55 protein-coding genes and 5 pseudogenes (2 of these 60 only partly in view) are annotated in these 57,671 nt (G+C 35.2%); 29 read left to right on the top strand and 31 right to left on the bottom strand.

Annotation, left to right across the window (positions count from 1 at the left end; translation table 11 throughout):
* Positions 1 to 337, top strand: partial view of a BON domain-containing protein gene (locus OPR58_RS04385; protein ID WP_264336594.1) — the 3' portion only. Its footprint begins 320 nt before the window's first position; 337 of the gene's 657 nt are visible here — the last part of the coding sequence; the start codon falls outside the window, past its left edge; the stop codon is at positions 335 to 337.
* A gap of 268 nt (positions 338 to 605) precedes the next feature.
* On the opposite strand, the gene OPR58_RS04380 is transcribed toward OPR58_RS04385, so the two are convergent.
* The 22 genes and pseudogenes from OPR58_RS04380 to OPR58_RS11265 all read right to left on the bottom strand — a co-directional run.
* A complete protein-coding gene (locus OPR58_RS04380) occupies positions 606 to 2,093 on the bottom strand; it encodes a recombinase family protein (RefSeq protein WP_264336595.1) in 1,488 nt (495 codons plus the stop codon).
* Positions 2,086 to 2,526, bottom strand: coding sequence for a DUF2924 domain-containing protein (locus tag OPR58_RS04375; protein ID WP_264336596.1), 441 nt, complete (start codon positions 2,524 to 2,526; stop codon positions 2,086 to 2,088). Before OPR58_RS04375 ends, OPR58_RS04380 begins: the two co-directional genes overlap by 8 nt.
* A gap of 4 nt (positions 2,527 to 2,530) precedes the next feature.
* Positions 2,531 to 2,992, bottom strand: coding sequence for an ankyrin repeat domain-containing protein (locus OPR58_RS04370; RefSeq protein ID WP_264336597.1), 462 nt, complete (start codon positions 2,990 to 2,992; stop codon positions 2,531 to 2,533).
* A 26-nt stretch (positions 2,993 to 3,018) separates the two neighbouring features.
* The gene (locus OPR58_RS04365; RefSeq protein ID WP_264336598.1) at positions 3,019 to 3,723 is read right to left on the bottom strand and encodes an ankyrin repeat domain-containing protein; all 705 of its coding nucleotides are present in this window, start codon (positions 3,721 to 3,723) and stop codon (positions 3,019 to 3,021) included.
* 167 nt (positions 3,724 to 3,890) lie between these two features.
* The gene (locus OPR58_RS04360) at positions 3,891 to 5,057 is read right to left on the bottom strand and encodes a phage tail protein (protein ID WP_264336599.1); all 1,167 of its coding nucleotides are present in this window, start codon (positions 5,055 to 5,057) and stop codon (positions 3,891 to 3,893) included.
* 263 nt (positions 5,058 to 5,320) lie between these two features.
* Positions 5,321 to 6,112, bottom strand: a complete 792-nt coding sequence (locus OPR58_RS04355; RefSeq protein ID WP_264336600.1) for a baseplate assembly protein — start codon at positions 6,110 to 6,112, stop codon at positions 5,321 to 5,323.
* A gap of 2 nt (positions 6,113 to 6,114) precedes the next feature.
* On the bottom strand, positions 6,115 to 6,450 hold the full coding sequence (locus OPR58_RS04350) for a GPW/gp25 family protein (RefSeq protein WP_012481796.1): 336 nt from the start codon (positions 6,448 to 6,450) through the stop codon (positions 6,115 to 6,117).
* A 2-nt stretch (positions 6,451 to 6,452) separates the two neighbouring features.
* A complete protein-coding gene (locus OPR58_RS04345) occupies positions 6,453 to 6,707 on the bottom strand; it encodes a PAAR domain-containing protein (protein WP_012481797.1) in 255 nt (84 codons plus the stop codon).
* On the bottom strand, positions 6,704 to 7,168 hold the full coding sequence (locus OPR58_RS04340) for a phage baseplate assembly protein V (protein ID WP_019078830.1): 465 nt from the start codon (positions 7,166 to 7,168) through the stop codon (positions 6,704 to 6,706). The genes OPR58_RS04345 and OPR58_RS04340 overlap by 4 nt, the downstream gene beginning before the upstream one ends.
* A complete protein-coding gene (locus OPR58_RS04335; RefSeq protein ID WP_264336601.1) occupies positions 7,155 to 7,628 on the bottom strand; it encodes a hypothetical protein in 474 nt (157 codons plus the stop codon). Before OPR58_RS04335 ends, OPR58_RS04340 begins: the two co-directional genes overlap by 14 nt.
* Positions 7,625 to 8,122 carry a phage tail protein gene (locus OPR58_RS04330; protein ID WP_007302931.1) on the bottom strand — a complete coding sequence of 166 codons (498 nt, stop codon included), beginning with the start codon at positions 8,120 to 8,122 and terminating at the stop codon, positions 7,625 to 7,627. The genes OPR58_RS04335 and OPR58_RS04330 overlap by 4 nt, the downstream gene beginning before the upstream one ends.
* A complete protein-coding gene (locus tag OPR58_RS04325) occupies positions 8,112 to 8,414 on the bottom strand; it encodes a head-tail joining protein (RefSeq protein ID WP_265023072.1) in 303 nt (100 codons plus the stop codon). The genes OPR58_RS04330 and OPR58_RS04325 overlap by 11 nt, the downstream gene beginning before the upstream one ends.
* A 17-nt stretch (positions 8,415 to 8,431) precedes the next feature.
* The gene (locus OPR58_RS04320) at positions 8,432 to 9,436 is read right to left on the bottom strand and encodes a major capsid protein (protein WP_264336794.1); all 1,005 of its coding nucleotides are present in this window, start codon (positions 9,434 to 9,436) and stop codon (positions 8,432 to 8,434) included.
* Positions 9,437 to 9,479: 43 nt separating this feature from the next.
* Positions 9,480 to 9,848: a head decoration protein gene (locus OPR58_RS04315; RefSeq protein WP_019078841.1), complete on the bottom strand. Its 369-nt coding sequence runs from the start codon at positions 9,846 to 9,848 to the stop codon at positions 9,480 to 9,482.
* A gap of 141 nt (positions 9,849 to 9,989) precedes the next feature.
* Positions 9,990 to 11,036, bottom strand: coding sequence for a S49 family peptidase (locus OPR58_RS04310; protein WP_012481770.1), 1,047 nt, complete (start codon positions 11,034 to 11,036; stop codon positions 9,990 to 9,992).
* Positions 11,036 to 12,454, bottom strand: a complete 1,419-nt coding sequence (locus OPR58_RS04305; protein WP_264336603.1) for a phage portal protein — start codon at positions 12,452 to 12,454, stop codon at positions 11,036 to 11,038. Before OPR58_RS04305 ends, OPR58_RS04310 begins: the two co-directional genes overlap by 1 nt.
* On the bottom strand, positions 12,451 to 13,095 hold the full coding sequence (locus tag OPR58_RS04300) for a glycoside hydrolase family 25 protein (protein WP_264336604.1): 645 nt from the start codon (positions 13,093 to 13,095) through the stop codon (positions 12,451 to 12,453). The genes OPR58_RS04305 and OPR58_RS04300 overlap by 4 nt, the downstream gene beginning before the upstream one ends.
* Before the next feature lies 1 nt (position 13,096).
* Complete coding sequence (locus tag OPR58_RS04295; protein WP_264336605.1) at positions 13,097 to 13,321, bottom strand: gpW family head-tail joining protein; 225 nt, start codon at positions 13,319 to 13,321, stop codon at positions 13,097 to 13,099.
* Positions 13,322 to 13,334: 13 nt separating this feature from the next.
* A complete protein-coding gene (locus OPR58_RS04290) occupies positions 13,335 to 14,678 on the bottom strand; it encodes an IS110 family RNA-guided transposase (protein WP_262986668.1) in 1,344 nt (447 codons plus the stop codon).
* 244 nt (positions 14,679 to 14,922) lie between these two features.
* Entirely contained in the window at positions 14,923 to 16,764 is a 1,842-nt protein-coding gene (locus tag OPR58_RS04285; protein WP_264336606.1) for a phage terminase large subunit family protein, read from the bottom strand.
* Positions 16,761 to 17,366: an ankyrin repeat domain-containing protein gene (locus OPR58_RS04280; RefSeq protein ID WP_406846507.1), complete on the bottom strand. Its 606-nt coding sequence runs from the start codon at positions 17,364 to 17,366 to the stop codon at positions 16,761 to 16,763. The genes OPR58_RS04285 and OPR58_RS04280 overlap by 4 nt, the downstream gene beginning before the upstream one ends.
* Positions 17,367 to 17,426: 60 nt before the next feature.
* A pseudogene (locus OPR58_RS11265) lies at positions 17,427 to 17,594 on the bottom strand (ankyrin repeat domain-containing protein); the annotation flags it as partial.
* A gap of 2,338 nt (positions 17,595 to 19,932) precedes the next feature.
* On the opposite strand from OPR58_RS11265, the gene OPR58_RS04275 reads away from it, so the two are divergent.
* The 12 genes and pseudogenes from OPR58_RS04275 to OPR58_RS04220 all read left to right on the top strand — a co-directional run bounded on the left by OPR58_RS04275 (position 19,933) and on the right by OPR58_RS04220 (position 32,331).
* Positions 19,933 to 21,990, top strand: a complete 2,058-nt coding sequence (locus OPR58_RS04275) for an AAA family ATPase (RefSeq protein WP_265022676.1) — start codon at positions 19,933 to 19,935, stop codon at positions 21,988 to 21,990.
* A 43-nt stretch (positions 21,991 to 22,033) separates the two neighbouring features.
* Positions 22,034 to 22,534, top strand: a complete 501-nt coding sequence (locus OPR58_RS04270) for a sigma-70 RNA polymerase sigma factor region 4 domain-containing protein (RefSeq protein WP_007302862.1) — start codon at positions 22,034 to 22,036, stop codon at positions 22,532 to 22,534.
* Between the two features lie 17 nt (positions 22,535 to 22,551).
* Positions 22,552 to 23,361, top strand: a complete 810-nt coding sequence (locus tag OPR58_RS04265; RefSeq protein WP_265022675.1) for an ATP-binding protein — start codon at positions 22,552 to 22,554, stop codon at positions 23,359 to 23,361.
* Positions 23,362 to 23,377: 16 nt separating this feature from the next.
* Complete coding sequence (locus OPR58_RS04260; protein WP_264685433.1) at positions 23,378 to 24,184, top strand: helicase RepA family protein; 807 nt, start codon at positions 23,378 to 23,380, stop codon at positions 24,182 to 24,184.
* A gap of 33 nt (positions 24,185 to 24,217) precedes the next feature.
* Complete coding sequence (locus tag OPR58_RS04255; RefSeq protein ID WP_265022674.1) at positions 24,218 to 24,709, top strand: hypothetical protein; 492 nt, start codon at positions 24,218 to 24,220, stop codon at positions 24,707 to 24,709.
* A gap of 291 nt (positions 24,710 to 25,000) precedes the next feature.
* Entirely contained in the window at positions 25,001 to 25,684 is a 684-nt protein-coding gene (locus OPR58_RS04250; RefSeq protein WP_265022673.1) for a hypothetical protein, read from the top strand.
* Positions 25,685 to 25,690: 6 nt separating this feature from the next.
* Positions 25,691 to 27,625, top strand: a complete 1,935-nt coding sequence (locus OPR58_RS04245) for a DUF4815 domain-containing protein (RefSeq protein ID WP_265022672.1) — start codon at positions 25,691 to 25,693, stop codon at positions 27,623 to 27,625.
* A gap of 11 nt (positions 27,626 to 27,636) precedes the next feature.
* Positions 27,637 to 28,821, top strand: a complete 1,185-nt coding sequence (locus OPR58_RS04240) for a hypothetical protein (RefSeq protein WP_265022671.1) — start codon at positions 27,637 to 27,639, stop codon at positions 28,819 to 28,821.
* Entirely contained in the window at positions 28,821 to 29,015 is a 195-nt protein-coding gene (locus OPR58_RS04235) for a hypothetical protein (protein WP_264376462.1), read from the top strand. Before OPR58_RS04240 ends, OPR58_RS04235 begins: the two co-directional genes overlap by 1 nt.
* Complete coding sequence (locus OPR58_RS04230; RefSeq protein ID WP_265023071.1) at positions 29,012 to 30,388, top strand: hypothetical protein; 1,377 nt, start codon at positions 29,012 to 29,014, stop codon at positions 30,386 to 30,388. Before OPR58_RS04235 ends, OPR58_RS04230 begins: the two co-directional genes overlap by 4 nt.
* A 265-nt stretch (positions 30,389 to 30,653) precedes the next feature.
* Positions 30,654 to 31,831 (top strand): annotated as a pseudogene (locus OPR58_RS04225) (phage tail sheath subtilisin-like domain-containing protein).
* A 20-nt stretch (positions 31,832 to 31,851) separates the two neighbouring features.
* Positions 31,852 to 32,331, top strand: a complete 480-nt coding sequence (locus tag OPR58_RS04220; protein WP_265023070.1) for a phage major tail tube protein — start codon at positions 31,852 to 31,854, stop codon at positions 32,329 to 32,331.
* A gap of 32 nt (positions 32,332 to 32,363) precedes the next feature.
* On the opposite strand, the gene tnpC is transcribed toward OPR58_RS04220, so the two are convergent.
* A complete protein-coding gene (tnpC, locus tag OPR58_RS04215) occupies positions 32,364 to 33,719 on the bottom strand; it encodes an IS66 family transposase (RefSeq protein ID WP_265023069.1) in 1,356 nt (451 codons plus the stop codon).
* Between the two features lie 208 nt (positions 33,720 to 33,927).
* Here tnpC and OPR58_RS04210 point away from each other — a divergent pair, with 208 nt between their 5' ends.
* The 5 genes and pseudogenes from OPR58_RS04210 to OPR58_RS04190 all read left to right on the top strand — a co-directional run bounded on the left by OPR58_RS04210 (position 33,928) and on the right by OPR58_RS04190 (position 36,780).
* Positions 33,928 to 34,863, top strand: coding sequence for an Rpn family recombination-promoting nuclease/putative transposase (locus OPR58_RS04210; protein WP_265023068.1), 936 nt, complete (start codon positions 33,928 to 33,930; stop codon positions 34,861 to 34,863).
* Positions 34,864 to 34,996: 133 nt separating this feature from the next.
* Positions 34,997 to 35,254: a phage tail assembly protein gene (locus tag OPR58_RS04205; protein WP_265022487.1), complete on the top strand. Its 258-nt coding sequence runs from the start codon at positions 34,997 to 34,999 to the stop codon at positions 35,252 to 35,254.
* Between the two features lie 109 nt (positions 35,255 to 35,363).
* Positions 35,364 to 36,080: pseudogene (locus OPR58_RS04200) on the top strand (phage tail tape measure protein); the annotation flags it as partial.
* 137 nt (positions 36,081 to 36,217) lie between these two features.
* A complete protein-coding gene (locus OPR58_RS04195) occupies positions 36,218 to 36,406 on the top strand; it encodes a hypothetical protein (RefSeq protein WP_038249248.1) in 189 nt (62 codons plus the stop codon).
* Positions 36,400 to 36,780, top strand: a complete 381-nt coding sequence (locus tag OPR58_RS04190) for a recombinase family protein (protein WP_265022244.1) — start codon at positions 36,400 to 36,402, stop codon at positions 36,778 to 36,780. The genes OPR58_RS04195 and OPR58_RS04190 overlap by 7 nt, the downstream gene beginning before the upstream one ends.
* A 12-nt stretch (positions 36,781 to 36,792) precedes the next feature.
* Here OPR58_RS04190 and OPR58_RS04185 read toward each other — a convergent pair whose 3' ends face one another.
* Positions 36,793 to 37,752 (bottom strand): IS5 family transposase, encoded by a 960-nt coding sequence (locus OPR58_RS04185; RefSeq protein WP_265022212.1) that lies wholly within the window; start codon positions 37,750 to 37,752, stop codon positions 36,793 to 36,795.
* Positions 37,753 to 37,846: 94 nt separating this feature from the next.
* On the opposite strand from OPR58_RS04185, the gene OPR58_RS04180 reads away from it, so the two are divergent.
* The 4 genes and pseudogenes from OPR58_RS04180 to OPR58_RS04165 all read left to right on the top strand — a co-directional run bounded on the left by OPR58_RS04180 (position 37,847) and on the right by OPR58_RS04165 (position 39,865).
* The gene (locus OPR58_RS04180) at positions 37,847 to 38,098 is read left to right on the top strand and encodes a hypothetical protein (RefSeq protein ID WP_265023067.1); all 252 of its coding nucleotides are present in this window, start codon (positions 37,847 to 37,849) and stop codon (positions 38,096 to 38,098) included.
* Positions 38,099 to 38,110: 12 nt separating this feature from the next.
* Positions 38,111 to 38,647, top strand: coding sequence for an ankyrin repeat domain-containing protein (locus OPR58_RS04175; RefSeq protein ID WP_265023066.1), 537 nt, complete (start codon positions 38,111 to 38,113; stop codon positions 38,645 to 38,647).
* A 60-nt stretch (positions 38,648 to 38,707) separates the two neighbouring features.
* Positions 38,708 to 38,935: a hypothetical protein gene (locus OPR58_RS04170; RefSeq protein ID WP_265023065.1), complete on the top strand. Its 228-nt coding sequence runs from the start codon at positions 38,708 to 38,710 to the stop codon at positions 38,933 to 38,935.
* 20 nt (positions 38,936 to 38,955) lie between these two features.
* Positions 38,956 to 39,865: pseudogene (locus tag OPR58_RS04165) on the top strand (patatin-like phospholipase family protein).
* Between the two features lie 92 nt (positions 39,866 to 39,957).
* Here the strand turns inward: OPR58_RS04165 and wmk (OPR58_RS04160) are convergent.
* From wmk (OPR58_RS04160) to rnhA, 7 genes are all read right to left on the bottom strand, one after another.
* Complete coding sequence (gene wmk / locus OPR58_RS04160; RefSeq protein ID WP_265023064.1) at positions 39,958 to 40,851, bottom strand: WO male-killing family protein Wmk; 894 nt, start codon at positions 40,849 to 40,851, stop codon at positions 39,958 to 39,960.
* Positions 40,852 to 40,901: 50 nt separating this feature from the next.
* A complete protein-coding gene (wmk, locus tag OPR58_RS04155) occupies positions 40,902 to 41,828 on the bottom strand; it encodes a WO male-killing family protein Wmk (protein ID WP_265023063.1) in 927 nt (308 codons plus the stop codon).
* Positions 41,829 to 41,906: 78 nt separating this feature from the next.
* Positions 41,907 to 43,043 (bottom strand): hypothetical protein, encoded by a 1,137-nt coding sequence (locus OPR58_RS04150; protein ID WP_265023062.1) that lies wholly within the window; start codon positions 43,041 to 43,043, stop codon positions 41,907 to 41,909.
* A 101-nt stretch (positions 43,044 to 43,144) separates the two neighbouring features.
* Positions 43,145 to 43,801: a JAB domain-containing protein gene (locus tag OPR58_RS04145; protein ID WP_143688814.1), complete on the bottom strand. Its 657-nt coding sequence runs from the start codon at positions 43,799 to 43,801 to the stop codon at positions 43,145 to 43,147.
* A 170-nt stretch (positions 43,802 to 43,971) separates the two neighbouring features.
* Positions 43,972 to 44,901, bottom strand: coding sequence for a WO male-killing family protein Wmk (gene wmk / locus OPR58_RS04140; protein ID WP_265023061.1), 930 nt, complete (start codon positions 44,899 to 44,901; stop codon positions 43,972 to 43,974).
* 68 nt (positions 44,902 to 44,969) lie between these two features.
* Positions 44,970 to 46,760, bottom strand: a complete 1,791-nt coding sequence (gene mutL, locus OPR58_RS04135; protein ID WP_265023060.1) for a DNA mismatch repair endonuclease MutL — start codon at positions 46,758 to 46,760, stop codon at positions 44,970 to 44,972.
* A 36-nt stretch (positions 46,761 to 46,796) separates the two neighbouring features.
* Complete coding sequence (gene rnhA, locus OPR58_RS04130) at positions 46,797 to 47,291, bottom strand: ribonuclease HI (protein ID WP_265023059.1); 495 nt, start codon at positions 47,289 to 47,291, stop codon at positions 46,797 to 46,799.
* Between the two features lie 416 nt (positions 47,292 to 47,707).
* On the opposite strand from rnhA, the pseudogene OPR58_RS11175 reads away from it, so the two are divergent.
* From OPR58_RS11175 to OPR58_RS04095, 7 genes and pseudogenes are all read left to right on the top strand, one after another.
* Positions 47,708 to 47,959, top strand: a pseudogene (locus tag OPR58_RS11175) (PD-(D/E)XK nuclease family transposase); the annotation flags it as partial.
* Between the two features lie 635 nt (positions 47,960 to 48,594).
* On the top strand, positions 48,595 to 49,296 hold the full coding sequence (locus tag OPR58_RS04120) for a reverse transcriptase N-terminal domain-containing protein (RefSeq protein ID WP_265023057.1): 702 nt from the start codon (positions 48,595 to 48,597) through the stop codon (positions 49,294 to 49,296).
* A complete protein-coding gene (locus OPR58_RS04115) occupies positions 49,262 to 50,140 on the top strand; it encodes a group II intron maturase-specific domain-containing protein (protein WP_320109905.1) in 879 nt (292 codons plus the stop codon). Before OPR58_RS04120 ends, OPR58_RS04115 begins: the two co-directional genes overlap by 35 nt.
* A complete protein-coding gene (locus OPR58_RS04110; RefSeq protein WP_265023056.1) occupies positions 50,137 to 50,922 on the top strand; it encodes an Rpn family recombination-promoting nuclease/putative transposase in 786 nt (261 codons plus the stop codon). Before OPR58_RS04115 ends, OPR58_RS04110 begins: the two co-directional genes overlap by 4 nt.
* 108 nt (positions 50,923 to 51,030) lie before the next feature.
* Positions 51,031 to 52,518: a cytoplasmic incompatibility factor CifA gene (locus tag OPR58_RS04105; protein ID WP_265023055.1), complete on the top strand. Its 1,488-nt coding sequence runs from the start codon at positions 51,031 to 51,033 to the stop codon at positions 52,516 to 52,518.
* A gap of 53 nt (positions 52,519 to 52,571) precedes the next feature.
* The gene (locus tag OPR58_RS04100; protein ID WP_320109900.1) at positions 52,572 to 56,105 is read left to right on the top strand and encodes a cytoplasmic incompatibility factor CifB; all 3,534 of its coding nucleotides are present in this window, start codon (positions 52,572 to 52,574) and stop codon (positions 56,103 to 56,105) included.
* Positions 56,106 to 57,460: 1,355 nt separating this feature from the next.
* A protein-coding gene (locus OPR58_RS04095; RefSeq protein WP_265023054.1) for an ankyrin repeat domain-containing protein crosses the window boundary here: on the top strand, positions 57,461 to 57,671 show its beginning. Its footprint extends 2,705 nt past the window's final position; only the first 211 of its 2,916 coding nucleotides appear in the window; the start codon lies at positions 57,461 to 57,463; its stop codon lies beyond the right edge, outside the window.

Genomic DNA, 57,671 nt, shown 5'->3' with positions numbered 1-57,671 from the left:
AAATGGACATTTAACTTTAACTGGTGATGTTGAGTATTATTATCAGAAAGAATATGCAGGAAAAGCTGTACAACATCTATACGGAGTGACATATTTTACTAATGATATAAAAGTAAAACCTAGTGTTGATGCAGTAGAGGTGAAAGATAAAATTACTAAGGAGTTTGAGCGTAATGCGCGCATAGATGCAAATAATGTTCAAGTAGAGGTTGATGGTAGTAAAGTGACTCTCAAAGGTAAAATAAGAAATTTTGATGAACGTAAAGAAGCAAGAACTGCTTCATGGGCTGTCCCTGGTGTCACTAGTGTAGTAGATAATATGGTTACTAGTTGCTAATGTTTACGGGGTAGAGATTAGTTACTTTAATTTTTGCCCCAGAGTTTTTAATTAGATATTATGAAAAATTCACAAAATGGTTTATTATGATCCTTATTGCCATTCAATAGTAGTTAAAAGAATGTATGCTGCAAATATATAGTTACATGCTATTTCGACTGTCGTTGTCTAGTATAGTTTCTATATTAACAGTTTTGTCTAAAATTGTAATAAATATACGTGTGATTAATAGAGGTTATTATAACTGACTTGTCAGGTTGAGTCTTATTTAATACACATAAAATTTCTCCATCTGCCCACTCCACAGCATCGGTATTTCTTTTAAATCTACTAGCCTCAAATTACTTGGCTGTCTCCCATTTATTATGTCTTCCTTTATTTTTGGAGCTAAATAATTCAATCTTAAAATTTGTTGTATACGTCTTGTACCTATATTAATTTTGGCACTCAGCTCTTTCACACTTGAGTATTTTCCCTCTTCTAGTTGACGTTTCCACAGATGGGCTCTTACCACTGCTTTGAGTAGCGCATTATTTGTTTTGCCTTCCGGTTCTACTACTGTGCATTTATTTCCTTTCTTTTTTAACCACATTGGTATAAATTCCACCTTATCCTCTGAACTCACTTCTATTTCACCTTCTTTTACCATTACTCCCTTTATTAACTTTTTCACTACTTCTTTCTGCTTTCCAAAACTTAAATTTTTCCATTCTTCTTCGGTCTTTTCTTTCCAATTTTCATATAGCTGCTCCGCTTTCTTCATCACTTCTTTTTCTACTTCTCCGGCTACTACAGTCCGATTTATTGATTCACAACCTTTTCCCCTTAAGTGATTATTACATATATAGTATCGATACCTTTTATTCTCCTTTTTTGAGTATGTCAGCGTCATGTTTACTTCACAGCTCTTGCACTTAATTATTCCCCTAAGCAATGCTTCCTCATATTTTGCTTTTCTATATGGCTGATCCTTTATCAATTCCTGTGCTTTTTGCCATTTTTCTTTTTCTATTATTGCATCGTGCTTTCCTTCATACTCTTTCTCATAATGCCTGATTTTTCCCATATATATTGGATTCGTTATTATTCTTCTCACCGTTGCCTTTTTAAAAATATCAGACCTTGTTTGGTATCCTTCTTTGTTTAATTCCCTTGCCAGTTCTGCCATTGACTTCAGCTCAAAATACCTTTCAAATATATGCTTCACTGTCTTTGCTTCTTTCTCATTTATTATTAATTCTTTATCTTTTACATCATACCCAAGCGGTAAAGTTCCACCCATCCATAACCCTTGCTCTTTTGATGTTGCTATTTTATTTTTTACTCTCTCTACAATCATCTCTCTTTCTAGTTGTGCTGCTCCTGATAACACTGTTTGCACGAACTTTCCCATTGGCGTATTATTGTCAAATATCTGCGTTACTGCTATAAAATTTACTCGGTGTCTTCTAAAAAATGATGTTACTTCGATGCTGTCTTTTGTTTCTCTTGATAGTCTGTCTAGTGTGTACACTACTACACAATCTACTTCTCCTCCTTTAACATCTTCAAATAATTCCTTTATTGCTGGTCTTTCTAAGTTCTTTCCTGAGAAACCTCCATCATCGTACCTTTTGGCCAATGCTACCCAGCCTTCTCTGCTCTTTATGTACTTTTCACATGCTACTCGTTGCGCATCTAAACTATTAAACTTTTGTTCTAGACCGTCTTCATTTGACTTCCTAGTATATATTCCACATCTTATCCCTTTACACATTTTCCTTTCCCTTTTGATCACGCAAACCAAATAGGAGCGGCCCATTGTAGCTCATTCCCATTATTTTTCCTGCCACTGCTGATAATGACGTAAAAAATTCTTCTCTGTAGATTAAACCCTTATCTGTCACCATTACCGCATGTGTCTCTTCTCCTCTCTCTAGTATTAATTCTGTCCCTTCTACTGGTAGTTTATCGCTACTTATTCTTTTTCCTTTCTCTAGCCGATCTGCCAGATACTCTAGTCTTTTTGTCCCCTTTCTTGACATTTTTCCATACGCTTCCTCCTGCATTCTATAAGATAATCTTGGTATCAGATATTTCTTTGAGTATCTAGGTGCTTCTTCCTCATATACCTTCTTCCATATTTTTCTCAGTTCTGCCAACGCTTTTTTCTCTAAATTCATTACTTTCTTTTCTGTTTCTTCCTCCATATTTTTAGCCTCTCATAAATAGCTTTTCAATCCTGTCTGTTTCTTTCTTTAATACCTCGGTTATCTCTTTACTATTTTTCGCATAATCCATCCCTGTCATTCCAAATTTATCTGCTTGCTCTATTTCTGCTCCTGCTTTTACTAGCTCCTCCACTATTTCTTTTTCACCTACCATGCACGCAAGGTGTAGAGGTATGCATTTATTTCCATATTCCTCAGCATTTACTTCTGCTCCTGATTTTATCAATTCTCTCACGATTTCTAGACGTTTCTCCGTTACCGCTAGGTGCAGTGCTGTATATCCTCCTACATCTGCTGCATTTACATTCACTCCTTTTTCGACTAATAACTTCACTGTTTTTGCGTCTACTGCATAATGCAGAGCTGTTCTTCCATTCTCATCTCTTGCATAAATATTTTTAAACGAGTTCTCTAATAGTGACTCCTCTTTTCCTTCTTTACTCATAACCTACCTCACCTTTTTTTTGAATTTTAAGCCCTCCTTTTCACCACCTCATCTATCATTTCACTTACTTGGCTTATTATTTTGCTTGCTAAATTTTCACATTCTTCCTTTATTAGTGATTTGTCTCTCTTCCTTATTTCTCCTATCTCTATTATTTTTAGCTCCGGTAAATAACTCCCATTCAACATGTCTGCTATTTCTCCCACTAGCCTCTCTATTCCATAGCACGTCAGTTCTCTACTTTTTGTTATTCCTCCTTGTTCTCTCAGAAACTTACTTGCCTTTTCACTCTCTTTACTATCACATAGACGATACTTTTCACTTTCCCAGATGTAATACATTGGTGTTGCACCGTACTTATTCAGTTGATTAACTTCAGCTCCAGCCTTTACCAGCTCTTTTATTATTTCAACTCCTCCTATTTTGCATGCAGAGTGGAGTGGCGTACATCCACTGACATATTGAGTGGCATTTACTTCTGCTCCCGACCTTAGCAGCACTTTTACATTTTCTAAGCTTTTCGCAAATACTGCACAGTGTAGTGGCGTATAACCATTTTTATCTCTTGCATTTACCTCTGCCCCTTTTTTTATTAATAACTTCACTGTTTTGTAATTGGAGATTTCTACTGCTTGGTGTAATATCGTCTCTCCTTCTTCATTTCTTTTATTAATATCCTTACTTGATACTTCTTTACAAAACTTACTAAAAGATTCTTTGCTAAACTTCATACTTACCTCACAAAATTAGCTTTTCTAGCGCCAGACAAATTTCTTATATTTACCTGCCGCTATTCAAGTCATGTCCTTTTTAGCATGAGAAAGCAAGTCCTTTTCTTTTTATTTCATACATTTTAACCTATTATTAATATAATATATGAGGATCTAAATATAAGTATTTAACTTATTATAGATATTACTTGACTATTTTTCCAACTTCTGTGCAAATGTCGATGTTCGTGCCACTTCAGTACTCCTGGATAAAATACTAAAATGTGCTTTTCTAATTCGTGTATTGAGTCTTTTTGCTCTGAATATAAGTCGTTTTTATAGTAAATGTTGTGTTCTGCTAAAACATATTTTCTGACCTTCTGATCTGTATAATTTTCTACTTTGTAACGATGGATAATACTGAATCTTTCTAAAATTGGCTTGTGTTTTAAATTCCAACGTTGCCCTGAAAGTTTATCGTTTCCCAATACAAATTTATTTCCTTTTTCTTCTACGCTACTTACTGGAAAGCACCCATTTATTTCTCCTAATTTCCAGCTATCTGACAGTACAATCTGTGCTTTGGCAAACTTTATTTCTGGTAATAAGCTCTGTGATAGAGGATATAGTGCTTTTAAGTTGTACCACTGATGACTTCTTTCATAAATGCCTTTGTAATCCTTTGTATGAGCCTCTGTTTCTCCAAGTACTGCTACATCTAATCGATATATGTCATTACTAAATGTTTGTTCATAATGCTCTCTTAAATAGTTGTCTACAATCTCTACTAACGGACCACTAGACCTGAAAAAATTTACTCTTCCAAATGATAACACTGGTCCATCTTTTTCTATTTTTACCCCTGAATAATCAGAAAGAAGATCTCCAAATAAACTCTCATCCAATATAAATCTCTGCACATTATAATAATCGTTAAAAATCCTCATCAATCTGGATCTTACAGGCAGTGATAGTTTTGCAAGTTCTACTACTGCATCTACGAAGAAGTCATTTGGTACCTCTTTTATCCCTACTTGCAACTCAAAAAAATGTTTACCAGGTGGTTCTTCAATAATTTTAATATCTTCTATATTTGCCCATTTTAGTGCTATTTTTAGTGATGCTGGAGTTCCTCGCAGTCTTTGAAATTTTACTCCTTCTATTACGGCTTTTCTTCTATCTTTTACCCAACGCAGTATCTCTTCTAAACCATATTCCTCAATCAACCACGGCAATATTTTTTCCCCTAGGCTAAATTTAAATCCTCTTATCCTGCTTGGATCAACTTTATAATCGATTGCATTAACCAGTGCTTGCTCTTGCTTTGTTGCGTTTGGCGGTAATAAACTTTTCATTTGTCTTTTCTTTCAAGTTGCTTTAATTTCCTTTATTTAGGTAGCTTATGAGTAACCAAGAGATCATTGCAGAAAAATAAAGATGTTCTTAATATCGAAAACACTCTCCATAATATTTGACCATATTATCCATACTTTAAAAAACAAGTTACAACTTCTGGAAGAAAATCAATACTTTCGTCTCCCTAACATTGGATCCAGTAAACCTTAAACCACTTATTGCACGCAATCCCCTCACTGGCACAAAACAAAAAAAATACGTTTTAAATCCTATCTAACTTGACGTGGCCAAGCACTGCACACTCATTCCCCAATACCACAACATCCTCTTTTGGTTCTATTAATTCTACGTTTTCTACACCCTCTACAAATAGATTCGCTATTATCCACGATCTTGTTACACTCCATCCCAGCCTTCTACTTTCTTCAAACTTCTTAATAAATTGCTTCTTGATTTCCTCCTTTGATATTATAGGACTTATGCTCATTCTACTGTGGATATCTATTTCCATAATATTGCAACCGATTACTGTTACTGTATCAGTTAAAACCCTTATATCATCTCTAGTAACTTGCTTTCTTACAATTTCAAGTAGCTCTTCTAACACTATGCCAGTTTGTGTTGATAAAATTGAAATTTGTACTTTTCCTGGTATAGGTGATTCTACTAGTGCATCTTTTACTCTACTATCTGCTGACAGTGCATGATATTTATAATATTCCTTACTTCCTCCTGTTGACCAACCTGCTATTTTTGCTTTTACCCTCTTTCTAAATCTTTCATCCTCTTCTTCTTTTTGTCTTTCCACTCCATAAAACTCAGCCAAATTATCAAGATCTTCTCCTGTCGCAAATTTAAGTAAGTTACTCTTTACTGCTTCATTTATTCTTTCTCTAAGCAAAAGTTCTCGCCATGCTGCTACTTCTAATACCTTCATTGCTGGATCACTTTCTACCAATCCTGTAAAACTTGCATCTCGCTTTACTAACTCTTCCTTCATTCTCGAAAAGATTTCTTCATAACTCAGCTTTTCTACAATATTTAGCTGCTTCATCTTTAAACTACAATTTCATCAAAATGAATGTTTTTCCCGCTTGGTAAGTATAATCCTTCTAGATCAAGCGTTACTTTTCCTTCTTTCACCTCTGTCATTTTTACTTTTTCTAGCTTAAATCTTTCCTCCCACCTTTGTAGAGCTTCTGCTACTGCTGAATAGATTTCCAAAGTTAGATCTCTATTTATTGACTTATCTACTAATTCAAATAATCGAGAACCATAATCTCTCCTCATTATTCTACTGTTAATAGGAGTGGTCAGTATATCAATTATCGACTGCTTTAAGTGCTCTATTCCTTCTAACGTTTTTCCTGTTTTAGCATCCATACCCTTCATTTCTATTTTGCAAAAACGCTTTCACTGCCTTTTATTACTTTAAACCCACATGAAACTATATCTCCTACTCTTCCTACACTAAGACCATTTGCAAACACTGTTTTTGATCCTTGAATCATTACTTTTCCTTCACTAAAACTTTCTCCTTGTCTACATATTGACTTACCGTTTACAAAAACATTGTTACTCCCACTAATGCAGAAATGTGGTATAGCTTCTCCACAGTAGTCTCCTAACCTCACTATTCCTTTGTTCAATTTAAGTCGATCCTTTCTGCTTTCAGTTTTATTCCACTTTTTGTCATTTCTATACTCGATCCCCCAGCCTTCAGTGTTATTTTGTCCACTACTTCAATCTCTAAATGATGCTTCTCTTTATCATATAACAGTCTTGTTCCATCCTGAAACTTCACACTATTTATTTCTTTTTTATTCTCGAGTGTAGGGTACTTTTCCTGGTATATTCCTGCTAACACTACTCCTAACGATAATTCGCCAAGAGGAGAAAATATCATAACCTGTTCACCGATATCTGGTGGAGACCAATCTCTATCTTTTCCTGCTTTGCTCGTTATCCATGGTAAATAATCTGTTAAAAATTCTCCTATTTTTACTCTTACTTTTGCTTTTTCATAATCTACTTCTTTCACCAATCCAATACGGATAATATTCGCTAATTTTCTATTTAGCTCTGAAATTGCAAAACTATGTTCTAACATGCACTTCACCTATCTCAATAACATGTGGCATTATGCCAGTTGACCATACTGATTTACCCACATGCACTTCATGAGTCCACTCCACTAACCACACTAAATATGCATCGAGCTCTGGCCTAAAATCATCTCCTCCTCCTGATATAAATTCTCCTGGTGAAACATTTTTCACGTTCCAAGTATTTTTATTTACTACTTTTGCAACTTCGCTAGCTAATGATCTAACAATAATAGGTGCATTTTCTATTGTGCTATCAATCACTATTCGTGCCTCAAATCTTGCTTTCAGCGCTAATTCCTCTGTTCCAGGATCTTTTCCCGATTCTAAACTCACAAGCTCTACAAATAACGCTGGCGCTAATAATTCTTTTCTTATCGATGGATAAATTTCACAAGTTTGAATTGCTGGTATTTCTCTCTTCAGCGTGGTACAAATTTTATCATGTAAATCTTTCAAATTCATCCTTTATAGCTCAATTCACGTTCAAAAAATTTTGTAAACACTTTCTCAACCTCATAATTAACAAGATTTCCTATTATCCTTGAAGCCTCAGGTTCGAGTGGCAATTTAACTTCCTTTATTGGCAATGCTGCTCTTCCTTCACGTTTAAAAGCTCCTTTATAACCTCTTGGCATTGTTGCAGTAAATGCTCCTATAAACTCATGATTTCCTGTTTTCGTACCTCTTTTTGTTTCTCTCATACTGCCAATAGATGAAGCCCTTACATCATACAAGTTTGCTCTTATTAAAACCTCTAACCTACCTGCTTTCGCTTTAAAGATTCGCAACCTTTTTCTCATTACCGTTAATTTTATCTTCTTTTCCTCACTGATTTCCTTAGCTGCTTGTCCCTTTAACCATATTGCTGTTTTATTCAGTGCTTTTGCTACTACTAATTTGATTTGAGCTTCTTTTCCTCTGATATCACTTATTACCTGGTTTACATTATGAAACACTTCCTTCTCCTACAGCTTGAATTTTCCATATTTTACTTGAAGAATCTTTCAATGGTGGTTCAAAAATCTTGTAGAACCTTTTTTCAATCTTGATATAATCACCTATGCTAAAGGAAGTAACGTCCTGATCACGTATTTCTATAGAAGCAATTTGCTGAGTTAATGCTCCATCTGTACCTAAAGAGTACGTAGTCTCAGGACGTTTCATTAGCACTTTTATTTTATGAATACCCTCCTTATTTTTATTACAATATGTGGCTTCCACTCCTAGATGCTCAAAACAATCCTCCAACAACCTCTCTATACTCATTAACTTGCAGTAATTTTGATTAATACCCCAGGTCTGTGACACATTGGCAGAGGGTTTGACTGCGTATGTAAATCAGTCCCTCTATCAAACCTCCTTGGTTCTTGCTTTGCATATAGTGGCTGTCCAAGAGTATTTACTGTCTCATTAAAATCTGCTGGTGCAAAATATGTCGTAAATGTGCTTGCTGTTCCTACTGGAAAACAGTGCCCTGTATCTTTCTCAATAAATCTTCTCACGGTTCCTTCAGGGTCAGTTGCTTGCCCTCTATATTCCTCAAATGTTATACCACAAAACGTAAATCCTGATCTCATATCATTCCGAAGAGCTGCTCCTTCTTGCCATCTCTCGTATGCTTCTTTCACTTTACTATGCGAAGTTAGTGCATCAAAAAACTCAGGGCTTACCAAGGCATGAACTCCTGTCATATATTCACCACTTAGATTATCTTCTATATGCCGGAGTACTTCCAGACACTTACGTTTTACATCAGTTGTTGCAGTTCCTAGTGCAAAATTTACTACTTTTGGTGTGATTTCAAATTCGTTGTACAGATTTAATAATTCTGACCCATCAGCATCTAAAATTATTCCTTTTAGCGCTCCCATTCGTAAATGCTCTAATGTTATTGCATGTTTGTTTCTCATCAATTGCAAATGATCGGTTATTACATCTGCCAGCGCTTTAAGTTCACTTTCTGATCCAAATGCTCTTATTCCCTGTACTTCCTCTGGTAACACTACATCATCATGTGGAATATGTGGAATCGTAAATGTTCTTACCTTTCTTTTTCCTCTTTTTCCTACTGTTGCTGGCGCTCCGGGTAACTGAGTTGGTAGTAGACTTAAAACTCCATTATGTTCTTCTATGGTAATATGTCTAAATCTTACTGACCTACTTGGAAACAAATTTAGATTTTCAACTCGTCCATAATTTATCGGCAATATATTCATCGCATTTGTTAGTGCCGTCATGCTAAATGCTGTATTTGTAAATGGATTTTGCATTTTTTCTTTTCCCCCTTTGTTTTTTTTATTGTTTAATATAGCCTTAGACTGCTTTACGGATAATGATCCCTCGTCCTTCAAGTTGCTTTATTGCTGCAGTTTTCTGCTCTTCAGTGATATTTGCTGGCCATACAACTGCATGATCTGCTAGCATTGCTATACGTGTAATGATTACTGCTTTGGCATTTTCTGTCGCATTTATATCACTTGTTATTACACCTATTGCTGTTTGTGTGCCATCTGTGGCAATTGGATTTATTATCCTAATCATGTTGTCTTTATCACGACCAACAACTGTCCCTAGCTTCAGATTTTGACCCTTTGCTACCGTTATTTGGTCTCTTGAATATAGGTTGGACACTTCATATTTTAAAAGATCGCCTAAATTATTTCCTTCAGTTATACTTATCATGTCTTTTTCTCTCCTTTTTTTATTTTTTTACCGCCGTGTTTATAACTGCTATACACCGCGGTTATTACCTTATAATTAGCCATTATGGCACATTTTGGACACTTATTTACCGCAGAGCACTATATATGGCGGTTATAAAATTTAAATGCACCGACTTTTCGCTACCTGTGTCATCAAATCTTCCTGCGAATTCTGTGGTATTGCACTCAGTATCTCTGTCTTTTTCGTTCTCTCTGCAAGTAATTCCATTAAAACTTCCCTCGCTTGCTCAATACTTACACCCTGCTCAATAAATTCTCCTATTTTCTCTGGCATTCGTGATAAGTTACATAAACGTATTAATTCAACAATTTCAGTACGATACTTAGTTAAATTATCAGTTTCTAGGTCATCAATTTCTAGGTCAGTTGTAGTTTGTTTATTCATAGTATTTTCTCCTTTGTTAATAAATTCAAAAAATGTTGTAACTCCATCTGCAAGACCTATTTCTACTGCTTTCTCGCCAAAATATAGACCTGCTTCTGTTGATCGAATCTTTTCAATTGAAAGACCTCTGTTTCTTGCTATTAGCTGCACAAACATTTCATATAGTCGGTCTACTTCTTTTTGTAAGCTTTCCAGACTTTCAGACGTCATTGGCTCATGTGGATTTAAATCATTCTTTCTCTTGCCTGCAAAAATAGTTGTGTATTTTATTCCTTGCTTTTCATCAAAACCGCTTTGGTCAATGTGACTTGCAATAACACCTATACTTCCAACACCAGAGGTTCTACACACAAAAACCTTTTCAGCGCTTGAAGCTATAGCATATGCAGCAGAGTACGCATCATCATTTGCTATCGCTATTATCCTCTTTTTTCCTCTTACACCGTAGATAAAATCAGCTAGATCAAACACTCCATTTACTTCTCCACCTGGACTATCTATGTCAAGTAGAATCGTCTCTATGCTTTTATCTTCTAAAGCACTCTCTATCTCTTCATGAATATTTTCATACGAAGTCATATCTAAAATATGATCAAAAGCTTCTGTTTTTTTTGTCAAAACTCCATAAATACGTATTATTGCTATTCCTTTTGGGTTTATATGAAAATGCTTTAAGTTCTTAAAGATAGGTTGTTTGCTATTATATAATGATAATAGTTCAAAGCTTCTTCTCTCTACCATTACTGGTTTATTTATCCACATCACCTTCCTTCCCTTTTATGATTAATGTCAGAATCGAAACAAAGTCCAAAAGAATCAGCTCGCTTTTGATCTTCGGCAATCTCTTGATCAATTTCTTCAACATCGTAACCCAATTCTGAAACAACTTCTGAGCGACTCTTGAAGCCATTTCTTACTGCCATCTGTTGTGCTTGTTGATCTTTCAGTGGATCCACCCAATCAAATCCCTGTGGTATCCATTTTACTTCTTCTTTCGCTGCTTTTGCCACTTTTTCATCTATACGGAGTTCTCCACAAAGTACTGCTAACTCTAGCCATCTACTCCATACTGGTCTACAAAATTGGAATACTATAATGTTATGTTGCAGCATAGCGCATCGACGACGAAACTCTATCAGTCCTGCTCTGATTGATGAATAATTAACACCGGTTAAATCTCCTGTTAGTTGTTCGTATGTTATCCCTGTGCCTATTGCTATTGCCCTCAGTTGCTGTCTCATAAATGCTTCATAGCTTCCTCCTACATCAGATGGCTCTGAAAACTTTATATCCTCACCTGGATCAAGTAGTTGCATAGTACCAGGTTCTAGGCCAGATAGTGCTACTCCTTGCTCACTTGCTTCACCTTCTCCCATGATATTTGCTTCTGGATCGAGTCTTGTAATAAATCCAGCAAACATTGCTGCTGTCTTTTTTCTCACTAATTCTGCATCATCATACTGGTCAAGTTCGTAAAGTTTTAAAAGCACGTTAGAAAGCCAAGGTTCCCCTCTAATTTGTCCAGGTCTCAGTGGTTTATAGATATGTAAAACATCGTTTGCTGGTACTCTTACTGACTCTCCAAAGGTATTTTCACCAGGGTGTTCTTTAAATAAGTAATAAGCTTCTCTTTGCCCAAGCTTGTTAAACTCAATCCCGTTTCTTATTACATTACCATTTGCTAAAGTTTGATTTGTTTTATTGTCTAAATGTTCAGACTCAAGTACTTGCAGTTGTAATGGCACAGAAAATCTATCTTCCAGCTTTCTCGTTCTTAAACGTACAAAACATTCTCCACCCTCTATCATACTTCTGCATACTAGAGCTTGTAATCCATAAAAATCACTTATTCCACAGCTATCTGCTTCATCTGTCCATCTTAGCCATAATTCTTGCACCTTCTTTCGAAATTCTCCATCTCTTGCTTTTGATTGCGGCTTTATTCCTGTTCCAATAGAGTTACTTACTATTGTATCAATAATATTTGCTGCATATGGATTTTTTCTCACCATATCACGTGATCTACTACGTAAAGTTTCAAGGTTTTGAGACAGCAAATTGTTTATACTTCCTAACTCTGGTTGAAAGTGAAAAAATCTTCTTCCTGACCCTGCTGCATCCCATGCTGAACTTTTGATTTTTGGCTTGCTAAATAGTTGTTTGAAATTTTTCAGCATCATACTAACCAAAATTCTCTTAATTCTTTTAATGTGCCGTTAAATTTATTTCTGTCACATTTTCCGATTCCACTTACTTCATGTGGCTCTGGACCATTTTTACCGTCGGTGTATTGCCATAAAATCCACTTATTCCAGCCTTGCGGTAAAACAGGTTGATCTCCATATCTTGCTATCCATAATGGACATTTAGTCAAAATTGGTGTGGCAAAATCTTTCAAAAAATTAGCACTTCCATACACTAAAGGTGAACGCCCTGTTTCTTCTTGAACTTTTTTAACAAAATCTTCTGCTTGTCTTGGTTCTATATTTTTTCCACTTTCGTTCTCTTCAATATCAAGCACAACAATTGTATTTTTAGTTTCACCCACTATATTCAAAAAGTGATTTGCCTGATCTCTTCCATCTTCTCCTACACCAAAATGATATGAACCCCATAAAAGTCCTTCCTCTTCAGCGGCTTTCCTTCTTTCTGTATAAGTTGGATCTATGTATTTTAGCCCCTGGGTTGCTTTATGAATAACTCCCAATATTCCATCTTCTTTTGCTAATTTAAAATTTATGTTTTCATTCCAGTGCGATAAATCTATTACTGCATTTATAATCATATCTGAGCTCACTTTAATCCTCTTGCTTTCTACCATTTCATATCACTCCTTTATTTGTTGCAAAAACAATTTTCCTCTTTGGCTTTATGCCTGCAACTTTTAACCCCGCTTTTATTCGTTGCCTGAGCTCCAATAAATCCTTTATTTGAACTTCCCCGTACCGCACAACATGGTCACCATAAGCAATTGATACTACTCTTTCGCCACTCTGAAGCTTCTTTATTGCTTGTTCAACTTGAATTAGATAATCTTCGTTATACATTTACTACTCGCTTCTAAGAAACTTCCCCTATCAGCTCATCTTTTTTTATCAGGATATAACCAAATTCATTGGCTTTTTTACCCAGATTCTTTACTACTCTTTCCTTATATAACTTTTCATAATAATCCATTCCTTTTTCTACATATTCTTGTCCACATTTCAGCATTTGATAAAAAATACATGCTAATTTTCTTGCTGTAGCAGTTATTGCTTTTGGTGCTCCCAATCGATTTTTCAATCTTCTACAGTACGCACCTAATGCACTTTTACTGTGCAACATAGAATAACCAGCAAGTCGAAAAGCATTTGCAGCACGGTTAATTACTTTACGAGTTCCACTTCTAATCACTCTTTCTCCTGTAATCCTATTAAATGGACATAATCCCAACCAAGAAGTAAAATGTTTTTCTGATGGCCATTTATTAGCATTAAGACCAACTTCTGAGAGGATGGTCTGTATATTTGATGTATTAAGCCCTGGAACTTTGGTGAAATCCATGCCAGTTATTCGATACAATTCTTCGTGTGCAGCAAAGTTTGGTTTGTTTCCTGCAGACCTCTTTACTTTACTGCATTGCTTATTTTCATTTGATCTTGTTTCAAGTGTTTTATAATAGTTTTCCATACTTTTATCACATTCTTTTATTTGCTCTTGAAAAAAAGTATATGCTTCGTATTCTTGCTTTAATGTAAACAAATGCTCTTCTCTATAGTCACCTGTTAGTGCTTTTGCTATGGTTGATCTGTCATTTTTTATTCGTCTATCACTCAATTCAGCCAATCTATTAGAGTTTCTTTCACCCGCAATTATTGCTTTAATGATTCGCATACCAGTTACACCTGTAATATCACTAATAACCTTGTGTAATTGAATGTTCATTTGAATTAATGCTTTTTGCATACGTTGAGTGTGTACAGCTGCACTTTTTATCAGGTTGTCATGTTGTCTATTATAACCACGTAGTACACAAATTTGGTTATCAGGCCTAAATGATCCTTGAAGTAACCCATAGCTATGTAATTGCTGTAACCACTGGCAATCTTGAACGTCTGATTTTCTTCCAGGTACATTTTTTACATGTCGTGCATTTACCAGTTTAACTTCGAATCCATATGATTCAAGTATTTGAAACAAAGGAATCCAATATACTCCTGTTGATTCCATGGCTATCGTTCTAACTTCACACTTTTTCAACCACTTTGCTAGGTTATGAAGATCTACTGTAAAGCACCCAAATTTTTGAACGCGTTGTTTATCTCTCCCTTCTGGTACGCATGCATAATGTACAGATGAACCAATATCAATCCCTGCTGCATTAGGATTCACTACTTCTAATTTACTTTTTGCTTTTGCCATATAAAATCCCTTATATATACCTTATAATGAAGAAGTGCTTTAGCTTGGGGCGGTTATATTACACAATCTTCTAAACGAGGTAGCTAAGAAGCTCCATCAATGGTTTGACCGTCCCTTCCAAAATCATACTGATCCACGGGCATTTATTGCACCATTGCGAACTCGATTATAACTGCAGAAGCACTTCTTCATAAAATTATATCCAAAAATTACTGCAATGTGCATTAGGACGTTTCTTTCTGGTTTAACAGATTTTGTCTGTTCCGGTGCTGATCCATTTGCTTTTCACTATTTTCTTTGATTTTTTACTTTCTGGTTTTTCACTTAAACTATTCCATTTACTCTCTGGCCAACGATCAATTCCAAGTGCAATAGATGCTGCTCTTGCGTAAATCCGGCAATCTAGTACTTCATTTCTTTCTCTTACCTTTTGCCACTCTTGTTTGGTATATCCTTTTACTACTTTGCTGACTAATTGCTCTGCCGTTAGCTGCTTAAAATATTCAGGTGCATACTCAGGAAAATGACAATATCCTGCTGGCACTTTCTCTTCTTCTTTTAAAATATTAAGTAGCTGAAAAAGCTCTGACTTTAATATCGATACTCCTACTGGCCAGAGCTTTATTCCTCTTTTTAGCTTTTGACCACCAACTGTTATATCAACTCTACTTGGGCTGCTAAGTGGCACTAGGGCTTTATTTACACCTTTAACTGCCATTACTCTTCCAGATCCTTGATGACCTCTTACCCAGTTGTATACTTCTTGCGTTGCATATCCAGCATCTACTGCCATCATACTTATCATATATTCAAGCCCATTTTCACCGATAAAATAATGATTGAGGAGCTCCGAAAGCTTTCCCCATACTTCTCCACCTCCTGTATCTCCTTCAAATACTCGGTAGTCTATTGACCAACTTTCACGACTTTTTCCCCATGCTACAACTTCCACCTCTAGACGATCTTTTTGGACATCTACTCCTGCAGTAAGTACCACTTCTCTCCTTGGTACTGTGCCAATCTGAAAAAATTCTCTCCTGTTAAATAATTGCTTCCAATCAGGTACTTCTCCTTTATCTACCCAAGTTTCTCCAAGCGTAGTATTTATCCAAACTTTCAGTAATTGTTCACTTTCTTTTGCATGGAGAAAATCTTCTACTGCTTGTTGCCAACTATACCAACCAACTGGGCTATAAAGACTTGAAAGATGAAATCCTTTTTTCTCCCCTTCTTTTGCCTCTGTAGCTCTCCATTCTCCACGCTCAAGCATCTCTGTCTTTTGATGATTTTCTATTTTGCCGCTACATTCAGTGCAGACATAATGTGCTGTTCTTGAGTCGTTGTTTTCCCATTTTATTTGTGACCATTTTAGAACTTGATAGTAATTACAATGCGGACATGGTACAAAAAAATATCTCTTATCTGTTGCTTCAAATTCCTTCTCAATTCTGCTTATTCCATGAATCGTTGGTGTTGATACTAAAAAAATCTTTCGCCGTGCAAATGTATTGGTACGAGCTATGCTGAGTAAAACTGGATCTCCTTCTCCTCCTGAATCTCCTGGATATGCATCTATCTCATCAAGAAAGAGATATTTTACTGGCATAGAACGAAGTCCTACACTGCTATTTGCTCCGGTTATTACTACTATTCCACCTGGAAACTCCTTACTTTGCACAGTATTTCCTGAGTCTCTTGACCTTGGGTCTTTTACTTTACTTTTTAAACATGGTGTACTTTCAATCAGTGGCGCAAATCTTCCTTTTGACCAACGCTTTCCCATTTCAACTGTTGGCTGTACTACCAGCATTGGACCTGGTGTCTGATCTATGATGTAGCCAATCCAATTGTTACCAGCTTCTGTTCCCCCAATCTGCGCTCCTTTCATGAATACTACTTTTTCTGCAGGTAAAGATGGTGATAGTGAATCCATTATTTCTTTTAAATAAGGAGTTCTTTCTGTTCTCCATTTACCTGGCTCTGATGCTGCAGTTGATGCTAGAACTCGATACTCATTCGCCCACTCTGATACTTTAAGCTCTGGATCTGGTTTTAAACCTTCAGAAAAAGATGTAGCATATATCATATCGCTAGCTCTTCACCATCATTAGATGATACCTCAACATCACTTAAAATAGAACTGCACTCACTTGTTTTCTCACTTTCAAGTTCAATAAACATTTTCTTTTCAAGTGCTTCTTCTATGTACTTCTGAGTTAAATTACTCATTGTTATTGCAGCTATGAACGCAACTATTCCCACCATTACCGCAGCTATAATGTTAGGGTAAATTCCCACTATCACTATTGCACATACTGTTATAGAAACACAGACGATATTGATATATTTCTTTATTTTTTTGTCTGCTATTTTCCTTTCTTCAAAATATTTATTGCTCAATAAATGAAATGTTGGAAAGTTCTTCTGTCTTCCAAATAGCACTATTTCCTTCTCTTTGCTCAGTAATTTTATTAATTTTGCGTTGTTCGTTATTATTGCATACTGAAAAACATCCGTGGCATCTGCTCCTCTCTTTAGCAACAACTTTACTACGTTAAAGTGACCATGCTTTGCAGCAACATAAATTCCCGTTTTTCCACTCTCATCTACAGCATCTATTTCAACTCCTTCACCAAGAATACCGTCTATTAGGTCTTCATATCCTTTTCTGGCAGCTAAATGAAGCAAACTGTTTTTATCAGCTCCGTATCTATTACTTGCTAAAATCTTTACTATATCTAATCTATTTGCTTCTTTTGCATAACAAAATGGTGTCTTGCCATTATCATCCTTAATTAAAGGGTCTATATCTTCTCGCGTTAGTAAAACTTCTATTGTTTTCAGCCTTTCAGCATAATGTAGTGGCGTTTTATTTTCATAATCTTGTAAGTTAACCCCAGCATTAGGAACATTTATAAAGCAGGTGAGAAAATAACTACAACAAAGACCAGCTTGTAGTTGAGTTATCTGTGTTTGACATCTTGTCTACCACCTTTTGTTTTAATTTCAAGGGGGGTGACCCACCCTTTAGAAAGCCCTATCTGCCAATAAATAGTGAAAACATAAATCTTTGTCTCCATTGTACGCGATGAAATTGGAGACGTAAATAAATAAATTTAGATCTTTATCTCCATTTTAAGCAGTTTACGAGCTCCATAGCTTATGTTTATGGCAAAACTTTTTTTCTTTAACTTCACCTACAATTTATTTATAGAGATTATCTAAAATAACCAGCTTTTATTGCACCGATTTAAAAGATCGTCCACTTTTTTGAAAAAATATTTTACAACAAATAAAAAACGTGATAAACTGGAGTAAGGCTTTTTTATAGCAAGTAAAAGTTTAAGGTAAGAAATAATTTAAAAATGACTCTTAACCGGGTTTTGGGCTACCTTACATGAGTAACTTAGGTTCTGATTGTACAATTGTACCCTGAAGTCGTAGAATCTCTTTAAAACGCTATTATTAGCCATCTTGTCTTTTGTAAGCATTTATCTTTTTCAGGTTATCCAAAATGCAATAGTAGGTTTTTCATATTTTTGTCTCTGTGTTGTATTTTTATTTAGGGCGATCTGATTCATTAAGTCTTTTGGAAATGGAAAAATAACGTCTTATAGGTATTAAATGGATAAAAATGCAGAATTTCAATGGTTTAAGTGTATTATATTTCTATTTCCTTATTTTGAAATTTTGCTGGAAAACTCAGAACGGCTTTTTACTCCTTAAAACCTTACTTTGAAGAATAGGCCACAGTAGTAGATTAGGCATTTACCATAAAAATGTTACCTTTAGCTATTTTTAAAGGCTATTAAAGTTTAGTGATACCTTTAATTATCTTACAATAACTCGGTTTATGTCTACTAATATCATGAAATGCAGCTGGTCCACCTGTATGCATAAGTAGTTAGAGTAGGTTATAGGCGGCTTTAAAAAACCGGTTAGTTGCCACTTGAGTTTATTTTTTAAATGACTTTTATATTTCGGTTAAAAATTTAAATGGACGGTATATTAGCCTTTTTGAAAACCATTTCAGTTGAGCACCGCGGAACTTCTCTTAAGGTTTATATTATAATAAACTTATTACAGTTCATGTTTTTTTGCTTAACTTGTTATTTAAAAATTAAAAAAGTAATAAATTAAACACTTAAGCGCGTTAATAATATTTAGGTAGGTATTATGAAAGGTACATATCCTATATGTTCTATTATTATATATTATTATTTATTATATATATAATATATAAGGTTTTACCTGAAACTGGGCTACACTCAAAAACCCTCTATAATCCTAGCTTTTAAAGCAATTAAGAAGTTTTTTTGAATTTCAAACTTAAATTACTCTTAACCCTTTAATATAGCCGGGTTTTTCCTTTTAGGAGATTTCATTTTCCAATCTAAAATGGCTTAAACTGCCAAAAATCTATGTAATCTCGAATCTAAAGTACTTAATTCACAAGTAATTATTATGAATACCTTTACCAATATAGCGTTTTGTGGCTACTTCTTATAGACTCTCCCCTGAGTATATTGTAAACACGTTAAGCTCTATTAAAGTTTAATAGAAAAATCGTAATGAAAAAAATTTTAGAGCAAATCATATTTCAGACTGCATTTCTAGTATATATCTGTTATGGAGGAGAAAAAAGGATGGCTTATTTGGTTATTCTCATAAGCAAAGTATAGTATATTTTGCAACATAATGCAGATGCAACTTATAGGCGGCCTTTTTGTTTAAAGTTAAAATGAAATTAAATTTTGTAATTTTTTTGAGGAGTGTAAGTTGAGAGCAGAGTTAAATTTTCAATACCACCATTTACCTCTACAGAAGAGAACTTTTTTAGTGTTGCCTATATATTTTTGTAGTTTTTCGGACGAATTTGAAATTGAACGTGTATATATACTACAGGGGAATATGAAAGATAAGAGAACGGAGTTGTGCAAAATTTTCTAAAAAGTGAACAGTTTTTGTAATTTTGTTGAACTTACTATAGTAAGACCTAGCAGACCTGGTCTTCTGAATTGTAAATATTTGGGGTAAATATGGACAGTGTCAACTTACGCTTGAAAAAAATTTCTCCACTCTTCCGGAAAAACCTATGAGAAATCCGGTATTACTATAGTAAAAGGTACAGAGACATCTCTCTACCCATTTATGACTGTATTTTAAATTACCAGCCTTTAAAAACATCATCATGAGCTATGTAGCAGAGACATTCTGTCAACAAATATAGCTTATTTTAACAGGAGAAAACAATATGCATGACAAGCAAGCTTTATTTGAAAGAGCAGCAGAAGTAAAAGCAGAACTACTCTCAAGAATAGAATCATCTTTATCCTACTTATTACCAAATGGTACTTTCCACGGTGGTAAGTTCTATGTTGGTAATATTAGAGGAGATAAAGGGAAAAGTTTAGTAGTAGAAACAAGAGGAGAAAGAGCCGGATTATGGCACGATTTTGCTACTGGTGAAGGCGGAGATATACTTAATCTCTGGTGGGATGTTACTAGTCAGACTAAGTTTCTTGATACCATAGAAGATATAGAAAAATGGCTTGGTCACTCAACAAACCATAAAGAAGAATTTTCAGAACATTTAATAGCATGTTGGGACTATCATGATGAAAATAATCAAGTAATAGCTAAAATTTACCGTTATGATAGCACTTCAGGGAAAAAACGATATAGCTGTTTTGATGTAAAAAACTCAAGTAGTACTGCTCCAGATCCAAGGCCTTTGTACAATGTTCCAGGTATAATTAAATCCGATAAAATTGTTTTCGTTGAAGGTGAAAAATGTGCTGAAAGTTTAATCAGTAAGGGCATAACAGCCACAACAATGATGTTTGGAGCAAATTCACCTGTAAATAAAACAAATTGGGCTCCGCTAAAAGGTAAACACATAACCATATGGCCAGACAACGATAGTTCAGGTCAGAAATATGCTGAAAATGTTGCAAAGAAGCTTTTAGATATAGGCGTTGCATCGCTTTCTATTCTTAAAATTCCACAAGATAAACCAAAAGCTTGGGATGCTGCTGATTGTATTAAAGAAGGAGTAGACGTCAAAAGATTTTTAACCTCAACTGTTTCTCTCCCATATACAAAAAACGTTACTTCATTTCCTGTATTGCAGTACCTAAATGACAAATCACCAATGCCAGAAGACATAATTGCTCCTAGAGTTTTAACTCCTAGTGGTCTTTTAGTTTTTGCTGGCGCGCCTAAAGTGGGAAAAAGTGACTTTCTTATTTCTTGGCTTTTTCATATGGCATCTGGAACTCCATTTTTTGATATGGTGCCAAAAAGGCCCTTAAGAATCTTCTACCTTCAGACTGAAATCGGTTACCACTATATGCGTGAACGGTTGCAACAGATGAAACTTAGTGAAGAACTTATTAAACTTGCTGCAAACAATTTAGTTATTACACCACAGACTAAGCTGCTTTTAAATGAAAATGGCATTAAAGATATCGTAACTGAAGCAGAAAGAAACTTTGACCTAAACACCATTGATATCATAGCGGTAGATCCATTGCGTAACGTTTTTGATGCTGATGAATACGGTAACGAAAATGATAATAATGCCATGATTTTCTTTCTCCAGGAGAGAGTTGAAAAACTGCGTTCTCTAATCAATCCAGATGCTGGAGTTATTCTTGTGCACCATACAAAGAAAATGCAAAAGAAACTATTAGAAGAAGATCCATTTCAAAGTTTTAGTGGCGCTAGCAGCTTACGAGGATTCTATACCACTGGAATGATCATGTTTAGGCCTGATGAGAAGAACAGCTATCGTCAACTGATGTTTGAGTTACGTAATGGAAATTCTGTTATGCCAAAATTTGTTGATAAAATTAATGGTCATTGGTACGAAGTTGACGCTGAGTCACAAAGGTTAATAAATAAAGACTATGGTGAAAAACTAGATGCCGAACGTTCTCGTAGATATGACATCATCTTGGACTTAATATGTGCAGAAGGACGTAAGGGCCATGTTTATACAATTAATCAGTTTTGTCAGGCATTTGAAAATAAAGAAGGTCTTGGCAGTACACATTCTATACGTGATCGTCTCGATGTCCTTGCTACCAAAGGCTATGTTAAATTCAACAAAGAAGGCAAAAATGCTGCAAGAAACAAATACGGAGTACTTTGCGTTGAAGGTATGGAATTTGGGCAAAAAATACTTGATCCAGAGAAGAACAAAAAGGTTACAGTCTATCACAGGTTACTACCTACACACTACAAATCACCGCATTATGGCAGCGTAATTCCTGTAGAAAATCCAAATACTTGGGTTTATCACAATTAAATCATTAACATTTTAAATTATTTCTTAACTAGAGGGGCAAAATATGCATTCTAAAAATTCCTATACTGGTATTAACCCAAAAGTTGTTAAACACATACGACACTATGCTAAACTTCTGAAGAGAGGAAAAGCTTTTGCTTATAAAGAGATTGAAGATATTGAGCAAGATCTTTTACTTGACTGTTTGCCTGGCCTTAATGAACTTGAAGGGCATTTTATAAAACAGTACGTTAAATGCCGTGCCCTCAATTTAAAAGAAAAAGAACTATGTAAAAAACGTACCATTAATTTTGTTGATGAAGCTTTATACGAAGAGAGCGATGAAAGTCTTGAATATACCTCCGCAGTACGCATTGACGTAAATGAAGCAATTGCAAAGTTACCTCGAGAGTTAAGAAAAATATGTAAACTATTGGCAGAAGATCACAGCATTTGTGAAATTTCCAGAAGGACTGGTATACCAAAATCAACTCTCTACGACACAATCAACAAGTTACGCAAAGAGTTTTCCCACCTTAAAACATACCTAAAACGAGATTTCTAACTATAAGGAGGGAAAATATGAAAATAATAAACAGCAAAGAAAGAGCGAAAATTGTCACAGGTGTGAAGATAGTAATCTTTGGACCTTATGGAATTGGCAAGACTAGCCTACTTAAAACCCTCGATGAATCAACAACACTTTGTCTCGATTTTGAAGCAGGACTTTTAGCTGTTCAAGATTGGCAAGGGGATTCTGTAAGTATTCGTACTTGGAATGAGGCAAGAGATATCGCATGTCTCATAGGTGGTCCTAATCCTGCGTTAAAATCTGACCAAGCATATAGTCAAAAGCACTATGAACATGTATCTGGCAAGTATAAAGATCTTCTTTCTGAGGTTTCTAAATACCGCTCTATTTTTATTGATAGCATAACTGTTGCATCACGTTTATGTCTTTCATGGGCAAGGATGCAACCTGAAGCTTTTTCAGATAGATCAGGAAGAGAAGATAAAAGAGCTGCCTATGGATTACTTGCTCAAGAGATGATGGCTTGGCTCAATCAATTTCAACATATCAGAGATAAAGACATCATCATAGTTGGCACATTAGGTCAATATCTTGATGACAGCAACCGTCCAATATGGCTGCCTCAATGTGAAGGAGCAAAAACTGCTAGTGAGATTCCAGGGATAGTTGATGAAGTAATTAGCATGGTTGGAATCAAGAAAGATGATGGCACAGAGGTTCGCTCATTTGTCTGTCAGACTATTAATACTTGGGGATACCCTGCTAAAGATCGCAGTGGCTGCCTTGATATGGTTGAAGAACCGCATCTTGGTAGATTATTTGCGAAAATTAAAGCCAAAACCTTGGCTTCTGTTGCCTAATTTTAAAAGGAGTAATATGGAACAAAGCTTTTTCAACATCGGTCAAAAAATCCCTTTTTATAGCGTAAAGGAATATTTAAGTGATCAATCGCCAATACCAGAAGATATAATTTCACCAAGGATTTTAACAAAAAGAGGTCTATTGGTGCTGGGTGGCCCACCTAAAATCGGCAAAAGTGACTTTTTGATCTCTTGGCTTGTTTACATGGCTGCTGGTAGATCATTTCTCGGTATGACACCAAATAGACCTTTGAAAATCTTCTATATGCAAACTGAAATTGAGTATGAATATATGAAAGAACGGTTGCAACAACTTCAACTGAATAAAGAGCTTTTGGACATAGCTGCCAATAACTTAATTATCACGCCAAGAGTGCAATTATCATTTAGCAGTGAAGAAATAGATGAAATTAAAAATGTTGTCAAAGAGCGTTTCAAACCTGATATTATTGCCATCGATCCTCTTCGCAACATCTTCAACTCAAGTGAATATGGTAATGAAAATGACAACAGCGCTATGCTATTCTTTTTGCAAAAAACGCTTGAAAGACTGAGAAATGTTATCAATCCAGATTCGGGCATAATACTCACTCACCACACAAAAAAACTGTCCAAAAAGATGCTGGAAGAAGATCCATTTCAAGGCCTAAGCGGTGCTGGATCTTTACGTGGATTTTATAGCACTGGCATGGTGATGTTTGCTCATGATGAAGAAAGCACTACCCGTCAAATAGTGTTTGAGCTGCGAAATGGTGAACGTGTGGCAAGCAAGCTTGTCGATAAGATAAATGGTCGTTGGAAGGTTGTAGACCAATGGAGTTGATTCTTTTTTTCACTTAATTTATAGGAGGACAATATGTTATCAGATTTTTTAACTGATTTTAATACTGCAAAATTACAAAGTAATTTAATACCAAAAGGGACAACGGTAAAAGTCAAAATGGCCATTAAACCTGGTGGTTATGAAAATTGGTTCACTAAAAGCTATGCTACCGGCAGCATCTATTTAAACGCTGAATTTACCGTCACTGAAGGTCAATATGCAAAACGTAAGATTTTTCAAGTAATTGGTATTAAAAGTGGCAAAGCAAGCGTTGAAGGAGAAGATACTTGGGGAGAATCTGGACGTTCTATGCTTAGAAGTATTTTAGAGTCAGCACGGAACATTCATTCAAATGACACTTCAGAAAAAGCAGTTATTGCTAGAAAAATCAACTCTATAGCTGATTTTAACGGATTAGAGTTTACTGCAAAAGTCGGTGTTGAAGCTGATCGATATGGAGAAAAAAACAAGATTGCTACGGTTATTACCCCGGAGAATGCTGAGATTGACTGGATCCCATTTTGAGGTACGACGAACTGGACTGCTGTCATTGAGAGGGCTATGAAAGATGCAGTAGGAAAAAACGTAAAGCTGAAAGAAGAAGCGATAAAATGCAGAGTCTTTTGAAACTGTTTGTGAGCTTTGATTTTCAATATGTCAAAAAGCATTGTCTCGGTATTCTTGAAAGAAAAAAGTAGTTCTGGTTTCTTAAGATAAAAGAATATTTAAGCATAGAAATGCACTTCAAAAAAAATTTTCATTTTTTCCGGAAAAACCTGTGAGAAATCCGGTATATATATAGTAAGAGGGGCAAACATGTCAATACTCACACAGTCAGGAAGAGCAGCAATAGCGGCAAGTATAAAAGAACAGCCTATACATCTTGCTTGGGGCAGTGGTGATGCCAATTGGGAAAGTAGTCATCAAGTCGAAAAAGTTTTTGTTGAGGATGAAATAGCTCTAGATCACCATACTATTAAAGATGTAAGGGTTTTTACAGGACAAACAATGCATCAGCCAAGTGTTGACTATACAGTTGATAGCAGTACTGGTGTAATTAAACGTACGGAAAATAGCTCTATTCCAGTAAGTGATAAAGTTACCATAGAGTACATTCAAAGCGCACCACCTGAACCTATAAATTCTATAAAGCTCTTGAATGAACTTGGCAGACGTACTGCAGATGAAGTGCTATTCTGCACAGGTGATGAAAACGGCGAACTTATAACTCCTTCTGGAAGGTTTAGGCCTTCTGATGTACCAACCAATAATCTTTTTCTCAAATTCACTTTCGATTTCACGGATGCAGCAAATCGAGTAATCAGAGAGCTAGGGGTTATGGTTGGTACTAAAGTAAAAAAAGAATTACCTGAAGGACAGAGATATTTTGAACCTCAAGATATAGAAGACCATGGGATTTTATTGGTTTTGGAACATACCGTATCACTTATCAGAACATCTGCAACTCGGGAAACTTTTTCATTTGTTGTAACTTTTTGAAACAAAATGACTTTAAACGCCTATTATAACCGTTTTAATCCTGACAAAGAATACGAAAAAAGTTTGTTTCTAGCAGGAAGAGGTCTACAGTCAGCAGAATTAAACGAAACCCAAGAATATGCTCTTTCTAAGCTTAAAGGCATAGGTGATGCAATATTTCGTGATGGTGATGTTATAACAGGAAGCAATTGTATTATAGATAGAGAAACTGGTAAAGTTACGCTTGAATCAGGAAAAATCTATCTTCGTGGAGCAGTTAGAAAAGTCGAAAAAGAAGAATTTATTATTCCACTGAGTACTATAGTTCGCATAGGTGTTTATTATCTAGAATCTACGATTACAGAACTTGAGGACGAAAATCTTCGTGATCCTGCTGTTGGTACAAGAAACTATCAGGAAGTAGGAGCTGCAAGGCTTAAAGTTTCCACCATTTGGGGTTATCAAGCAGAAGGTCTTTCTCCACGTTTTTCTGAAGGAGAATTTTATCCAATTTATAACATTGAAAATGGAGTATTAATAGAACATTCACCGCCACCACAAGCAAATATAGTAACTACTGCTCTTGCTCGTTATGACAAAGAAGCCAATGGTTCCTATGTCGTAAATGGTCTTGAAGTAATGTTCCTGCAAAAGGAAGAGGGAGAAGGAGGAAAAAAAATATTTGTGATTAATGAGGGCAAAGCTCATGTTGATGGCTATGAGATTGAACTTCCTCACAGTATTCGTGTTTCTTTTGATGAAGATCCGGATATAAAATCAGTTGAATCAGAACCACATACTTTTCAGCCAAATAGCCAAAGAGTAATGGAACTGAAGGTTAATGATTTTCCAATAAATGAAATTAAAAAAGTAGATATAACTGTTCAGAAAACCATTACTGTTACTCATGGTTCATACTCTGGAGCTATTGATCCGATACCTGACTCTGCAGTACTTGAGATTATTCAAGTTAAACAAGGCAATGTTATTTATGAAAACAGTATAGATTACAAACTAAACGCAGGAAACGTTGATTGGTCATTACCTGGTAAAGAACCAGCTCCTGGAAGTAGTTACCTGATAACCTATCGCTGTCGCACTCATGTAAGCCCTGAAGATATAAGTGAAGAGGGATGTAAAGTAAAAGGAGCAGTTGATAACAGCTTGGTTTTGATAGATTATACCTGGAAAATGCCCCGCTATGATTTAATTACTATCGATAGCAAAGGAGTAGTAAGGAGAATAAAAGGTATAGCTCACCCTTGGCGACCATCAATGCCTAAAGCACCTAGCGGACAACTTTTGCTCTGCTACATTCATCAGACGTGGAAAAACGGAGAAAAAGAAGGGGTAAAAATAGTGAATAATGCTATTCATGCTGTACCGATGAATGAGCTTGAAGCAATGAAAAAAGGAATAAATGATCTTTATGCGCTGGTTGCAGAGGAACGTCTACGCAATGATGCAAATTCAAGAGAACCTACCACCAAAAAAGGAGTATTTGTTGATTCATTCTTTGATGATGATATGCGTGATCAAGGAATTTCGCAGTCTGCAGCAATAGTAAATAGAGAGCTAGTTCTGCCAATAGATGTAGAAGTTGCAGATATTGAAAAAGGTGGGGAAAGATATCTTTTGCCTTATAAACTTGAACCGGTACTGGAGCAGCTTTTACAGACCAAAGGAGAAAAGATCAATCCATATCAAGCTTTTGATCCAGTCCCGGCACAAATTACTCTAAATAAAAACATTGACCACTGGACAGAGGTTACCACGAATTGGAAAAGTCCAGTAACTAGAGTGTTTAATACTAGAGAAACAACAGAGCTATTGTCAAGTAATTCTTATGAAACTGAATTTATGCGAGAAGCAGTACAGAATTTTGAGATCGAAGGTTTTGAGCCAAATGAAAAGCTCAAGGAGGTGAAGTTCGATGGTATCTTCATTCAGCCTACTGCGTAAGAGGTAAAAATATGCTCACAGCTAACAACCAGGGAAAATTAAAGGGAAAGATAAAAATCCCAGCAAATATTCCAGCAGGTACTAAATTAGTACAATTTTATGGGGATAAAGGAAGCTATGGAGAGACAACTTATACTGGTAAAAAAACTATTACCATAGAAGAGAGAAGAAGAGTTATCGCAGCAAGAAGAATTGACCCTTTAGCCCAAACATTTACTTTAAATGAGAGCAGACACATAGGAGGCCTAAACTTATGGTTCACAAATAGCGGCAAAAAACGTGTTGTTGTGCAGATTAGAGAAACAGCAGTGGGAATGCCCTCGCAGACTGTCATTGCTGAAAGCTATATTGAGCCAAAAGATATAAAGATAGATGGCACAGCAACACGTATAAAGTGGTCACCAGTGTTTTGCCATGCAGGAGAGGAGTATGCAATAGTACTGCTTACTGATGATCCTGGTACTGCAGTCAAAATAGCAGAACTTGGCAAATATGATGCAGTAAATAGCCGTTGGGTAACAAGTCAGCCATATCAAGTAGGAGTATTACTTTCATCTAGCAACGCAAGTACTTGGACACCACATCAAAATTTAGATCTAACTTTTAGGCTTTTAGCAACGAAGTTCACTGAAAATTCTCACGTTATTGATCTTGGTAAAGTTACTGCAAATAACGTATCAGATTTAATTGTTTTGACGAACGTCGAAAAAGTAGCATTTGATACCAATGTAGAATTTATTCTGACAGATGAAGAAGGAAAAGAAAATTTTCTATCTGATAACTTGCCGCTCGCGCTGCGTGAAAGACTATCTGGAGAGTTAACAGTAAAGGCAAATTTAAAAGGGTCAAAAGAAAAAAGTCCAGTGCTATATCCTGGGTTACAGCTAGTTCTAGGTAATCTTTCAGAGTCTGGAGATTATGTTACAAGAAGTATTACAGCAGGAGCTAACACTAAAATTACCATAACGTATGATGCGCTAATACCTGGCACTGCAGATGTAAAAGCATATGTGCAAAAAAATGTGGATTGGCAATTAGTAAATTTAACATCAGGAAAACCAATTGGGGAAAATTGGGTGGAGAGAACTCATGTACTATCAAATTTTAATGGCAATGAGACTAGGGTAAAATTAGTTTTAAGTGGAACAGTTGTTTATCGCCCTAAGGTAAAAAATCTCAGAGTGATTGTCACATAATGACTGTTGACCAAACCAAACGAGGATATCCACTGCCTCATCCAGAAAATATTGCAGTTCAAGATGTGGTACGTATTCGAAGAGCTATAGAAAAAATAGATGAAGATATTACCGAAAGAGAAGATGAGCATAATCAACTTAAGAGTAATTTTGAGCGGTTTAATTTTGAGACTTTTTTAAATTTTTGGAAATGAAAGAAGCAATATACCAAAGGATAAAGGATTTAGCAGCAAGTAGCACACCTGATCAACTGGCATATCTTGCAAAATCGCTGGAATTGATAGCAGATAAAAAAGCTATTTCCAACGTTGTGCAGATGACTGAAGTAAAAGGAATAATTGATGCACTACAAAAGAGGCTTAAGGATTTAGCAGCAAACAGTACACCAGATCAATTAGCATATCTTGCTAAAGCATTGGAATCAATAGTCGACAAAAGTGCAGTTTCTGAAATTGTACAGATGACTGATGGTAAGCTAAAAGAACTTCTTGATAGTACAAAAAAACACTTAACTGATCTGGATAATAAAAAAGCTAGTTCTTTAGCAGTGATCTCTGAATCAGAGAAGCAGCTATTAAAGAGAATTGATGAAAAAGGAACAACAAATTTATCGCTACTTGATACGAGAAAGAATGCCAATATTGCAGCAATAAATAGCATTAGTAATAGTCATAAAGATGGTCTTAAAGGTTTAGTGAATAACTTCCGTACTGTTAATGATGTACCAAGTGGCTCATCAATCATGAAAGAAGTAAGAAATCGTCATATGATTGAACCTGGAGCATTACCTTTTTTATTTGGTGTACTAAGTAGAAAAAATAATTACTTTGGCCACGGAACTTTTACAACTGAGCTTGGTCAGTGGAGTAGTGATGTAACAAAAACAGACTATATGCTACAACTACTAGCAGGTACTCACACATATGATACAAGCTATGTTAGTTTTTATCGGCCAAGACAACTCAGTTTTTTAGAGGGAAGCAAAGGTACATTTATCTATGGAGAATCATACCCAAGATTTATGTATGATGGATTTTCTGAGCAATTCAATATGCTGAAATACCCTTATGCTGAATTGGGAGTAATATTCGTAAAAAACACAAGCAATGTAGATATAAGTAAAACTCTAAACTTTGTTGGATCTGCAATGTGGTATAAAGAAGAAGTTAATTATGGAGGAGCAGGATTATTTATAGGTACACCTGATAAAACTAATACAAGGAAGTCAGAGATTTCGAGAATTACTTGGACACGTATTTACCAGCATGAAATTAACAGTCCTGAATTTATTGCATCAGGTAACATAATCATTCCAGCAGGAAAAACCGTTACAGTGTTACTTTATACGTCATCTAATCTTCACTCAGAAGGTGAAAGAGTTGGTGAGACACCTGAGTTCTTTGCAAGTGAGCACACGTATAGCACAATCTATGGTCAATTTATTCAGTGGGGAATATATAACTTTCGCAGCAATTTTCTGACTACAGGACTTGAAATAGATGTAGAGAGAACACTAAGAGCTTGGCAGTGTCCTGGGTTAGATGCAACATATAAACTTTGGCATTAAAAAATATATAAGTTGAAAACAAAATACTTTAAAACAAGCCAGAGAGAATTTTTATTGGTAATTGTTTAACAGGAGGGGAAAATTGTTCAACGCAGTAAAAAGAATATTTAAGAAGAGCTATTGCAAAATGCGAAATTTTCTACACTTTCTAGTTTTTGTCTTTATTTTTATAAATATACTAAACCTTAAAAAGTAGCAATCAGAAGAAGAAAATTAAAAGAGTTTTCTTGACAATTTTAAAGAGCAAGTTTTAGCAGATAACTATATGACAGAGGAATTTTTGCACGGAGTAAATGTTATAGAGGTAACCTCTGGAGCAAGGTCAGTACGTACAGCTAAATCATCAGTGATAGGTGTAATTGGTACTGCACCTGAAGCAGATGAGCAAAAATTTCCGCTAAATAAACCAGTGTTAGTTGCAGGAAGCTTAAAGGAAGCAGCAAAGCTTGGAAGGAGTGGAACTCTTTTCTCAGCAGTAAAAGGAATATTTTCCCAAATTGGTGCAACAGTAGTAGTTATTCGAGTTGAAGAAAGTGATCCAAAATTAAAAGAAGAAGAGACGCTGAAAAATATAATTGGCGGTGTTGATAAAGAGACTGGAGAGTATCAAGGGATAGAGGCATTCCTCAGTAGTGAAAGTATAGTTCATGTTGCTCCAAGAATATTAATTGCACCTCAGTTTACTCATCAATTGCCTGAATCTGAAAATCCTAAAAACCCAGTAGTAGCAGCTTTGATAGGAGTAGCAGAAAAGCTGAGAAGCATAATAGTAGCAGATGGACCAAATACCAATGATGAAGAAGCAATCAAGTGGAGAAAAAGTGTAGGCAGCTCAAGAGTTTACGTAGTTGACCCATGGATTAAGTTATTTATTGAAGGAAAAGAAAAAATCTTGCCATCGAGTCCATTTGTAGCTGGTTTAATAGCGAAAGTAGATAGCGAGCAAGGCTTCTGGCACTCACCTTCAAATAAAGAAATAAACGGTATTGTTGGAACAAGCAGGCCTATTGATTTTACGCTCGGTAATACAAATTGTAGAGCAAACCATTTAAATGAAAATGAAGTAACAACGATAATTCATCAAAATGGCTATAGGCTTTGGGGAAATAGAACATGTTCAAACGATTCGAAATGGGCTTTTCTATCAGTAAGGCGCACTGCAGATTTAATTAACGATAGTTTACTTCGAGCTCATCTCTGGGCAGTTGATCGCAATATCACAAAAACTTATATAGATGATGTGATTGAGGGGGTGAATTCTTATTTGGCCAATTTAAAAGCCCAAGGAGCGATTATCAGCGGAAAATGTTTCCAACACCTGAATTCAATACACCAGCAAATATTGCAAATGGCAAAGTGTATTTTGACTTTGAGTTTACACCACCGTATCCGGCTGAACAGATTACTTTTCGTTCACGTTTGGTTAATAGTGAAATATCGTAATTTTATTAAGGGGAAAAAAGATGCTACCAAAGATTTTAAAGAATTTTAATATATTCGTAGATGGTCGGGGTTATGCAGGAAAAATAGATGAAATAACCTTGCCAAAACTTACCATAAAAACAGATGAATATAGAGCTGGTGGTATGGATATTCCAATAAATATTGACATGGGCATGGAAAAGCTTGAAGCAGATTTCACTTTTTCTGAATACGATACAGAGCTTTTTCGGCTATTTGGGTTGATAAATGGAAATTCAGTATCTTTAACTCTTCGTGGTGGAATGCAAGGAAGTGGTAGTAATGATATTGAAGGAGTAATTATCAACCTCAGAGGCATATTCAAAGAATTTGATTTTGGTAGCTGGAAACCTGCTGAAAAAGCCACTCTAAAATGCACTGTAGCTGCCCATTACTATAAACTTACGATAGGTGGTAATGAATTAATAGAAATCGATGCTGAGAATATGATCCGTAAGATTAACGGTGTGGATCAAATGTAACCGTTCACGGATTGTGAGAATGAATTAAAGAACTAAGCAGTGACAGCTACTAGATTCTGTAGCTTTTGAAAGGGGTTCTGGCCATTTAGACGTGATGTCAAAAATATCGACAACATTCTTTCCACGAATCTTTCTCCACGTTCTGACCAGGTGAAAAAGCTGTTTTTACGATAAATTACGTACCGTCTAATTTGCCGTTCTGCAAGGTTATTAGTTGTTTCTATCACTTCAGGTTTTCTTAAAAACTTCCACATCATATCCTCAGATCGTAACATCTTAGCGGCCATTCTTGAAGCTTGAGTGCTATTTGCAACCCTCGTCATTTTACGTAAAAAATGTTTTACCCTTTTCCGAATTTTTCGCACCAGTCGATAAAATCTCAAATTATCTATCAAATTTTGTTTTTTTGCCTTATCTACTACAAACACCTTATTGCTGAGCGATTTTAGTGCTTGGCCAATTTTGCTCACTTCAACATTTTTACTATGGGCAAATCTCTCAAAATCTCTTGCCAGATGTGCCCAACATATCTGTCTATTTTCACGATTGAAGTAATTGTATACAGCGTATCTATCGCTCACAACTATACCATCATATTCTGGCAGTAAACTCTTCAACACCTTCTTACCACGAGACTCGCTTACCTTCAGAAGTGTCAACGCTTTGTTTGTTATTACCCAACTCCAGCCTCTCTTTCCTTGATTTCTGTGCCCTGTTTCGTCTATATGCAAATACTCGCTTCCTTGCAACTCTTCCTTCATTTTCTCATATTCAGATGCACACTTCTTCGATACCCTGCGTTCAGTATTTGAGACTAAACCAAGGCTTATATTTAGATTAAAAATACTGCCCAAAATTTGCTGTACCTCTCTTTTTGAGTTAATAAAAAAGCCGCTAAGGCTGCTTATAACTGTTTTAGCATTGGGTCCTAGAAAATCTCTTGCAACACCTTCGGGTAAATTTGCTGTAATTCTTTTATTACATACTCTACAATGTCCTCTTTGCAACCTGTACTCAGTTACAATTGGCTTAATTTCTGGCAACTCTGCCTTCTGATGAATAATTTCATCTTCTAAAGTAATCTTACCTCCACACATACAAATTGTATCAATTGTGCATCTCACTACCTCGTCTGCAGCCATTAATTCACGCTTATGCACCTTATGTCCTGGCTGACCTCCTGGTTTTTTATCACTTTTCTTTTTTGCTTTCTTACGATATATATCTCGTGATGGTGGCAGCGATGAATTTTGCGAATTTAAGCCCAATTTGTCTTCTAATTCAACTATTTTTGCTTTCAAGCTATCATTTTCTCTGATCAGTGCTTTTATTTCTTCCTTGAGATTAGCGTTTTCTGCTACAATCTTTTCTTGCAGCACTGTTGTCATTTACCCATTCCATATTTAGCTTCCTATCTCTTTACACTTTTATACTTACTTTGTAAACCACCTTATCTCCGTGAACGGTTACGATCAAATGGCCTTGCTGCAAACGATTCTAGGGATTTAATGTAATAGACGGATGCCTTTTCACTTCTTTATTGAAAAATTACTGATAATACTGTATAATTATTGATGTTTTTTAGGCATTTGTGCTATGGCTTTATCTAAATTTCTCGACCCTAAGAATGATGTAGCATTCCGCCGTATCTTTGGTACAGAAAAGAATAAAGATATCCTCATTCACTTTCTAAATGATATTTTGAGCTTTACTGGCAAAAATGCAATACAGGATATAGAGTTTTTAAGTACTATTCAAGATCCTGATATTGCATCTAAAAAGCAAAGTATTGTTGATGTGCTATGTAGAGATTCCACAGGAGTGCAATGGATAATTGAGATGCAGGTTGCTAAAACCAAAGGCTTTGAAAAACGTGCCCAATATTACGCTGCTAAAGCCTATTCAAGACAAGCAGATAAAGGTGATCAATACCATAACCTTAAGGAAATTATCTTTATTGCTATAGCAGATTGTATTTTATTTCCTGATAAGTCCGAGTATAAATCAAAGCACACTATTCGCGATGAAGATACTAATGAACATGATCTAAAAGATTTTTATTTTGTATTTATTGAATTGCCTAAATTTCCCAAAACTAAAGAAGATCAGCTTTCAAATATAGTTGAGAAGTGGGTGTATTTTTTTAAGTACGCTGATGAAACAAGTGAAGAAGAATTGGAAAGAATAACAGGAAGTGACGTAATAATCAAAAAAGCGTACGAAGAGCTAAACAGGTTTAACTGGTCAGAAAAAGAGTTTATAGCATATGAACAGGAGACCAAGCGTATTCGTGATGAACAGGCTGTCCTTGCTCAAAAACTTGATGATGCCAAAAAAGAAGGAAAGATTGAAGGAAAGATTGAAGGAAAGATTGAAGGAAAGATTGAAGGAAAGATTGAAGGAAAGATTGAAGGAAAGATTGAAGTTGCAAAAGCGATGTTGACTAATAATGTTGATATTAGCACTATTGTCAAGTGTACAGGTCTTTCTGTCGATGAAGTTCAAGAATTAATTCAAGTTGAGGAAAAATAAACCCTACTATCATCTTTATATTGAGAAATTTAGTATGAAGGATCGTTAATCAAACACAAAAACTATAGTAAAAAAAATTAGTTATGTAAAAGCCGATATAGACTTTTATTTAATTAACTTTTTAAGGAGGAACATGCAAGCTATAACACTTAATAACCCAATAACAGTTGATGGAATTTCTGTTTCAGAACTTACCATTAGACGTCCAAAAGTTAGAGACTATTTGGCAATAGAACGCATTAATGGTAGTGACCTAAATAAGGAAGTGACTTTGACTGCCAACCTGACATCAGTTGCAAAAGAAGCAATTGAAGAGTTAGATATTGCTGATTATGTAAAAATGCAAGAAGTATTAAAGGATTTTTTTTCACCAATTATCCAAAAAACTTGAGATTAGAAATACTAGTGCTTGGCTCTATCATAGGTGGTGGAGTTGAGCACATTCTTGATATGGAATTTAACGAATTTATCTTATGGGCAGAAACAGCAAAGAGGTCTAAATGTCAACGTTATCTATAAAAATCGGAGCAGTCTTAGATGGCAGCTTTAATACTGTAATAAAAGGAAGTAGTAGTCAACTTACTCGTCTTGGTGAGAACATAAGAAAGCTTGACTCATCTTTAAAATCAGTATCAAAATTTAAGCAGTTGGGTAGTGATGTTTTAACTAGTAGAAGGTCATGGAAAGGTTTTGAGGATCAGGTAAAATCTTTAGCTAAACAAATGAAAGCAATAGAGAAACCAAGCAAAACTTTAAAAGCAGAATTTGACAAGGCCAAAACCTCCGCAATAAAAGCAAAAGAAGCATATTTGAAAAAGAGAGATGCTTTGCATTCATTTAATGAAGAAGTAAGAAAAAGTGGAAGAAATATTAAGTCATTAGTAAGTGATCAATATAAACTTGGTTCTTCTATTGAAGTGCTAAAAGGTAAGTATGGTAAGCTTGGGTCTGCAATACGTAGTCACCAAAGTTTTTTAGCAAGCAAAGCACATTTTAAGTCACAAATTATAGAGACTATTGGGCTAGGGCTAACGCTTGCAGCGCCAATTAAAGTTGCGATTGACTTTGAAAGTGCTATGGCTGATGTTAAGAAAGTCGTGCAATTTGATGAGGATGATGCAATTCATGATAAAAAAGCCGCAGAATTTGGTCAGAAATTAAAGGAATTATCACGTACAATACCACTATCGGCTACAGAGTTAGCACAAATAGCTGCAAGGACTCCGCCAACAATATTGCAATAAACCTGAAACTTGAGAAGACTATTTCTCGAAAGCTTCTACAAAAAGAACGGAGAGTTGAATTTATTTATAGAGCTAATGATCAAATAACCATATGTCTCGATGGATAATATATGGTAGAGCTCATGGGCAACAAGAAATTAATAGTGCGGATTAGTTGTAGTTATGAAGTAAATCGATTAGCAGAGTTGTATCTATTAGATGCATATGAAAAATTAGTGTTAAGTAAACCAATAAAAGCGAGCAAAAAGGAAGAAAACTCTGAATATAAGAAAGTAGATTTGAGGACGGTAAAATGGTAACAGTTAGTTTATATGCAAGAGTTTCTTCAGGGAGGCAAGCACAAGAAGATACAATAGCAAGCCAAATTGCTGCTATAGAGAATCAAATTAGTATGGATGGACATAAATTATTAAATGAATATAAATTTATTGATAATGGTTATAGTGGTTCTAACATAATCCGTCCTGGTTTGGAAAAATTACGTGATAAAATAGCAGAAGGTAACATTGATAAGGTTTATATTCATTCTCCTGATCGTTTATCTCGTAAGTATGCATATCAGATGATATTACTTGAAGAGTTTAAGAAATTAGGAGTGGAAGTCATTTTTTTAAATTATCAAATTAGCGATAATCCAGAATGGCTTTGTTGCATAGCACTGATAGGCATGTAAATCACAATGAACTTACGCAGCTAATTTAAATTTAGCCATACCAATATCAGTAAATTTGTTCAGTAAGTAGCACTTAATTAACAGCTCTTTTTCACGATTTACCTCTGATTTATTTTTCAAGCCAAACCCAAATATTTGCTTCAACCTATAGAAAAAGACTTCAATATAAGACCGTGCTCCATACTTAACTTTTTTCTTCCATTCATTAATACCATCTTCATAATTCTCATATGACCTAATTCTACTAATATACTTGTTTCTTTCTGATAAGTAGTCAGCTAAACAAATTTTAGTATCCTTCCTAGGGCGAATAATAGGCACAATATTGTATTTTCTGCATTCTTTATACACACTTTTTATATCATAAGCCGCATCTGCTCGAATAGAACAAATGTTATATTTATCACTGACTTCTTCTAACATATCGCAGACCGGCAAATAGTCTACAGCAACACCACTAGTGTAGTTCATGCTTATTGCTTTCTTATCATTTATGTTTAAAATAACATGTAATTTTCTTACTTGACCATAACCACTGTATTTTCTTTTTCGAATATTAAGCTTACTATGCCCACCGTTATTATTGTAGATACTAACTCTAGTGCTATCTACGGCAATTTCAACATTTTCCAGATCATCTTTATTGCTTCTATGGTCATCAATCTTCAAATTAAGCTTTTTAAATCTTCTGGAAGCTTGTGTATAGCTGATAATCTTAAGTTTTTTGCCTATTTGTACCATATAACCTTTTACAAAACCTACAGCTTGTCTCAAGCCAATTCTAAAAAGATGAACTATTATGTGTATTAAAATTACAACTTTATCACTATAAGTGTTATTGCCACCTGCAACTTTTGGACTATTTTCATACCAATTTTCTATGGCTTGATTAACAAAATGAAAAACATTTCCTCTTTTTTTTAGAAACTCATTATATTCTCTTTGGTTACTTACTCTCATTTTTTGTGGCATAAGTTATACTTGTTTGAAAAATGCCTATTTTACAACAAAATGCGTTAGTAACCATAAGCTTTTCTCCTTACAATAACCTCAACCAACACTAGCTATGCAACAAAGCCATGTAGAATCAGCAATCAGTGCAGCAAATGCTAAGTTAAAACAACTAAAGCGAAATAATGCAGTATTGGATATCACTATGCCTGGTAATCCAGAACTATTTGCAGAGGCGAAACTTAGCTTATTAGAATTTCATCAAGATATAGACGGTGAGTGGATAATTGACAGAGCAGAACATGTGTTAGATAGTTCAGGTTATCGCACTGTGGTATCAGCATCAACGTTAAGAAAAAATAAGTAAAACAAATATTTAATGTTGAAAAAAGTATTAAATATGAATAGAGACTCAAGAAATAAGCTACATTTTTGGTGGTGTATAACAATGATAATATGTGTTGTTATTACCTATTGCTACATGAAGGCAAAAGCTACAGACAATTATAAAACAATATTGCGGATTGCTTCTAAGAACTGTAGCCTAGAAGTAGTAAAATTTTCAGCAAATAATCTATTAGATATTAATACACAGATTCCCGAATTAACAGCATTACATTATGCATCAGGTGCAGGATGTTTGGAAGTTGTTAAATTTCTAATAGAGGAAGGAGCTGATATAAACACAGCAAAATATGAAAAATGGACAGCATTACATGCAGCTTCATACAAAGGTAACTTAGAGATAATTAAACTTTTGTTAGAAAAAGGTGCAAACCCTAACATTAGAGACACAGATGGGAAAAACCCAAGAGATGTAGCTGTACTAAGATCACGGCATAACAAAGATAAACCGTACGATGAAATTATACACTTGCTCTATAATGCTGAAAAGAAACACGAGTCTGAGCGGTAATATTTCGTAACTGGAAACAAGAAGTAGTTGAAAATTTTTTATTACACAATTAGGAGAAACATGCAAAATCAAAAAATTCCAATAGCGGTAATAATAACAATGGTTGTACAGACTGTAGCATTCATATGGTGGTTATCCAAGCTAGACTCAAGGGTACAACTTCACAATAAGCTCATTGAATATGGTTTAATGGAAAAAGTGTTAGTACTTGAGGAGAGGGTAAAAAATCTTTCTGAAGAATTAGATGAGTTTAAATTGCAGGTTTTAAGCGGAAAAATTAAATCTTAATACCTCTACCTAAACTTACAATGATTAAATACATTTTATCCGTTGATGGAGGTGGAATTAGAGGAATCATTCCTGCCATCATTCTAGCAGAAATAGAAAAAAGAACAAGAAAGAGGGTAGCTGAAATCTTTCACTTAATGGCAGGAACCTCAACTGGTGGAATTGTTATAGCAGGATTATGTAAAAAAGATAAACCTCAATATTCTGCTAATGATTTAGTCGAGTTCTATCGGGAATATGGACCATATATTTTTAAGTCTTCATTTTTTAGGCGATCAATATTATCTTGGTTTAACTGTGCACAATACCCACATAAAAATATTGAATTTGTACTGGATAAATATTTTGGCGATGATATCCTTAAAAACACTTTAAGTAATGTGTTGATTACGAGTTACGATATTCAGAATAACTGCCCATTTTTCTTCAAAAGCTGGAAAGAAGGTAATATTAAGCTAAAAGATGCACTCAGAGCTGCAACGGCTGCACCTACTTAACTTTACACCTAAATATCTTAAAATCAACCACAAGGAAATGGTATTAGTGGATGGCGGGGTATTTGCGAATAATCCAGCGGCTTGTGCATATGCAAGTGGTAAGAGGTTATTTCCAAATGATGATATTCTACTGTTATCGATAGGTACTGGAAGAACAGATAGAAGCATAGCCAATTCAAAGAGATTTGGAAAAATAGGCTGGGTAAAACCACTACTACATGTGATGTTTGCCTCAAGTTTAGATGCAGTAAATTACCAACTTGATCAAGTTATAGCTGATAAATATATACGCATACAATCGCAATTGAAAATAGCATCACCTGACATGGATAATATTACATCAAAAAATATCAAATCTCTTCAGCAAGAGGCAAAGGCAATGATAGAGGACAATCAGGAACTGATAGATAAATTCTGTGATGTTTTATCTTGATACGTAGAAATGCCAAAAAAATTCTGCAGAGCTAAATAAGGGTTTAGAATAGATAATATATTAACCATTTTTACTTATATCTTAAACATAATTCAATTTTCACACTCATCAACAGTTAGGCCACTTGCTCGCAAAATAACATCAGTAGAAACACCCGCCTTCACTAGATTTTTTGCAACCCTGATTTTCTCTGCTTTTTTAACTTTTTCCTTGCCACTTTTCATATCTTCAGATAGAGATTTGACTAATGATTCTTGTTCTCCGTACTCATCCATTAAACTCAATAGCTTTTTGCTTTCTCTTGTTTTAGGTAGCAGAACTTTAATATTCACTGATAATCCTTCTGCTATTTGATATAATTTATCAAATGATATGGCAGTGTATCCTATTTCATACTCGTGTATTTCCTTGAGTGTTAAACCAACTTTGTTTGCTAAATCTTCCTGAGTATACCTTTTTATCAATCTCCATTCTCTTATTCTTTCTCCTATTCTGTAATATATAGAATCAGTGCAGATTTCTCTCTCTGTACTATCATACTCGTAAATAGATAAACCCGTTGCCTGGGAAATTATGTCAACTGACACTCCTTCTTTAACTAGATTTTTTGCTATATCTAACCTAGCCTCTTCTTGATCAATTTTTTCACTAATATAAACAAACCTGACTAATGAAGGTACTATCTTACCTAACTTTTGATTCTCGTATATTTTCGTTAGATAGAGTATTTCTTCGTCTTCATCTTTATACTCTCTTACTGTTATTGGTTTAGGTAATAGATCTACAGCATTAACTGATAATACTCTCGCTATTACATATAGTACTCCAATTGGAATAGGAGTATAACCATTCTCATAGCTGTTCACTTCTTGGTATGTTAAACCTACTTGACCTGCTAATCCTATTTGAGTATGACCTCGCATTAACCTACAATTTTCTATTTTTTGCCCTATTCCATAACTAACATTGCTTGCAGAAACAAACACATATACCTCCTTTTAAGAAAAAAACTTTATTGCTATAATTTTTTCACGAGCTACCCATCTAAAACTATATCAACAGGTAAACCTACCGCTTGCAAAATAATATCAATAGAAATTCCCCCTTTTACTAGATCTCTTGCAACTTTGATTCTTTCCGCTTTCCTCACTTTTTCTTCACAAATCCGTATGCCTTCAAACAAAGATTTTATTAGTGCATTACGTAGTTCTTGGCTCTCAATTTCTTTGTATTCTTTAATCAAATCAGGTAGCTCATTTTCTACTCTACTACCTTCATCTTCTTCTATTAGTAGATCTGTAATGCTAATTGATAATGTTTCCGCTATTGCATACAATTTTTCCAGTGGAATAACCACACGTCCTTGCTCATAGTTACTTATTTCATCACGTGTTGTAGTCATTTTCTCTGCTAAATCCTTTTGAGTGTACTCTCTCACTAGCCTCCATTCTTTTATCTTTTTTCCTATTTGGTAGTAGATAGAACCTGTTTTTTCTTCAACACACTCATTAGCAGAGAGGCCAATTGCTTGTGAAACAATATCAACAGAAATTCCTGCTTTAACCAGACCATTTGCAATTTTTATTTTTTCCGATTTTCTACTACTTTTCTCACTAACTTGAGCAAATTTGGTTAGCAAACAAAACATTCTACGTAACTCCTGATCATTAATCTTTTTATATTCTCTTACTAGATTTAATATTTCTCCTTCCTCATTCTTAAAGCCGATTTTCTCCTTTGATGCAGGAATGAGATCAGTGATACTTACTGACAATGCTTCTGCTATAGCGTACAACCTTTCGATTGAAATTCTACGGTTCCCTTTCTCATATTGCAGTATTACCCAGTACTTTACACCAATTTTCTCCGCTAAATCCTTCTGAGTATAACCTCTCTCTAACCTCCAATTTTTCACTTTTTCCCCTACTTCACAGTCTAGACTTTTTTCCACGCAAAAAACCATATATATAATATTTTCTACTATAGCTCAGATATAACGGTAGAAAAAGACTCTGGAACCTTAAAGTTTGCTGTAGACGCATTAAAGTTCCCTAAAGGTTTCTTTACTACCTCCACATACCCTATTTACCCATGAAGACAATACTTCATCATTGCTAATCTCTTTTATAGCATACTTTTCATTCCATATGCCACATCTAGTGAAATTACCTCTTTCTACCACTTCCTTAAGCTTCACTCCCCCAAAGAGGCAATTTTTTCCAATTTCTTCGCCTCTTTTTTGTAACTCAGCCCACATTTCCTTGTTTTCTACTCTGACTTGTACTTGATCATATTTTTTTACATCGTGGTACAATATAACATTTAGCTTACCAATGCTCGTAGGAAACTCTAATATAATAGAGCTTTCATCTGACATATCGATATAGTTTCTTATACCTCCCTTCTCACTTTTAACCTCAACTGCATCATTGCCAATTTTTAAAATATTACTTCCTAACTCTCTCAGTATTTTGGCTACCTCTACCTTGCTATTATCAGAAAATTCTATATACGATGTTGTATTGTCTATCTCAACATCTATTAATTCTCCTTCTTGCACAGCATTTTCGCCAGCTTCCTCTAGCTCTTCTAGTTGCTTATCTATCTGTGGCTGAACTTCTGGCTGTAGCTCATTATAGATTTCACCTATCAGTTTATTCTGCAGTAAAGTATCATGAAACTCTGCACCGCTTAGCATTAATTTACGTATTAGCTTTTTTCGATCACTTTTTTCTAATCTGTGAAAATGTGTACCTAATACTACATATTCTGCAAAACTCCATTCGCCATCATTACATGCATTTAGCCTTGCTCCAGCAGCTAGCGCTTCGTCTACAGCCTTGTGCAGTTCATTTGGACTTTTTGCTCTTACCACAGCACTTTTAAGCCAGCTCAACTTTTCTGCACTTGGCTTTATTTTTTGCAAAGCTGAAGCAAATGGATTCAACCCTTCTGGATAATCTGCTTGATTACTCAAAGGTTTTGTGCCATATATGTAGTCAAGTCCTTTTCCATAGTTGATTTTGTTTTCGTGAACGTTTCTGCTAGGGAAAGGCATTGTATCTTCCGGTTTTATCTCCTTCTGATTATCAATTTTGCTCACAAACTTAGACTGCTTTATATCAACGCCTTCAAGAGCACCAAATATTTTCTTCAATAACTTGTCTTTACTAGTCATATAACCCCCATATTAAAAATACTTTTTAAGTATATAAATCTTATTTATACATTATATTACTCAGTATAAATTATAATGAGTAGATTTGCAAATACTTTCTACTATAACAATCCGTTCTCTCGAAAGCTGAAATAGCCTCCACTTGTGATGATAATATGGTCAAACAATTTTACGCTTACAGTACTACATGCTGCTGCTAAGCTCTTCGTTACTTCTTGATCTTCTTCTGATGGTTCTAAACTTCCCCCAGGGTGGTTATGTGACATTATTATGAATGTTGCATTCTTTATTAATGCTTTTCTTATAATTTCCTTTATGTACACCGGTGCTTTTTCCATTTCACCAATATAGAGTTCTTCTCCGATTAATTGGCGCCTGTTATTCAAGTACAGTATTTTTACACATTCCCTTTCTGAGTGACCTATGCTTACGTTCAAGTACTCTACTAGACCTTGTAAGTCCATTACTGGCTCACTCTTGAGCTTTTCTCTGAGCACCCTTTCTAGTGTTTCCTTAACACACATAATCATTGCTACTGCAGAATCAGTCACTCCTTCTATAACTTTCAGGTCATCCATTTCTCGGCCTAAAATCCTTCCTACTCCCGTATAAGTATTCACCAGATTTTTAGCAATTTCTTGAGCCTGCGGCCTTTCATGTACTGCACTTAGAAACGTTTCCATTATTTCACGATCAAGTAGTGCTTTGCCTTTGCTTTCTAATATTCTGAATTCTATTTCTTCTTTACTTTTATTCATATAATTTACCCTTCACTAACAACAAACTTTTTTTAATTATTTACTGCTGTTTTTTTATCAGCATTGGCATAGAGCCATAGCTTCCGAGTGAAGTCAAATCAATTTCTCAATCTTTTTTACTTATTTTTTCATCTAGGAGTAAAGATATTAATATATACTGATTTTTTATTTTAAATCTGTTGAATTTCTCCTAAAGAGAGGCATGTTATTTGCAAAATAATATCGGTAGAAATTCCTCCTTTCACTAAATCCTTTGCAATTTTCATCTTTTCTGCTCTTTTCACTTTTTCTTCGCAAATTTGTATGCTTTCAAACAGAGATTTTATTAGCGCATAGCGTAATTCTTGACTCTCAATTTTTTTGTATTCTTTTATTAAATCAGGTACCACTTTATCATCTGCATCTTCTGTTAGCTCAAGTAGGTCCATAATATTAATCGATAATGCCTTTGCTATCTCATATAATTTATCAAGTGGAACAGCAACCCTTCCTTGTTCATAATTGCTTATTTCATCACGTGTTGTAACCATTTTCTCTGCTAAATCCTTCTGAGTATATTCCCGTACTGCCCTCCATTCTTTTATCTTTTTTCCTATTTGGCAGTAGATAGAACCAACTTTTTCTTCAACACATTCATCAGCAGAGAGACCTATTGTTTTTGCAACGATATCAACAGAAATTCCTTCTTTAACCAAACCCTTTGCAATTTTTACTTTCTCTGCTTTCCTACTACTTTTTTCACTGACTTGGATAAATTTGGTTAGCAAACAAAACATTCTACGTAACTCCTGATCATTAATCTTTTTATATTCTCTTACTAGATTTAATATCTCTTCTTCCTCATACCTTTCCTCATTTGATACTTCTTGTCCGCAAGCTAGATCTCTAGCAGTTGTTGATAATGCTTCTGCTAATTCATATAACTTCTTAATTGAAATTCTGCGTGTTCCTTTTTCATATTGCAGTATTACCTGATATGTTGTTCCGATTTTTTTTGCTAAATCTTTTTGAGTATATCCCTTTGCTAATCTACGATTTCTTACTTCCTGTCCTATCACTTTGTAATCTAAAAAATTAGAGCATTTGTTCTCTTTTTTCACATTTTATACTCCATAACCAGAAGAGCTGTTACGTATACTTAATTGGCAACCTTTTTGACAAACTGAACTCATCTCCTTTCAAACAATTTTTCTATATCACTTAGTTTCATTTCTATATACGTTGGTCTTCCGTGATCAGAATATGGAGTTTTCTCAATTTGTCTTAGTATCTCATTCATCTCTTCCAATTTCATTTTTCTTCCTGCTCCGTGGCAAGCGATTATGGATGATATTTTGTTCACCTTATCCTCTATTGGTAGCGTATCTTCTATTTCCATTAACTTATCTACTATATCAACTAGCATCTCTTTTATATCTATTGTTCCCAAGATTGCAGGTATTTCTTTTACCCTTACTTTATCTTCTGATTCTATTTCAATACCAAAACCCATTTCAAAAAGCTTATCTTTATAAGTTTTAACCATCTCCATTCCAGCTTGGTTTTTAATTTCAACTATTTCAGGAATGAGAAGTTTTTGTCTTTTTATGCTTGTTAAGCACTCGTATATCAATCTCTCATAGGCTGCATGTTGATCTACTATAATCAGCCTATCTCCAGCCTCAGCAATAATGTAAGTATTGTAGACCTGACAGCGTGCATATCCTAGAGGGTGATCCTCTATCAAATCAATTTGCTTCCTTTCTAAAACCATCGTTCCCTTTTGGGCTGGGGATTCTCCATACTTAAAAGTTTCTGGTAAGCTTTGCCTTCTTTCATCTGGTGCATTGAATTCTTTCATTAAACGATTTTCTAAAAGACTTGGCCTCTTTTCATAAAACTCTTTTTGATCTTTTTTCTCTTGACTATCAACCTGCTCTTGGCTTTTACTATCATTAAAAATTAGCTCCTCTTCAATACCTTGATCACCCGCTGCAAATCTCGTTGATAGTGTTTTTATTATTCCTCTTCTCACTATTTCATATACTAGCCTCTTGTTCTGAAACCTTACCTCTGATTTATTTGGATGCACATTTACATCTACTTGATCGTATGGTATCTCTAAGTGCAGCACTGCAAAAGGATACCTCCCACTTGGAATAAAGTCCTGATACGCATATCGAATTGCACCAATAAGTAGATTGTCTTTTATTGGCCTTCCATTAACAAACGTATAGATCTGAGTTGAATTACCACGACTAATAGTTGGTTTACAGATGTGTCCCGTAAGTTTGATGCCGTCTTCTTCCTCTTTAACTTCCAGCGAATTGCTCTGAAATTCTTCTTCTGTTTCACATAATCTGTTAAATAATGAAGTTTGCTTAACATATTTTAAGAGCTTTTTATTACCGGAAGTGAGAGTAAACCCAATACTATAGTTAATCATTGCTAAGTTATTTACAATGTCAACAATGCTTTGTGTTTCTGCCCTCTCGGTTTTTAGAAATTTTAATCTATTTGGTGTGGCAAAAAATAAGTCACGAATTTCAATATATGTACCTTGCAACAAAGAACAAGGGATAATCTCTCTTATTTTTTCTCCTCCCTCATATCTTATAGACCATGCTTCCTTTGCTCCACTTGCCTTAGATGATAATTTCATTTTGCTTACTGCTGCAATTGAAGGCAGAGCCTCTCCTCTAAAGCCAAGATGTCTGATCTCTATTAACTCACTATCACTTAATTTTGAAGTGGCATGCCTCATAAGTGCTAGTTCCAGATCGTTCTTTTCTATTCCATTTCCATCATCTGTCACAGTTATAAGGTTACGTCCACCACTTTCTATTTTGATCTCTATCTCTGAACTTCCAGCATCTATTGCATTTTCTACTAATTCCTTTACTACACTCGCTGGCCTTTCTATTACCTCTCCTGCTGCTATACGGTTTATAGTTTTTGTGTCTAAAAGAATTATTGCCATAACACTCCCTCCAATTTATGAAACTTAGAGCTCCCTCTATTTTTTTTTTTGTGATTTCTTGATCTCACAATCTCTATATTTTAGCTTTTTAGATTCCTTTCTAGCAAGTCTATCTGCCTCTTCATTATAGGTATTACCACTGTGAGCCTTAACCCACTTCCAGTTAATATCATGCTGCAAGACAATTTCATCCAATTCTTTCCATAACTCAACGTTTTTTACTGATTTTTTATTGGCTGTCTTCCAACCATTTGTTCTCCACTTATTGATCCACTCTGTTATACCTTGTTTAATATACTGACTATCAGTGTGTAAAACAACTTTGCAAGAAACTTTCAACATCTTTAGCCCGTTAACCACAGCCTTTAACTCCATCTTGTTGTTCGTTGTGTTTTCTTCACCTCCAGAGATACGTTTTTTGATAAAGACACTTTTATTTTCATACATCATCACAGCTGCCCATCCACCAGGACCTGGATTTCCAGAACATGCTCCATCTGTATATATTATAACCTTCTTTTTTTCGCCCATACTTACAGAATATAGATTCAACGTAAATTTGCTACCGAAATGTTGACATTAAGTTTCAAGATCTTTATCATGTAAAGGTGTGGGAGGCTAATGAACCTGTCCTCACGATGTTAGGTAAATCGTAATTGAGCTTTTGGGCTCGTGTTTTTATTAGGAGGTTAGTCTCTCATAACCAAAATAATTGTTTTTAAAGCTCTTTATAGCTCATGAATTCATTTGCTGGGGTTTGTAGAGGGAGTTGTAAAAGATGATAAAATATAACATTAAGGTGCGTGGTAGCATTCTATGGTCATTTATGAGGGTAGTTTTTTGCCGACTCTTGAAATTTAGCTAACCTTAATAGGCTTTAGTACAAAAACGTTGAATATTTCTTCACAATTGTGTATAATTATTAAAGCTTTTTAGGTTAATTCGTCATGGCTCTTTCGAAATTTCTTGATCCAAAAAACGACCTTAGTTTTAAGAAAATATTTGGCTCTGAAAAGAATAAAAATATCCTCATCCTCATCCACTTCCTCAACGATATCTTGGACTTTTCTACTTCTGATCAAATAATAGAAATTGAATTCCTCAGTACTATCATGGATCCTGAAATTGCCTCTGACAAACAAAGCATTGTTGATGTTCTTTGCAAAGACTCCATTGGTAATAGATTTGTCATCGAAATGGTGCGACCTGAAAGCCTTCGGTCATATTGTTTAAAAGGAGAGGAATTCATTCAGAAAGAAACTGAAAGGATTCTAAAGCTTATTGAACCAGATGTTTTGCCATCTGAGTCTACGCATCAGTGCGAATTGGGTAACCAGTTGGTGCCGAGCGACGCGGACAATGAACCTCCTCTTGATAAAGAAGATGCTCAATCGTGAGAGAAAGCATAAACTACAAGCATCATGTGGTTGGAGGGCTAGGCTTAGTGGTATGGTGAACGTAAGTGAAGCTTCATAAGTATCGTAACGATTAAAGAGCTAAAGATGCTGATAAGCTCCGACCAAAAGGTAATGTGGATGAGTTACATTTTTCATTTCTGGATGTACGCAAATAATAATTCCACCGGTATAGAGAAGCCACCTAACCCACTATTGTATGACAAAAGGAACAGGATAAGCCTGTATTTTCGCCTATATGGCAGGCAACCCGCAAGGAATGCTGATGGATGTGCAGGTAAAGGATAATGGAGAAAGCGAATGCCATTTTGTAACGAAATGGATAGAATTTGTAACATTAATTCGCGTGAAAACGAGCAGACTTCCATTTGGTCCCTCATGACAAGAAACTTTGTTAACCACTTAAGGTAGGAAAGCAGATGATTACAAGTACAACTGTAAGTGCACCTACCAATAACTCCGAAGCATGGAACCAGTTACCCTGGAAGAAATGCCAAAAAGTTGTTATGAGGCTACAGAGGCGTATTGTTAAGGCTGTCCAACAAGGCAGATGGGGTAAGGTGAAAACTTTACAACACCTTCTCACACGCTCTTTTAGCGGCAAAGCTTTGGCGGTTAAGAGAGTAACTGAAAACCAAGGAAAAAACACAGCAGGTGTAGATCGTCAAATATGGTCAACTTGCAACACAAAATTTCAAGGAATAAAGCTATTAAAACAAAGAGGATACAAACCTTCTCCGCTAAAACGGATATACATCAGTAAGTCTAATGGCAAAAGAAGACCTCTTGGAATCCCTACGATAAAAGATAGAGCCATGCAAGCATTATACTTGTTTGCTTTGGAACCGATAGCTGAAACGATCAGTGATCGTCACTCTTATGGTTTTAGACCAAAAAGATCCTGCGCAGACGCTACTGTGGCTTGTCACTTGTTACTGGCAAGCCGTAACCAACTACAATGGATACTCGAAGGTGATATTAAAGGGTGTTTTGATAACATTAACCATGAATGGCTCATGAAGCATATTCCTATGGAGAAGAAAATTCTTCATAGCTGGTTAAAAGCTGGCTTCCTAGAATCAAAATCTGTATTCCACAACTGCAGGTACCCCACAAGGTAGTATCATCTCTCCAATACTAGCAAATCTAGCCCTAAATGGACTTGAAAAATCATTGGAAAGTCAATTTGGTAAACTTGGCAGTAAAAGAAGAAGCAAAATCAGAAGTGGAGTAAATGTAATCAGGTACGCAGATGACTTTATCATTTCAGGAATCACACGTGAAGTACTGGAAAATGAAGTAAAACCTCTAGTATCGTCCTTTCTTCAGGAGAGAGGTCTTATCCTTTCCGAAGAGAAAACAAAAATTACATCTATTACAACAGGGTTTGACTTTCTTGGTTGTAATGTACGCAGGTATAATAAGAAGTTAATTATAAAACCTTCAAAAGAAAGTATTAAGAAACTTCTTAATAAAGCACGTACATTGATAAAGGCAAACATAGCGAACACTCAGGCCGTACTAATCAAGTTGCTCAATTCCCTATTAAGGGGATGGGGAAATTACTACAGCCATGTGTGTGCGAAAAGAGCTTTTAACAAAATAGACCATGAAATTATGTGTGCTCTATGGAAATGGGCAAAGAAAAGACATCCTCGTAAAGGATTACGTTGGATAAAGAATCGTTACTTCAAGGTAATGAAACAACGCCAATGGGTCTTTGCTGCACCCATATGCAAGAACAAACCGAAAGAGATAAGGTATTTAAGACTGCTTAGGTTGATTGATATACCTATCAGACGACATGTTAAAATCAGGGCGGATGCAAATCCACTTGACTTAAAATGGAAAAAGTATTTTGATGAAAGAGTGAAACAAACAAAAATGTTAGCAAGCTCTTTCTCAAGAGAAGGTTCTCTACTGTTGGTGTCACCATTAAGAATGATGTTTTCTGAGGAATCATGAAGGACAAGCCGGTTCGAGAAAAGAAGGACTTAGATAAGGGGCTCAAGCGTAGTGTGGGGAAACCTGCATGCTGCGTTTCTAAGGGAGGGAGTAGTAGCAATACTACTTCCTTACCTAACCAACTCGCTCGTGATAAAGGCTTCGAAAAACGGGCTCAATTATATGCTGCTAAGGCTTACTCAAGACAATTAGATAAATCTGGTAATTACATTGATCTTCAGAAAGTCTTTTTTATTGCTATTTCCAATTGTAACCTTCTGCCTGGAGAAGTTGACTATATTTCTACTCATAATATACGGGATATCAAAACCAATGGTCATTACTTAAAAGATCTACAATTTGTCTTTATTGAGTTGCCTAAGTTTTCAAAAAATAAGGTAGAGCAATTAGAGAATACTACAGAGAGATGGTGTTTCTTTTTTAAATACGCAGAAGAAACAACTGAAGAAGATCTAAAAAAGATAGCAGCAGAAGCTCCGATAATAAAGCTAGCATATGATGAATTAGACAGGTTTCGCTGGAATGAAAAGGATTTGATCGCATATGAAGAAAGAATATTGAGCGTGCAGAAAGAAAAGGCTATCCTTGCTCAAAAACTCGATGATGCTACTCACAAAGGTAGACAAGAAGGTATCCTAATCGGCGAAGAAAAGGGCAGAAAAGCAGAGAAAATTGAGGTTGCAAAGAATCTACTTAAAGCAGGAGTTTCTATTGACATTATAACTCAAACTACTGGTCTTTCTGTTGATTATATTGAGAAAATTCAAGAAAAGAAGTTTTAGCCATAACGTTTTTTTATTAAACTCTCTACTCTAGTAATTTTAATATTGCAATCCATTCTAATTTCTGTATAATGCCTTTTTTACATAAATACTTAATAGGGGGGGTTAATGCCAACACAGAAAGAGCTTCGGGATACGATGTCCAAAAAATTACAGGAAGCTATTAAACATCCAGATCCAGCAGTTGTTGCCGGGAGGAAGTCAGCTATCAAGAGATGGGTGGGAGTCCTTCAAGATAATTTTATGGAGCACATAAAATACTTTAAGGGTGATAAGTTGAAGTTTTTGCACAATGTATTTCAAGATGAAGGTTGCTGGTCAGGTGTAAGGTTGGATAATGCTGCTTTAGGTCAAAGGTTTACTGAAGAAAAAATAGGTGGAATAGATAATCCACTTCGCAAATATGAGATGGCTTGTAGTTACTGTGTAGTGGATAAAATTCATCCACTCTTTCAAAAAGCATTTGAATCCTACAAAAATGGATTTTCTTCTGATGAACTTGATAGTAGAGGTAATCCTATAACTGATGAGTACATACGAAACTCGCTTTTGGGTGGCATTGGAAGGAAAGGTCCTGTATTTGATTTCTGGATTGATAGAGAATCTGGGGAATTAAAGAAGTATGATGCAGTAGAAGGCTTTGACAGTGCTGTAAAACTTAAGTGGAGTGAAGGGGTAGAGTATTTTTATAATCATTTAAAAGAAGAAGATAAGGAAAAGAAGCTTACAGAAGCTATTCTTGCTCTTTCTCGTCCTCAATCTGTTGAGAAAGATGCTCCTATTTTAGATTTTTGTGTAAGGAATATAGCTGACAAAGATACTCTTTTACAGAAATTATCACAGAAAGATAAAGGAGTATATTCCCTTTTTGCTGAATTAATAGAGTCATGTTTTTTTGATACGGTTCATGATTTGGTACAGTGCTGGTGTTATAAAGAAGTTTCAGCAGGAGGAGACCATTCAGAGAAAATATTCTCACAGCGAGACTATGAGCTTTTTCTTTCCTCTCTTTCAGACACAATGTTGAAAAATCCTGAGTTAAGCGTTCAAGCTAGATCCCTTATTATGGAGATTTGGCAGTGTGGCAGTTTTAGTGAATACAAAAAGGCTGCTATTATTAATACTTCGAATGGTAGAATTCCTATAAAGGGTGTACTTGCAGAATTGATAGTTAACTGGAAACGAGAAGACATTGATAAGCCTGACGAGGAAAAAGAAATAGAGGAAAAAGAAATAGAGAAAAAAGAAATACTAGATATGATGTTATTCGCTAAAAATAGCTTTCCTGAAAGATTTGAATTCTTTAAGGAAAAGATAATAAAAAACCTTAGATTATGCGGTAGGGAAGGCAAGAAAGTGAATGTAGATTATGGTCTATTTGCAGAAGAGTTGTTCTCTGAGTTAGAGAAAACAACTTTGCCTCCTGTAGGTGATGGTCCTTGTAGTAATTTGCGGTCACGATCTAAAGCTCACGGCAGTAAGAAAACAACTTTCCCAGTGGATGATAGTCCGCAGTCTGAGCTTGGAACTCCTAGTGTAAGTGGTGTTTCTTCTTATAAGAAAAAAAGCGTCTTTACGCTTAGTGGTAATAAGTAATCCACTTATGAACTCTTGGTGTTTCTGGTCGTAGTAAATAAGGGGTATTTTGTATGAGTAATGGTGATGGGTTTGTCAGAAGTTTAGTGGATGGAGATCTTGAAGGGTTCAGACAAAGATTTGAATCTTTTTTAGATAAATGTCCATCTTTCTTGCATTATGTGAATGCAGGTCGTTTTCTTCCTATATGCTTTTTTAGTATGTTTGCTACTGCACATGATGCTAATATCTTAAATGCAAATGAGAGAGTCTATTTTCGTTTTGATAACCATGGTGTTAATCCACGTAATGGTGAAAATCGAAATACAGGAAACCTAAAAATTGCTGTTTATCGTGACGGACAGCAAGTTGTCAGATGCTACAGTATTTCTGATCGTCCTAATAGTGATGGGTTAAGATTTAGTGAAAGGGAGAGAGATTTTCTAGTACAAGAAATTATACGGCAAAATCAAGGTTTAATGGAAGAAGACCTAAATTTTGAGCAATACAAAGTATGCATGCATGGAAAGGGCAAGAGTCAGGGAGAGGCAATTGCAACAGTATTCGAGGTGATTCGTGAAAAGGATTTTAGGGGTAGAGATAAATTTGCCAAATATTCAGCATCTGAGGTTCATTTCTTGAGGCAACTCTTTAGAAATCACGGATTAACAATTAAGGAAATAGGAGGAAGACAACTTAATCAAAATCAGCTCAGACAACTTGGTAGGTCAGTCAATTTTACACGAGTAGAACCAGGTCAGCAGAGGATTGACAACTTTATGGAAATGCTAGCAAGTAACCAAAGACAAGATGTAAGGGATTCTCTCCGAGGAGATATTTTAGAATATGTAACTGATACCTATAACAATTATAGGGCACAGATAGAAAATAATATTGAAGGTCGCAGTCAAAAGTTTGAGAATCATGGGTTTTTATTAGGTTTCTTAGCAAATTTTAGTCATCGCTACGCAATAGGCGTCGATCTTGACTTATCTCCTAGAAACTCACATGTTGCATTTCTTGTACGTCATCAAGTAGAAAGAGGAAATATTCCTATTGTTATTAATCTTGCTACAAGGGCACCGTCCTATATCGCATTAAACCGCGCCAGAAGTCACGCTGAAAGATTGCATGTTTTTTCATTTATACCTATCCATACTGAATCAAGAAATACTGTCTGTGTTGGATTAAATTTTAATTTAAATCTAGATCCTTTTAGTGTTGATACATTAGGGCTTCAACAGGATAGATTTCCTTTAGTACAAAGATTATTTGAGTGTTTGGAGAATGAAGGAATTAGAGAAAATATTAGAGATTTCTTGCTTCACCATCTTCCTGCTGAAATACCAAGAAATGCAGAGAATTATGATAGAATATTTGATTGCATAACTGGTTTTGCTTTTGGGAATAGTGCTTTTGATAGAGAGTATTTAGAGCTGGAAGAAGGAGAAGATCGAGTACGTGTAAGAAAGTATATATTTAGATATGGTGACGGAGATTTAAGAAGACATACTTTAACTATGGTCTTTCATGCTGAAGGTTCTGATATAGTTATACTTCATATTAGAGCTCACGATGCGCAACAACAAGGAGCCATCAATTTACAGACTCTTAATGTTAATGGAAATGATGTTCATGTGTGGGAAGTTTCATGCACACTTAATAATCAACTTGAACTAGATATTGATCTACCAAATGACCTTGGTTTATATCACGATTACCAAAATAATAATGCAAATAATTTTCTTGCTGGTGATCTTGTACAAGTGCCCAATACTGAAAATGTACATAATACTTTAAATCAAGTTGTGAATGATGGCTGGAAAAATATAGCTCAGCATAGAGGATTATTTCAAGAGATCTCTGGAGCATTGATGCCGCTTGTGGATACAATAAATGTTAATAGTGAGGATAAGTTTCGTTCTATACTACATGGTACATTTTATGCTAGTGATAATCCTTATAAAGTGCTTGCTATGTATAAAGTTGGTCAAACATATAGTTTGAAAAGGGGGCAGGAAGAAGAAGGAGAAAAGGTAATACTCACAAGAATTACAGAACAGAGATTAGATCTTTTATTATTAAGACAACCTAGAGAGAATGACCTAGATACTCACCCAATTGGATATGTGTTAAGACTTGCTAATAATGCAGAAGAAGTAGGACAACAGCAAAATGATGCGAGACAAGAAATCGGAAGACTTAAGAAACAACACAGAGGATTTATACCTATTACTTCTGGAAATGAGGTGGTTTTATTTCCTCTTGTATTTAATGCAGGTGCAGGGAGAGTAGAAGGTCTTATATCTATTCCAGAAGGAATAGGAAGAGAAGAGTATGTACATATACTTGATCGTGGTGGTCGTGACTCAAGACCAGGAGGATTAGTGGGACCTGAAAGTGTTATTGATGAGAATCCACCAGAAGGTCTATTATCAGATCAGACTCGTGAAAACTTTAGGCGTTTTTACGAAGAAAAAGCACCAGGACAAAATTCGATTTTTTTGCTTGATATAGGCGACAATCTACATGTTCCGTTTAGTTACTTGCAAGGTACTAGAGCACAGGTAATAGAAACATTAAAGTCAAGAATAAGGGGAGGTGGTACTCCTACAGCACAAGGAATATTACAACAAATAAATGCTATCCTTCGTAGAAACAACGCTCGTGAGATAGAAGATGTGCGTGATCTACTTGCACTAGACTTTGCAACAGATAATCAAAATTATCGTTATTGGCTACAAACTCATGACATGTTTTTCGCTGCACGACAATATACTTTCCTTGATAATCAATCTCATTCAACTAATGATCATTATGGTTTTGAAATAACTTCAGTAGGAGTCGATGGAAATCAAAATGATCCAACAGGTAGGGGCTTATTAAGTAGTCACATAACTAACTTTAAACAAAAAGTAGATTCGGGTGAAAAAGATAGATTAATTGCTATTATTAATGTAGGTAATCGTCATTGGGTTACATTAGTTATTGTACACCAAAATGGAAATTATTATGGGTATCATGCTGATTCACTTGGTCCAGATAGTGGTATTGACAATAATATTCGAGGAGCTTTAAGAGAATGTGATATTAACGATGATAATGTCCATAATATTTCCGTTCATCAGCAAACAGATGGCCATAATTGTGGCATATGGGTATACGAAAATGCTAGGGATATTAACCAAGCTATTGATCAAGCTTTACAGGGAAATAATAACTTTGGAGAGAAAGGTGAAGGTATTATAGGTTATATACGTGGTCTTCTTAGTGCAGGCATTGGAAATGACACTAGACAACCTCGAAGAAATGAACAATACTTTGAAGATCGGAGAAGAGATATTTCACAATTACTCCAAAATGATCCTAACTTACCTTCTCGCCGGAGTGATTTAATTCAAGCTCATCCAGGAATTCAACATGAAATTGATCCATTACTATTACAATTTTTAGGACTCCAATACCCACAGCGTGGAGGTGGAGGAGCATTACAATTAGGCGGAGAAAGAGTGATATCAATTGATTTTGGTAACCCGCAGTCTGCATTAGATAAAATTGATGGAGTGAGTAGAGTTTATGACCATAGCAATGGTAGAGGTAGTAGGTAGAAGTTAATAGGTGGATGAAGTTTTCTTTACTCTATATTTACGCATTGGTTGTAATCGGTCTTCTAGGTTGTTTCTGCATATTTTATCTTACTATTACCCACAAATATAAATGTTTGTTGCGTAGCTCTTAATGGCATAACTTTTGCTTGAAATAACTGTTTATATGGTGCAATTTACAGCTTTTAGTTGCTAAAATTATAACTCTTAGTTTAATAATTTTAATCCAATAAGCTTTCAGGTTAATAAAATTAAATTATTTGAGTAAATACAATACTATGTTTTTATTTGTGGGTAATAGTAAGATATTTTATGGTGGTGTTTATTAACAATAATATAGAAGACTATTATTAAGACTCTTGTCCGTAAAGCACCTTCATTTGCTCCTCTCATGAGAGTGATATTTCCTTCAAATCAGCTAGTTTTAGATGCTGAGGTTGTGTGCCGTTTAAAATGGCTTCCTTAATTTTGGGTATCAAATAATTTAAACGTAAGACCCATTGTAAAAGATAAGATTTAATTTGAAAGAAAAATTGATGTGGTTAAAACTTGACCTTGCGCAGTATAGGAATATTTTTTATAAAAAGAACAATATCGATTTGAAATGTAAAATTATCATAAATTTTTCTTTTTATTCTCAAATGAATTACTATTAATTCAGTAAACTATATTATTAATATCTCAAGTAAAATAACCATTTTCAACACCCAAAACCAAGGACGGTGAGAAGTGTTTTTCTTGGGATGGCATGGTCTACCAAATGATACATACGAACTTTTCTACATAATAATTCTACTATACCGTAAAGGTAGCTATATTAGCCTACTTCAGCTAAATTCACATATGAACTACTTTGCCTAAGCTTATGAAAATAATTTAAATCTTCTATTTTTACAACCCTATTTTTACGTAACACGTTCTCACAAATATATGACCTTTTTTGCAATCTTAGGAAGAGTCAATAATTCAATTCTTTATAACACTAGCTAGCATGGTATCTTCACTAAAATATTTTTTTAAAAAGTTAGTTGACTTATAAATAATTCTCTACTAATACTGGCATGTGTTTGTTTATTCTGCTGAAGTGGCTCCGCAGATTACTGTATAATCTTCAGCAGTTTTTCCACTCTCCTTTAAAGCATCATATTCCTATATATTAAATATAGCTGATGTTCTCAATTTTGTTGATCTATAGTAAAATTCGCTAAAACTTCCAGTAATAAACAACTTTTAACCTAGCAGTACTCACCATAAAAACTTAACAAAAATATGAGTAGTAAAAAGATTATGTTGAAATTAGCTTGACACATACTACACATTCTATATAATATATTCTATATCTAGGGCTAGCAGGTAATATGGGTATAGGGTCAGTAAAATATATTTCAGAACCTATCAGTGAACAAAGTAAACACACTGATGAGCAAAAACTGAAGTGTGACCTAAGCGCTGGACAAGAGTGTTCAGAAATAGGTAGCCCAAAAACAGAAGCAACTGAATTACCAGTAGATAGTTATTATGAATTCATTAAGCGAGATTTATTTTGGGCTGATAGAAGTTTGATAGATG

The organism is Wolbachia endosymbiont (group B) of Ischnura elegans (assembly GCF_947251585.1).
GTDB lineage: Bacteria > Pseudomonadota > Alphaproteobacteria > Rickettsiales > Anaplasmataceae > Wolbachia.
The sequence above is the reverse complement of the archived record's forward strand: the minus strand, read 5'-3'. Positions and strand labels throughout refer to the sequence as shown.

Bases quoted from the DNA above. Each gene is read 5' to 3' on its own strand.
- OPR58_RS04380 (WP_264336595.1), bottom strand. From the start codon at position 2,093: ATGTGTAAAGGGATAAGATGTGGAATATATACTAGGAAGTCAAATGAA.
- OPR58_RS04375 (WP_264336596.1), bottom strand. From the start codon at position 2,526: ATGGAGGAAGAAACAGAAAAGAAAGTAATGAATTTAGAGAAAAAAGCG.
- OPR58_RS04370 (WP_264336597.1), bottom strand. From the start codon at position 2,992: ATGAGTAAAGAAGGAAAAGAGGAGTCACTATTAGAGAACTCGTTTAAA.
- OPR58_RS04365 (WP_264336598.1), bottom strand. From the start codon at position 3,723: ATGAAGTTTAGCAAAGAATCTTTTAGTAAGTTTTGTAAAGAAGTATCA.
- OPR58_RS04360 (WP_264336599.1), bottom strand. From the start codon at position 5,057: ATGAAAAGTTTATTACCGCCAAACGCAACAAAGCAAGAGCAAGCACTG.
- OPR58_RS04355 (WP_264336600.1), bottom strand. From the start codon at position 6,112: ATGAAGCAGCTAAATATTGTAGAAAAGCTGAGTTATGAAGAAATCTTT.
- OPR58_RS04350 (WP_012481796.1), bottom strand. From the start codon at position 6,450: ATGAAGGGTATGGATGCTAAAACAGGAAAAACGTTAGAAGGAATAGAG.
- OPR58_RS04340 (WP_019078830.1), bottom strand. From the start codon at position 7,168: ATGTTAGAACATAGTTTTGCAATTTCAGAGCTAAATAGAAAATTAGCG.
- OPR58_RS04335 (WP_264336601.1), bottom strand. From the start codon at position 7,628: ATGAATTTGAAAGATTTACATGATAAAATTTGTACCACGCTGAAGAGA.
- OPR58_RS04320 (WP_264336794.1), bottom strand. From the start codon at position 9,436: ATGCAAAATCCATTTACAAATACAGCATTTAGCATGACGGCACTAACA.
- OPR58_RS04315 (WP_019078841.1), bottom strand. From the start codon at position 9,848: ATGATAAGTATAACTGAAGGAAATAATTTAGGCGATCTTTTAAAATAT.
- OPR58_RS04310 (WP_012481770.1), bottom strand. From the start codon at position 11,036: ATGTGGATAAATAAACCAGTAATGGTAGAGAGAAGAAGCTTTGAACTA.
- OPR58_RS04305 (WP_264336603.1), bottom strand. From the start codon at position 12,454: ATGATGCTGAAAAATTTCAAACAACTATTTAGCAAGCCAAAAATCAAA.
- OPR58_RS04300 (WP_264336604.1), bottom strand. From the start codon at position 13,095: ATGGTAGAAAGCAAGAGGATTAAAGTGAGCTCAGATATGATTATAAAT.
- OPR58_RS04295 (WP_264336605.1), bottom strand. From the start codon at position 13,321: ATGTATAACGAAGATTATCTAATTCAAGTTGAACAAGCAATAAAGAAG.
- OPR58_RS04290 (WP_262986668.1), bottom strand. From the start codon at position 14,678: ATGGCAAAAGCAAAAAGTAAATTAGAAGTAGTGAATCCTAATGCAGCA.
- OPR58_RS04285 (WP_264336606.1), bottom strand. From the start codon at position 16,764: ATGATATATGCTACATCTTTTTCTGAAGGTTTAAAACCAGATCCAGAG.
- OPR58_RS04275 (WP_265022676.1), top strand. From the start codon at position 19,933: ATGCATGACAAGCAAGCTTTATTTGAAAGAGCAGCAGAAGTAAAAGCA.
- OPR58_RS04270 (WP_007302862.1), top strand. From the start codon at position 22,034: ATGCATTCTAAAAATTCCTATACTGGTATTAACCCAAAAGTTGTTAAA.
- OPR58_RS04265 (WP_265022675.1), top strand. From the start codon at position 22,552: ATGAAAATAATAAACAGCAAAGAAAGAGCGAAAATTGTCACAGGTGTG.
- OPR58_RS04260 (WP_264685433.1), top strand. From the start codon at position 23,378: ATGGAACAAAGCTTTTTCAACATCGGTCAAAAAATCCCTTTTTATAGC.
- OPR58_RS04255 (WP_265022674.1), top strand. From the start codon at position 24,218: ATGTTATCAGATTTTTTAACTGATTTTAATACTGCAAAATTACAAAGT.
- OPR58_RS04250 (WP_265022673.1), top strand. From the start codon at position 25,001: ATGTCAATACTCACACAGTCAGGAAGAGCAGCAATAGCGGCAAGTATA.
- OPR58_RS04245 (WP_265022672.1), top strand. From the start codon at position 25,691: ATGACTTTAAACGCCTATTATAACCGTTTTAATCCTGACAAAGAATAC.
- OPR58_RS04240 (WP_265022671.1), top strand. From the start codon at position 27,637: ATGCTCACAGCTAACAACCAGGGAAAATTAAAGGGAAAGATAAAAATC.
- OPR58_RS04235 (WP_264376462.1), top strand. From the start codon at position 28,821: ATGACTGTTGACCAAACCAAACGAGGATATCCACTGCCTCATCCAGAA.
- OPR58_RS04230 (WP_265023071.1), top strand. From the start codon at position 29,012: ATGAAAGAAGCAATATACCAAAGGATAAAGGATTTAGCAGCAAGTAGC.
- OPR58_RS04220 (WP_265023070.1), top strand. From the start codon at position 31,852: ATGCTACCAAAGATTTTAAAGAATTTTAATATATTCGTAGATGGTCGG.
- tnpC (WP_265023069.1), bottom strand. From the start codon at position 33,719: ATGACAACAGTGCTGCAAGAAAAGATTGTAGCAGAAAACGCTAATCTC.
- OPR58_RS04210 (WP_265023068.1), top strand. From the start codon at position 33,928: ATGGCTTTATCTAAATTTCTCGACCCTAAGAATGATGTAGCATTCCGC.
- OPR58_RS04205 (WP_265022487.1), top strand. From the start codon at position 34,997: ATGCAAGCTATAACACTTAATAACCCAATAACAGTTGATGGAATTTCT.
- OPR58_RS04195 (WP_038249248.1), top strand. From the start codon at position 36,218: ATGGTAGAGCTCATGGGCAACAAGAAATTAATAGTGCGGATTAGTTGT.
- OPR58_RS04190 (WP_265022244.1), top strand. From the start codon at position 36,400: ATGGTAACAGTTAGTTTATATGCAAGAGTTTCTTCAGGGAGGCAAGCA.
- OPR58_RS04185 (WP_265022212.1), bottom strand. From the start codon at position 37,752: ATGCCACAAAAAATGAGAGTAAGTAACCAAAGAGAATATAATGAGTTT.
- OPR58_RS04180 (WP_265023067.1), top strand. From the start codon at position 37,847: ATGCAACAAAGCCATGTAGAATCAGCAATCAGTGCAGCAAATGCTAAG.
- OPR58_RS04175 (WP_265023066.1), top strand. From the start codon at position 38,111: ATGTTGAAAAAAGTATTAAATATGAATAGAGACTCAAGAAATAAGCTA.
- OPR58_RS04170 (WP_265023065.1), top strand. From the start codon at position 38,708: ATGCAAAATCAAAAAATTCCAATAGCGGTAATAATAACAATGGTTGTA.
- wmk (WP_265023063.1), bottom strand. From the start codon at position 41,828: ATGGTTTTTTGCGTGGAAAAAAGTCTAGACTGTGAAGTAGGGGAAAAA.
- OPR58_RS04150 (WP_265023062.1), bottom strand. From the start codon at position 43,043: ATGACTAGTAAAGACAAGTTATTGAAGAAAATATTTGGTGCTCTTGAA.
- OPR58_RS04145 (WP_143688814.1), bottom strand. From the start codon at position 43,801: ATGAATAAAAGTAAAGAAGAAATAGAATTCAGAATATTAGAAAGCAAA.
- mutL (WP_265023060.1), bottom strand. From the start codon at position 46,760: ATGGCAATAATTCTTTTAGACACAAAAACTATAAACCGTATAGCAGCA.
- rnhA (WP_265023059.1), bottom strand. From the start codon at position 47,291: ATGGGCGAAAAAAAGAAGGTTATAATATATACAGATGGAGCATGTTCT.
- OPR58_RS04120 (WP_265023057.1), top strand. From the start codon at position 48,595: ATGATTACAAGTACAACTGTAAGTGCACCTACCAATAACTCCGAAGCA.
- OPR58_RS04110 (WP_265023056.1), top strand. From the start codon at position 50,137: ATGAAGGACAAGCCGGTTCGAGAAAAGAAGGACTTAGATAAGGGGCTC.
- OPR58_RS04105 (WP_265023055.1), top strand. From the start codon at position 51,031: ATGCCAACACAGAAAGAGCTTCGGGATACGATGTCCAAAAAATTACAG.
- OPR58_RS04100 (WP_320109900.1), top strand. From the start codon at position 52,572: ATGAGTAATGGTGATGGGTTTGTCAGAAGTTTAGTGGATGGAGATCTT.